At 65.6% G+C, this 56,186-nt stretch carries 55 protein-coding genes (1 of these 55 cut by a window edge); 14 read left to right on the plus strand and 41 right to left on the minus strand.

Annotated features, from left to right (window positions below; genetic code table 11):
* Positions 1-113: 113 nt before the first annotated feature.
* From urtE to B5D62_RS11100, 12 genes are all read right to left on the minus strand, one after another.
* Complete coding sequence (gene urtE / locus B5D62_RS11045; RefSeq protein ID WP_085934720.1) at positions 114-809, minus strand: urea ABC transporter ATP-binding subunit UrtE; 696 nt, start codon at positions 807-809, stop codon at positions 114-116.
* A 7-nt stretch (positions 810-816) separates the two neighbouring features.
* Complete coding sequence (gene urtD / locus B5D62_RS11050) at positions 817-1,575, minus strand: urea ABC transporter ATP-binding protein UrtD (protein WP_085933923.1); 759 nt, start codon at positions 1,573-1,575, stop codon at positions 817-819.
* Positions 1,572-2,690, minus strand: coding sequence for an urea ABC transporter permease subunit UrtC (gene urtC / locus B5D62_RS11055; RefSeq protein WP_085933924.1), 1,119 nt, complete (start codon positions 2,688-2,690; stop codon positions 1,572-1,574). Before urtC ends, urtD begins: the two co-directional genes overlap by 4 nt.
* Positions 2,687-4,303, minus strand: a complete 1,617-nt coding sequence (urtB, locus tag B5D62_RS11060; protein ID WP_085933925.1) for an urea ABC transporter permease subunit UrtB — start codon at positions 4,301-4,303, stop codon at positions 2,687-2,689. The genes urtC and urtB overlap by 4 nt, the downstream gene beginning before the upstream one ends.
* Before the next feature lie 79 nt (positions 4,304-4,382).
* Positions 4,383-5,678 carry an urea ABC transporter substrate-binding protein gene (gene urtA / locus B5D62_RS11065; protein ID WP_085933926.1) on the minus strand — a complete coding sequence of 432 codons (1,296 nt, stop codon included), beginning with the start codon at positions 5,676-5,678 and terminating at the stop codon, positions 4,383-4,385.
* Positions 5,679-6,118: 440 nt separating this feature from the next.
* Positions 6,119-6,736: an urease accessory protein UreG gene (gene ureG / locus B5D62_RS11070; RefSeq protein ID WP_085933927.1), complete on the minus strand. Its 618-nt coding sequence runs from the start codon at positions 6,734-6,736 to the stop codon at positions 6,119-6,121.
* On the minus strand, positions 6,733-7,161 hold the full coding sequence (locus B5D62_RS11075; RefSeq protein ID WP_085933928.1) for a DUF3995 domain-containing protein: 429 nt from the start codon (positions 7,159-7,161) through the stop codon (positions 6,733-6,735). Before B5D62_RS11075 ends, ureG begins: the two co-directional genes overlap by 4 nt.
* Positions 7,158-7,841 (minus strand): urease accessory protein UreF, encoded by a 684-nt coding sequence (locus B5D62_RS11080; RefSeq protein ID WP_085933929.1) that lies wholly within the window; start codon positions 7,839-7,841, stop codon positions 7,158-7,160. The genes B5D62_RS11075 and B5D62_RS11080 overlap by 4 nt, the downstream gene beginning before the upstream one ends.
* Positions 7,842-7,843: 2 nt before the next feature.
* Entirely contained in the window at positions 7,844-8,332 is a 489-nt protein-coding gene (locus B5D62_RS11085; protein ID WP_085933930.1) for an urease accessory protein UreE, read from the minus strand.
* Positions 8,333-8,459: 127 nt separating this feature from the next.
* Entirely contained in the window at positions 8,460-10,505 is a 2,046-nt protein-coding gene (gene ureC / locus B5D62_RS11090) for an urease subunit alpha (RefSeq protein ID WP_139373841.1), read from the minus strand.
* A gap of 10 nt (positions 10,506-10,515) precedes the next feature.
* On the minus strand, positions 10,516-10,818 hold the full coding sequence (locus B5D62_RS11095) for an urease subunit gamma (RefSeq protein ID WP_085933932.1): 303 nt from the start codon (positions 10,816-10,818) through the stop codon (positions 10,516-10,518).
* 70 nt (positions 10,819-10,888) lie between these two features.
* A complete protein-coding gene (locus tag B5D62_RS11100; RefSeq protein WP_085933933.1) occupies positions 10,889-11,707 on the minus strand; it encodes an urease accessory protein UreD in 819 nt (272 codons plus the stop codon).
* 30 nt (positions 11,708-11,737) lie between these two features.
* Between B5D62_RS11100 and greB the strand changes: the two genes are divergently transcribed.
* Complete coding sequence (gene greB, locus B5D62_RS11105; RefSeq protein ID WP_085933934.1) at positions 11,738-12,289, plus strand: transcription elongation factor GreB; 552 nt, start codon at positions 11,738-11,740, stop codon at positions 12,287-12,289.
* A gap of 3 nt (positions 12,290-12,292) precedes the next feature.
* On the opposite strand, the gene B5D62_RS11110 is transcribed toward greB, so the two are convergent.
* The 4 genes from B5D62_RS11110 to pehA all read right to left on the minus strand — a co-directional run bounded on the left by B5D62_RS11110 (position 12,293) and on the right by pehA (position 16,906).
* A complete protein-coding gene (locus B5D62_RS11110) occupies positions 12,293-13,894 on the minus strand; it encodes an ABC transporter substrate-binding protein (protein WP_085933935.1) in 1,602 nt (533 codons plus the stop codon).
* A gap of 194 nt (positions 13,895-14,088) precedes the next feature.
* Positions 14,089-14,652 (minus strand): protocatechuate 3,4-dioxygenase subunit alpha, encoded by a 564-nt coding sequence (pcaG, locus tag B5D62_RS11115; protein WP_085933936.1) that lies wholly within the window; start codon positions 14,650-14,652, stop codon positions 14,089-14,091.
* 4 nt (positions 14,653-14,656) lie between these two features.
* Positions 14,657-15,352, minus strand: coding sequence for a protocatechuate 3,4-dioxygenase subunit beta (gene pcaH / locus B5D62_RS11120; protein WP_085933937.1), 696 nt, complete (start codon positions 15,350-15,352; stop codon positions 14,657-14,659).
* A gap of 21 nt (positions 15,353-15,373) precedes the next feature.
* Complete coding sequence (pehA, locus tag B5D62_RS11125; RefSeq protein WP_085933938.1) at positions 15,374-16,906, minus strand: phosphoric/sulfuric ester hydrolase PehA; 1,533 nt, start codon at positions 16,904-16,906, stop codon at positions 15,374-15,376.
* 71 nt (positions 16,907-16,977) lie between these two features.
* Between pehA and B5D62_RS11130 the strand changes: the two genes are divergently transcribed.
* Both B5D62_RS11130 and B5D62_RS11135 read left to right on the plus strand, forming a co-directional pair.
* Positions 16,978-18,009, plus strand: coding sequence for a C-terminal binding protein (locus tag B5D62_RS11130; protein ID WP_085933939.1), 1,032 nt, complete (start codon positions 16,978-16,980; stop codon positions 18,007-18,009).
* Positions 18,010-18,019: 10 nt separating this feature from the next.
* Positions 18,020-18,325 carry a DUF1330 domain-containing protein gene (locus B5D62_RS11135; protein ID WP_085933940.1) on the plus strand — a complete coding sequence of 102 codons (306 nt, stop codon included), beginning with the start codon at positions 18,020-18,022 and terminating at the stop codon, positions 18,323-18,325.
* Here B5D62_RS11135 and hpxZ read toward each other — a convergent pair.
* Genes hpxZ through B5D62_RS11150 form a run of 3 tightly spaced genes read right to left on the minus strand, consistent with a single transcriptional unit; the run spans position 18,322 to position 20,311 of the window.
* Positions 18,322-18,723, minus strand: coding sequence for an oxalurate catabolism protein HpxZ (gene hpxZ, locus B5D62_RS11140; RefSeq protein WP_085933941.1), 402 nt, complete (start codon positions 18,721-18,723; stop codon positions 18,322-18,324). The two genes, B5D62_RS11135 and hpxZ, sit on opposite strands and share 4 nt — an antisense overlap.
* Before the next feature lie 23 nt (positions 18,724-18,746).
* A complete protein-coding gene (locus B5D62_RS11145) occupies positions 18,747-20,129 on the minus strand; it encodes an AtzE family amidohydrolase (protein ID WP_085933942.1) in 1,383 nt (460 codons plus the stop codon).
* Complete coding sequence (locus B5D62_RS11150) at positions 20,126-20,311, minus strand: DUF4089 domain-containing protein (protein WP_085933943.1); 186 nt, start codon at positions 20,309-20,311, stop codon at positions 20,126-20,128. Before B5D62_RS11150 ends, B5D62_RS11145 begins: the two co-directional genes overlap by 4 nt.
* Positions 20,312-20,437: 126 nt before the next feature.
* Between B5D62_RS11150 and atzF the strand changes: the two genes are divergently transcribed.
* Positions 20,438-22,207, plus strand: a complete 1,770-nt coding sequence (gene atzF, locus B5D62_RS11155; protein ID WP_085933944.1) for an allophanate hydrolase — start codon at positions 20,438-20,440, stop codon at positions 22,205-22,207.
* A 24-nt stretch (positions 22,208-22,231) separates the two neighbouring features.
* On the opposite strand, the gene B5D62_RS11160 is transcribed toward atzF, so the two are convergent.
* Complete coding sequence (locus B5D62_RS11160; RefSeq protein ID WP_085933945.1) at positions 22,232-23,746, minus strand: alkaline phosphatase D family protein; 1,515 nt, start codon at positions 23,744-23,746, stop codon at positions 22,232-22,234.
* Positions 23,747-23,832: 86 nt separating this feature from the next.
* Here B5D62_RS11160 and B5D62_RS11165 point away from each other — a divergent pair, with 86 nt between their 5' ends.
* Positions 23,833-24,585, plus strand: coding sequence for an SDR family oxidoreductase (locus B5D62_RS11165; protein WP_085933946.1), 753 nt, complete (start codon positions 23,833-23,835; stop codon positions 24,583-24,585).
* A 17-nt stretch (positions 24,586-24,602) separates the two neighbouring features.
* Here B5D62_RS11165 and B5D62_RS11170 read toward each other — a convergent pair whose 3' ends face one another.
* Together B5D62_RS11170 and B5D62_RS11175 are read right to left on the minus strand one after the other, a co-directional pair.
* Positions 24,603-25,412, minus strand: coding sequence for a hypothetical protein (locus tag B5D62_RS11170; RefSeq protein ID WP_139373843.1), 810 nt, complete (start codon positions 25,410-25,412; stop codon positions 24,603-24,605).
* 184 nt (positions 25,413-25,596) lie between these two features.
* Positions 25,597-26,691 (minus strand): alpha-hydroxy acid oxidase, encoded by a 1,095-nt coding sequence (locus B5D62_RS11175; RefSeq protein ID WP_085933948.1) that lies wholly within the window; start codon positions 26,689-26,691, stop codon positions 25,597-25,599.
* Between the two features lie 175 nt (positions 26,692-26,866).
* Between B5D62_RS11175 and B5D62_RS11180 the strand changes: the two genes are divergently transcribed.
* A complete protein-coding gene (locus B5D62_RS11180; RefSeq protein ID WP_085933949.1) occupies positions 26,867-28,771 on the plus strand; it encodes an ABC transporter substrate-binding protein in 1,905 nt (634 codons plus the stop codon).
* Between the two features lie 9 nt (positions 28,772-28,780).
* Here the strand turns inward: B5D62_RS11180 and B5D62_RS11185 are convergent, their stop codons facing one another.
* Positions 28,781-29,752 (minus strand): SDR family NAD(P)-dependent oxidoreductase, encoded by a 972-nt coding sequence (locus B5D62_RS11185; RefSeq protein ID WP_085933950.1) that lies wholly within the window; start codon positions 29,750-29,752, stop codon positions 28,781-28,783.
* A 7-nt stretch (positions 29,753-29,759) separates the two neighbouring features.
* Positions 29,760-33,110, minus strand: a complete 3,351-nt coding sequence (locus B5D62_RS11190) for a carboxyl transferase domain-containing protein (protein WP_139373844.1) — start codon at positions 33,108-33,110, stop codon at positions 29,760-29,762.
* A 20-nt stretch (positions 33,111-33,130) separates the two neighbouring features.
* On the opposite strand from B5D62_RS11190, the gene B5D62_RS11195 reads away from it, so the two are divergent.
* The gene (locus tag B5D62_RS11195; RefSeq protein ID WP_085933952.1) at positions 33,131-33,589 is read left to right on the plus strand and encodes a flavodoxin family protein; all 459 of its coding nucleotides are present in this window, start codon (positions 33,131-33,133) and stop codon (positions 33,587-33,589) included.
* A gap of 64 nt (positions 33,590-33,653) precedes the next feature.
* On the opposite strand, the gene B5D62_RS11200 is transcribed toward B5D62_RS11195, so the two are convergent.
* The 6 genes from B5D62_RS11200 to B5D62_RS11225 form a co-directional block, all read right to left on the minus strand.
* Complete coding sequence (locus B5D62_RS11200; protein WP_085933953.1) at positions 33,654-34,457, minus strand: SDR family NAD(P)-dependent oxidoreductase; 804 nt, start codon at positions 34,455-34,457, stop codon at positions 33,654-33,656.
* Between the two features lie 213 nt (positions 34,458-34,670).
* A complete protein-coding gene (locus B5D62_RS11205) occupies positions 34,671-35,294 on the minus strand; it encodes an ATP-dependent Clp protease proteolytic subunit (RefSeq protein ID WP_085933954.1) in 624 nt (207 codons plus the stop codon).
* A 44-nt stretch (positions 35,295-35,338) separates the two neighbouring features.
* The gene (locus B5D62_RS11210) at positions 35,339-35,698 is read right to left on the minus strand and encodes an SRPBCC family protein (protein WP_085933955.1); all 360 of its coding nucleotides are present in this window, start codon (positions 35,696-35,698) and stop codon (positions 35,339-35,341) included.
* Complete coding sequence (locus tag B5D62_RS11215; RefSeq protein ID WP_085933956.1) at positions 35,695-36,009, minus strand: ArsR/SmtB family transcription factor; 315 nt, start codon at positions 36,007-36,009, stop codon at positions 35,695-35,697. The genes B5D62_RS11210 and B5D62_RS11215 overlap by 4 nt, the downstream gene beginning before the upstream one ends.
* Positions 36,010-36,110: 101 nt before the next feature.
* The gene (locus tag B5D62_RS11220) at positions 36,111-37,331 is read right to left on the minus strand and encodes an acyl-CoA dehydrogenase family protein (RefSeq protein ID WP_085933957.1); all 1,221 of its coding nucleotides are present in this window, start codon (positions 37,329-37,331) and stop codon (positions 36,111-36,113) included.
* A 174-nt stretch (positions 37,332-37,505) separates the two neighbouring features.
* A complete protein-coding gene (locus B5D62_RS11225; protein WP_085933958.1) occupies positions 37,506-38,630 on the minus strand; it encodes an acyl-CoA dehydrogenase family protein in 1,125 nt (374 codons plus the stop codon).
* Between the two features lie 99 nt (positions 38,631-38,729).
* Here B5D62_RS11225 and B5D62_RS11230 point away from each other — a divergent pair, with 99 nt between their 5' ends.
* From B5D62_RS11230 to B5D62_RS11240, 3 genes are all read left to right on the plus strand, one after another.
* Entirely contained in the window at positions 38,730-39,065 is a 336-nt protein-coding gene (locus B5D62_RS11230) for a DOPA 4,5-dioxygenase family protein (protein ID WP_085933959.1), read from the plus strand.
* Between the two features lie 11 nt (positions 39,066-39,076).
* Positions 39,077-39,559 carry a CinA family protein gene (locus B5D62_RS11235; protein WP_085933960.1) on the plus strand — a complete coding sequence of 161 codons (483 nt, stop codon included), beginning with the start codon at positions 39,077-39,079 and terminating at the stop codon, positions 39,557-39,559.
* 134 nt (positions 39,560-39,693) lie between these two features.
* Positions 39,694-40,704, plus strand: coding sequence for a Tim44 domain-containing protein (locus B5D62_RS11240; protein ID WP_085933961.1), 1,011 nt, complete (start codon positions 39,694-39,696; stop codon positions 40,702-40,704).
* Here the strand turns inward: B5D62_RS11240 and B5D62_RS11245 are convergent.
* Both B5D62_RS11245 and B5D62_RS11250 read right to left on the minus strand, forming a co-directional pair.
* The gene (locus B5D62_RS11245; protein ID WP_085933962.1) at positions 40,701-41,507 is read right to left on the minus strand and encodes an SDR family NAD(P)-dependent oxidoreductase; all 807 of its coding nucleotides are present in this window, start codon (positions 41,505-41,507) and stop codon (positions 40,701-40,703) included. The two genes, B5D62_RS11240 and B5D62_RS11245, sit on opposite strands and share 4 nt — an antisense overlap.
* A gap of 87 nt (positions 41,508-41,594) precedes the next feature.
* Complete coding sequence (locus tag B5D62_RS11250) at positions 41,595-42,368, minus strand: enoyl-CoA hydratase/isomerase family protein (protein ID WP_085933963.1); 774 nt, start codon at positions 42,366-42,368, stop codon at positions 41,595-41,597.
* Positions 42,369-42,451: 83 nt separating this feature from the next.
* Here B5D62_RS11250 and B5D62_RS11255 point away from each other — a divergent pair, with 83 nt between their 5' ends.
* On the plus strand, positions 42,452-43,393 hold the full coding sequence (locus tag B5D62_RS11255) for a 3-hydroxyacyl-CoA dehydrogenase family protein (RefSeq protein WP_085933964.1): 942 nt from the start codon (positions 42,452-42,454) through the stop codon (positions 43,391-43,393).
* Positions 43,394-43,396: 3 nt separating this feature from the next.
* Here the strand turns inward: B5D62_RS11255 and B5D62_RS11260 are convergent, their stop codons facing one another.
* Both B5D62_RS11260 and B5D62_RS11265 read right to left on the minus strand, forming a co-directional pair.
* Positions 43,397-43,906 (minus strand): hypothetical protein, encoded by a 510-nt coding sequence (locus B5D62_RS11260; RefSeq protein WP_085933965.1) that lies wholly within the window; start codon positions 43,904-43,906, stop codon positions 43,397-43,399.
* 212 nt (positions 43,907-44,118) lie between these two features.
* Positions 44,119-44,631, minus strand: coding sequence for a hypothetical protein (locus B5D62_RS11265; RefSeq protein WP_085933966.1), 513 nt, complete (start codon positions 44,629-44,631; stop codon positions 44,119-44,121).
* Between the two features lie 190 nt (positions 44,632-44,821).
* Here B5D62_RS11265 and B5D62_RS11270 point away from each other — a divergent pair, with 190 nt between their 5' ends.
* The gene (locus tag B5D62_RS11270; protein ID WP_085933967.1) at positions 44,822-45,604 is read left to right on the plus strand and encodes a bestrophin-like domain; all 783 of its coding nucleotides are present in this window, start codon (positions 44,822-44,824) and stop codon (positions 45,602-45,604) included.
* A gap of 91 nt (positions 45,605-45,695) precedes the next feature.
* Here the strand turns inward: B5D62_RS11270 and B5D62_RS11275 are convergent, their stop codons facing one another.
* Both B5D62_RS11275 and B5D62_RS11280 read right to left on the minus strand, forming a co-directional pair.
* A complete protein-coding gene (locus B5D62_RS11275; protein ID WP_085933968.1) occupies positions 45,696-47,447 on the minus strand; it encodes a DEAD/DEAH box helicase in 1,752 nt (583 codons plus the stop codon).
* 261 nt (positions 47,448-47,708) lie between these two features.
* A complete protein-coding gene (locus B5D62_RS11280; RefSeq protein WP_085933969.1) occupies positions 47,709-49,487 on the minus strand; it encodes an N-acyl-D-amino-acid deacylase family protein in 1,779 nt (592 codons plus the stop codon).
* Positions 49,488-49,595: 108 nt separating this feature from the next.
* On the opposite strand from B5D62_RS11280, the gene B5D62_RS11285 reads away from it, so the two are divergent.
* Positions 49,596-50,495, plus strand: coding sequence for a DMT family transporter (locus tag B5D62_RS11285; protein ID WP_085933970.1), 900 nt, complete (start codon positions 49,596-49,598; stop codon positions 50,493-50,495).
* Here the strand turns inward: B5D62_RS11285 and B5D62_RS11290 are convergent.
* Positions 50,476-51,264: an SDR family NAD(P)-dependent oxidoreductase gene (locus B5D62_RS11290; RefSeq protein WP_170920892.1), complete on the minus strand. Its 789-nt coding sequence runs from the start codon at positions 51,262-51,264 to the stop codon at positions 50,476-50,478. The two genes, B5D62_RS11285 and B5D62_RS11290, sit on opposite strands and share 20 nt — an antisense overlap.
* 61 nt (positions 51,265-51,325) lie before the next feature.
* On the opposite strand from B5D62_RS11290, the gene B5D62_RS11295 reads away from it, so the two are divergent.
* Complete coding sequence (locus tag B5D62_RS11295) at positions 51,326-51,814, plus strand: GFA family protein (protein WP_085933972.1); 489 nt, start codon at positions 51,326-51,328, stop codon at positions 51,812-51,814.
* Here the strand turns inward: B5D62_RS11295 and B5D62_RS11300 are convergent.
* From B5D62_RS11300 to B5D62_RS11315, 4 genes are all read right to left on the minus strand, one after another.
* Positions 51,811-52,284, minus strand: a complete 474-nt coding sequence (locus B5D62_RS11300) for a hypothetical protein (protein WP_085933973.1) — start codon at positions 52,282-52,284, stop codon at positions 51,811-51,813. The genes B5D62_RS11295 and B5D62_RS11300 overlap by 4 nt on opposite strands.
* Positions 52,285-52,305: 21 nt before the next feature.
* Complete coding sequence (locus tag B5D62_RS11305; RefSeq protein WP_085933974.1) at positions 52,306-52,809, minus strand: hypothetical protein; 504 nt, start codon at positions 52,807-52,809, stop codon at positions 52,306-52,308.
* Positions 52,810-52,848: 39 nt separating this feature from the next.
* A complete protein-coding gene (locus B5D62_RS11310) occupies positions 52,849-55,452 on the minus strand; it encodes a TRAP transporter permease (RefSeq protein ID WP_085934721.1) in 2,604 nt (867 codons plus the stop codon).
* Between the two features lie 81 nt (positions 55,453-55,533).
* Positions 55,534-56,186, minus strand: the 3' portion of a protein-coding gene (locus B5D62_RS11315) for a TAXI family TRAP transporter solute-binding subunit (RefSeq protein WP_139373845.1). 328 nt of this gene lie beyond the right edge of the window; 653 of the gene's 981 nt are visible here — the last part of the coding sequence; its start codon lies beyond the right edge, outside the window; it ends in the stop codon at positions 55,534-55,536.

Here is a 56,186-nt window from a genome sequence, read left to right on the forward strand (position 1 = left end):
GACGGGGGCGCAGGACATTACGATCTCACGGCGCGACCGACATCCTTGGGCATCAGGCTCGGGGGAGCGCGCAACTCCAGTTGCGCTCTTCGCTCGCGAGGGCGCTCCCGAGATCAGACCGTCATGTGCTTGCGGACGGCGTCGGCGTCGAAGGTTTCGCGGGTGCCGGACATGACGATCTCGCCGCGATCCATGACCGCGAAATCGTCGGCCAGCTCGTGGGCGAAATCGAGATACTGCTCGACCAGCACGATCGCCATGTCGCCGCGCTGGCGCAGGAAGGTGATGGCGCGACCGATATCCTTGATCACCGACGGCTGGATGCCTTCAGTCGGTTCGTCGAGCACCAGGAGCTTGGGCCGCATGGTCAGCGCACGGCCGATGGCGAGCTGCTGTTGCTGGCCACCGGACAGATCGCCGCCACGCCGGCGCAGCATGGTCTGCAGCACCGGGAACAGCTCGAACACCTCGTCCGGCACCTTGCGCAGGTCGCGCTTGAGCGGCGCGTAGCCGGTCTCGAGATTCTCCTTCACCGTCAGCAGCGGGAAGATCTCGCGACCCTGCGGCACCATGGCGACGCCACGGCGAGCGCGATCGTAGGGCGCCAGCCTCGAGATCTCCTGCCCTTCCAGCGCGATCGAGCCCGAGGCGATCGGCTGCAGGCCGACGATGGCGCGCAGCAGACTGGTCTTGCCGACGCCATTGCGGCCCAGCAGACAGGTGACGCGGCCAACGGCAGCTGTGAGCGAGACGGAACGCAGTGCCTGGGCCGCGCCGTAGAAGAGATTGACGTTCTGGACCGTGAGCATCATCGCGTTAGCGTCCCAGATACACTTCGACCACCCGCGGATCGGCGCTGACCTGATCGAGCGAGCCCTCGGCCAGCATCGAGCCTTCGTGCAGCACCGTCACCTTGACGCCGAGCGCGCGCACGAAGCTCATGTCGTGCTCGACCACCACGACCGAATGGGACTTGTTGATCTCGCGCAGCACGGCGGCCGTGGTCTCCGTCTCGACATCGGTCATGCCGGCCACAGGCTCGTCGACCAGCAGCAGTTTCGGATCCTGCGCCAGCAGCATGCCGATCTCGAGCCACTGCTTCTGGCCGTGGCTGAGCCGCGCCGCCAGCATGTGCTGCTGCGGGCCCATGCGGATCACGGTGAGAATTTCGTCCAGCCTGTCGTTCTCGGCCTTGGTCGGCGCCGCCAGCAGCAGGCGATACCAGCTCCGCTGGCCGGCCAGCGCGAGCAGCAGGTTGTCGCGCACCGTATGGTTCTCGAACACGGTCGGCTTCTGGAACTTGCGGCCGATGCCGAGCGTGGCGATGTCTGCCTCGTCGAGTTTGGTGAGGTCGGCCTGGCCGTCGAACACGACCTCGCCCTCGTCCGGTCGCGTCTTGCCGGTGATCACGTCCATCATCGTGGTCTTGCCGGCGCCGTTGGGGCCGATGATGGCGCGCATCTCGCCCGGCTCGACCAGCAGCGACAGATTGTTCAAGGCCTTGAAGCCGTCGAACGAGACGGTGACGCCGCTGAGATAAAGCAGGGCCGAGGTCGACTTGACGGGAGAGGTCATGCTGTCGCCGTCCTCTTCGTACGCTCCTGGCGGGCCTTGTACTGCCCCCACAGCCCGACGATGCCGCGCGGCAGGAAGAGCGTCACCGCCACGAACAGGCCACCCAGCGCGAACAGCCAGACCTCCGGCAGGGCGCCGGTAAGATAGGTCTTGGTCCAGTTGACGATGAAGGCGCCGATGACCGGCCCGATCAGCGTGCCGCGGCCGCCGACCGCCACCCACAGCACCGCCTCGATCGAGTTTCCGGGCGAGAATTCGCTGGGATTGATGATGCCGACCTGCGGCACATAGAGCGCGCCGGCAATGCCGGCCATCGCCGCCGACAGCACGAACACGAACAGCTTGTAGCCTTCGACCCTGTAGCCGAGGAAGCGCATGCGGCTCTCGGCGTCACGCACCGCCGTCAGCGCCTTGCCAAAACGCGAGCCGACGACCGCGCCGGCAATCATCAGGAACAGCGCCAGCGCCAGGGCCGAAGCGAAATAGAGCGTGGCGCGCGTGCCGTCCGCCTGGACCGGGAAGCCGAGGATGTCCTTGAAGTCGGTCATGCCATTGTTGCCGCCCAGCCCCATGTCGTTGCGGAAGAAGGCCAGCAGCAGAGCGAAGGTCATCGCCTGGGTGATGATGGACAGGTAGACGCCGGTGACGCGGCTGCGGAAGGCGAACCAGCCCAGCGCCAGCGCCAGCACGCTCGGCACGATCACGATCATGGGCGCGGCGAACCAGAAATGGTCGAAGCCGTGCCAGAACCAGGGCAGCTCCTTGTAGTTCAGGAACACCATGAAGTCGGGCAGCACCGGATTGCCGTAGACGCCGCGGCTGCCGATCTGGCGCATCAGGTACATGCCCATGCAATAGCCGCCCAACGCAAAGAAGGCGGCATGGCCGAGCGAGAGGATGCCGCAATAGCCCCACACGAGGTCGACCGCCAGCGCCAGCGAGGCGTAGCAGAGATACTTGCCCACGAGCTGGAGCATCCAGGCCGGCACGTAGAACGGACTGCCGGGCGGCATGAGGAGGTTCAGCAGCGGCGGAACGATGCCGACCAGCAGCACCAGCCCGATGAACAGGCGCAGCTTGGTGTCGAGGCCCCGCCAGAGGAAACGCTGGATCATTCGACGGATCGGCCTTTCAGCGCGAACAGCCCGCGCGGGCGGCGCTGGATGAACAGGATGATGAACACCAGCACCAGGATCTTGCCCAGAACGGCACCGGCATAGGGTTCGAGGAACTTGTTGACGATGCCGAGCGTGGTGGCGCCGACCAGCGTGCCGAACAGATTGCCGACGCCGCCGAACACCACCACCATGAAGGAATCGATGATGTAGCCCTGGCCGAGATTCGGGCTGACATTGTCGATCTGGCTGAGCGCCACGCCGGCGAGCCCGGCGATGCCCGAACCGAGTCCGAAGGTCAGCGCATCGACGCGCGGGGTGCGGATACCCATGGCCGAAGCCATCGGCCGGTTCTGCGTCACCGCGCGCATATAGAGGCCGAGCGGCGTCTTGCGCAGCAACAGGATCAGCGTGGCGAACACCAGCAGCGCGAACACGACGATCCAGAGCCGCCCGTAGGTCACGTCGATCTGGCCGACCAGGAACGAGCCGGACATCCAGGACGGCGCCGCCACCTCGCGGTTGGTGGGACCGAAGATGGTGCGCACCGCCTGTTGCAGGCCGAGCGACAGACCCCAGGTCGCCAGCAGCGTGTCGAGCGGCCGGCCGTAGAGGAAGCGGATGACGGTGCGTTCGATCAGCACGCCGATCGCGCCCGACACCAGGAAGGCGAGCGGCAGGGCGATCACGATCGAGACCTCGAACAGGTCGGGGGCGTAGGCGCGGATGGTCTGCTGCACGACGAAGGTCGTGTAGGCACCCAGCATGACCATCTCGCCATGGGCCATGTTGATCACGCCCATGGTGCCGAAGGTGATGGCGAGCCCGATGGCCGCCAGCAGCAGCACCGAGCCGAGAGAGATGCCGTACCAGACGTTCTGCGCCGCCTCCCACACCGAGAGCGTCTGGCGCAACGAGGCTGCGGCCGTCGTCGCGGCGGCCTTGATATCGGCGTCCTGGGAGGCGCTGGCCACCGTCTCCAGGATGCCGAGCGAATCGCGGTCGCCGCGATCGCGGACGACCTGGATGGCTTCGAGCTTCTGCGCCTTCGGGGCCTCGTCGGAGGCGAGCATCATCGAGGCCCGGGCCTCGGCGAAGACGCGCTTGATGCCGGCGTCCTTCTCGGCGGCCAGGGCATGCTCGACGGCCGCCAGGGCGGCCGGATTGCGTTGCTTGAACAGGGAGTCGCCCGCGCTGCGCCGCACCTTCGGATCGGGGCTCATGAGCGTGAGCGAGCCCACGGCATCGTCGATCAGGCCGCGCAAGCGGTTGTTGACCCGGACGCGTTCGAGTGCGTCTTCGGCCGCCGTGCCGGCCGGCTGCCCGGTGATGGCATCGGTGAGGGCGAGCTGATTGCCTGCGGTCTTGCCGATCACGACGAGCTTGTCGGCGGAGCGGACATAGAGCCGGCCGGCCGAGAGCGCTTCCAGGATCGGTGCCGCCCGAGCCTCGCCGGACGCGGCGAGCGCGGTGATCGCCGTCTCGCGATCACCGAAGCCGCCCGTTGTCAGATTGGCCACCAGACTACCGAGGTCGGCCGCGATCGCCGCCGTGCCGAGCACAAGCGACACGAGCACCGAGACCAAGGCTGCCAGCGGACGCGGATTAAGCATGGACCGAGACTTTAGCCGGAGAAAAGAACGGGGCGACCGGAAAGTCGCCCCGCCCCTGTGGGTTGCTGACGACCGGGGCCTACTTGCCCTTGCCGCCGCACTTGCCAGTGGCAACGTTGAAGTTGCCGCAGTTCATCGGCTGACGCCAATCGGAGATCAGGTCCTTGGAGTCGGGCAGATAGTCCGACCACTCGTCGCCGACCACCAGACCGGAGGTCTGCCACACGACGTCGAACTGGCCGTTGCCCTGGATCTCGCCGATCAGCACCGGCTTGGTGATGTGATGGTTCGGCATCATGGCCGCATAACCGCCCGTCAGGTTCGGCACCGAGATGCCGATCATCGCGTCGATCACCTTGTCGGGATCGGTCGTGCCGGCCTTCTTGACCGCCTCGACCCACATGTTGAAGCCGATGTAGTGCGCTTCCATCGGATCGTTGGTCACGCGCTTCGGATTCTTGGTGAAGGTCTGCCAGTCCTTGATGAACTTCTCGTTGGCCGGATTCTTGACCGACTCGAAGTAGTTCCAGGCGGCGAGATGGCCGACTAGCGGCTTGGTGTCGACACCGGCCAGCTCTTCCTCACCGACCGAGAAGGCGACGACCGGGATGTCCTTGGCCTTGATGCCCTGGTTGCCGAGCTCCTTGTAGAACGGCACGTTGGCGTCGCCGTTGATGGTCGAGACCACGGCCGTTTTCTTGCCTGCCGAACCGAACTTCTTGATATCCGCCACGATCGACTGCCAGTCGGAATGACCGAACGGCGTGTAGTTGATCATGATGTCTTCCTGCTTGACGCCCTTGGACTTGAGGTACGCCTCGAGGATCTTGTTGGTGGTGCGCGGATAGACGTAGTCGGTGCCGGCCAGAACCCAGCGCTGCACCTTCTCGTTGTTCATCAGGTAGTCGACCGCCGGGATCGCCTGCTGGTTCGGCGCCGCACCGGTATAGAACACGTTGCGCGAGCTCTCCTCGCCCTCGTACTGGACCGGGTAGAAGAGGATGCCGTTCAGCTCCTCGAACACCGGCAGCACCGACTTGCGGCTGACCGAGGTCCAGCAGCCGAACACCGCGGCGACCTTGTCCTTCTGCAGGAGTTCACGCGCCTTCTCGGCGAACAGCGGCCAGTTCGACGCCGGATCGACGACGACGGCTTCCAGCTTGCGGCCCAGCAGACCGCCCTTCTTGTTCTGCTCGTCGATCAGCATCAGCATGACGTCCTTCAGGGTCGTCTCGCTGATTGCCATCGTGCCGGACAGCGAATGCAGGATGCCGACCTTGATCGGCTCCTTGTCCTGCGCGAACGCGCCGGTCGCGGCACTGGCCAACAGGCCTGCGGCGACGAGCCCCGTCCGTACAATTGAACCCAATTTCATCCCGCTCTCCTTCGTTTCTCTTCCTTGCCCGACGGAAATCCCCCGCCGCGCCCAGGAATGCGAAAGGCGTGCCAACAGCGTTCTGCTAAATACGTGCGGACGAGGGGAAATAGGGGCGGACCGCACGAAAGGCTTAAGAATCCGCGTGTTAACCCCTAGAATTTCTTGGCTCACATCAGGAGATGACGGCTTCGGCGTTTCTCCCCGAAGCATGCACGGACCATGGCCGACCCGATGAAATGCCCATGCCTCAAGGCTTCGTGGGCCCTGTGGCTGCGCTCCCACGAGCCGCTTCTCGGGCCTATTTCACAGTTTCCCGCGCAATTCGGCAGCGCGGCTGCAGTCATCCAGCCATGAAGAGGACGAATGGGTAGCTGAGCGGCCACGCCTCCTTAAAGGCAGATTCTTGCCCGGCATCGGACCAGCTGCCCGCCGGAAAGTCAGCGCACCGGGAGGCCGCCCTGACGCACGATGAAGGCGGCGATCTCGTCGACGCCCTTGTTGTCCTTGAGATTCGAAAACAGGAACGGCCGCGCGCCACGCATCTTGCGGGCGTCGCGATCCATGACCTCGAGGTTGGCGCCGACCAGCGGTGCGAGGTCGATCTTGTTGATCACCAGCAGGTCCGATCGGGTGATGCCCGGGCCGCCCTTGCGCGGGATCTTCTCCCCGGCCGCCACGTCGATGACGTAGATCGTGAGATCGGCAAGCTCGGGGGAAAAGGTCGCCGCCAGATTGTCGCCGCCCGACTCCACGAACACCAGCTCGAGCTTCGGCCACTTGCGCACGATGTCCGAGACCGCGGCGAGGTTGATCGATGCATCCTCGCGGATGGCGGTATGCGGACATCCTCCCGTCTCCACTCCGACGATGCGCTCAGGTTCCAGTGCGCCGGCGCGCGTCAGGAACTCGGCATCTTCCTTGGTGTAGATGTCGTTGGTCACCACGGCGATGTCGTACTGCTCGCGCATCCGCTTGCACAGACGCTCGACCAGCGCCGTCTTTCCCGACCCGACCGGGCCACCGACACCCACCCGCAGGGGACCGCGCAGGTTCATTTGCTCAATTCTCCCGATACCAGTGCGATATAGGCCACGCCGAGCAACAGGCACAGGGGCGAATAATAGCGCCTGTTGCGCGTGGCGAAGGGCTCGTCCGTGAAGTGCTCGCGCCACGGCCGGCTGTAGCCCGCGAGGCCGCGCGCGATGAAGACGCCGGCGATGGCGAACGAGCCCTGCGACGCCACGGTCACAGAGGCAAGGCCGAGCGCATAGACCGGCCACAGCGCAACGACGGCCAGAACGAAGGCAACGGCGAAGCAGAGCCAGGGCGGCGGCATGCGCCGTCGGCCGTCACCCACCACGCTGCGGGCCAGCGCTTCCTCGCTGGCCTCCGGCCAGTGGCTGCCCAGGCCCCACAGCAGATGAAGGGCGGCAATCGCCCCGACTCCCAGAAGCAGCAGGAACGCCAGCAGGGCGGTCATGAGCGGAACAGGCGCGTGTATTGGGTTTCGTGGCGCAGCGAACACCAGTCGAGCAACGGTGTCGCCGTCCCGACGTCATCGAGGTCGGTGACTCCGAGTGCCGCCTCCACCGTCCGTGCGACCGCGCCCTCGAGCGCCGCGAGGGCCAGTTGCCCGTCGCTTTGTCCCAGCGGCACGGACCGCACCGCCGCCGAGATCACGTTCGCGCTAAAGGCATGGAGGTAGCCTTCCAGGGAGGATTCCAGCGCGATGCCATGCGCCGCCGACGCCAACGCCACGGCGACCGGCAGCGCGATCTCCCCGGCCAGCCGCTCATGGGCCGCCTCGAGGTAGGGATGAGGCCAGGCCGTGCGCGTGATGGAGAGGAACGAGCCCCCCTGCTGGCGCGATTCGAGTGCCATCTCCGCAGTGCCGCGCCAGGCCGCCGCCCGTTCGGCAATGGCATCGAAGCCGATCCAGTCCTGGCAATCGGCAGCGCGCCAGGCAGCGGCGAACAGGGCGCCGTCGACGCAGCCCGTTCCCTGCAGCAACACGGTCTGCAGCCAGGCGACCAGCGAGGATCGGTTCGTGACCAGCCCCTCCTCCACGGCCGTCTCGACGCCGTGGCTGTAGCTGAAAGCCCCGATCGGATAGGCCGGCGACAGCCAGGCCAGCAGCCGGTAGAGCGCATGCCCGGACATGATCAGACGTGCCGTTCGGCGTGCAGGGTCCCGTGGCGATGGCCGGTATCGTGGTTGTGCTGGCCATAGGCGCCGCCTTCGGGATCGAACGGCGCCCGCACCTTGCGCACCTCAGCGCCCAAGCCCTTCAGCATATCGACGATGACATGGTCGTCGCGGATCAGGATGCGATCGGCATCGATCTCGGCCGGCAGATGCCGGTTGCCGAGATGCCAGGCCAGCCGCGCGAAGGAGGCCGCATCGCGGCCACGCACTTCGACGAGATCCTCTTCCGCCGCCTTCACCTCGACATAGCCGCCTTCTTCCAGCTTCAGCCCGTCGCCAGTGTGCAGGACGATCGGCTCGACCAGATCCAGGAGGAAATCGACGCCGCCGTTGCCCAGCATGCGAAGGCGCCGACGATAGCGGTCGTCGAACAGCAGGGTGACGGTGTCGATCCGCTCGGTCTCGGGCCAGTGGCCGGAACGTACGACGTCGGTTGCTCTCTTCATCTCATCCAACTCGTGTCATCCCGAGTCGCGCGGGATCCCGCGCGCTTCAGCGAAGGATCTTTGAGGTAACAAGAAGGGTCCCTCGCCGCGCTCGGGATGACAACCTTGTTGAGGTTCACACCTTGCCTCAGAACAGGAAGTACCGCTGTGCCATCGGCAGCACCTTCGCGGGTTCACAGGTCAGGAGTTCGCCGTCGGCGCGGACCTCGTACGTCTCGGGATCGACCTCGATCTTGGGGCAGAGCGCGTTGTGCACCATGTCCTTCTTGCCGATCTTGCGCGTTCCCTTGACGGGCAGCAGGCCGCGCGACAGCCCCCATTTCTTGGCCACGCCCTTGTCGATGGCAGCCTTCGACACGAACAGCACCGGGCTCGCCACCAGGGAGCGGCCATAGGCCCCGAACATGGGACGATAATGGACGGGCTGCGGTGTCGGGATCGAGGCGTTGGGATCGCCCATCGGCGCCGCCACGATCGTTCCCCCGATCAGCACCGCGTCGGGCTTGGCGCCGAAGAAGGCTGGCGACCAGATCACGAGATCGGCGCGCTTGCCGACCTCGATCGATCCGACATGCCTGGAGAGACCGTGGGCGATGGCGGGATTGATCGTGTACTTGGCGACGTAGCGCTTGACGCGGACATTGTCGTTGTCGCCGCTCTCTTCCTTCAGGCGGCCGCGCTGCTTCTTCATCTTGTCGGCGGTCTGCCAGGTGCGGATCACGACCTCGCCGACGCGGCCCATGGCCTGGCTGTCGGACGACATCATGGAGAACGCACCCATGTCGTGCAGGATATCCTCGGCGGCGATCGTCTCCTTGCGGATGCGACTCTCGGCAAAGGCGACGTCCTCGGGGATCGCCTGGTCGAGGTGATGGCACACCATCAGCATGTCGAGATGCTCGTCCACGGTGTTGACCGTGTAGGGCATGGTCGGATTGGTCGAGGACGGCAGCACGTTCTTCTCGCCGCACAGCCGGATGATGTCCGGCGCATGGCCGCCACCCGCGCCCTCGGTATGGAAGGTCGCGATGGTCCGACCCTTGAAGGCGGCGCGCGTGGTCTCGACGAAACCCGATTCGTTCAGCGTATCGGTGTGGATCGCCACCTGCACGTCCATGCGGTCGGCGACGGCCAGGCAATTGTCGATGGCTGCCGGGGTGGTACCCCAGTCCTCGTGCAGCTTGAGCCCGCAAGCGCCGGCCTCGATTTGCTCCTTGATACCGGCCGGCTTGCTGGTGTTGCCCTTGCCGAAGAAGCCGAGATTCATCGGCAGCCCCTCGGCCGCCTGCAGCATGCGGCCGAGATGCCAGGGACCGGGCGTGATGGTGGTGGCGAAGGTGCCGTGCGCCGGTCCCGTGCCGCCGCCCAGCATGGTCGTGACGCCGCTGTAGAGCGCCTCGTCGATCTGTTGCGGGCAGATGAAATGGATGTGGCAGTCGATGCCGCCGGCCGTGACGATCTTGCCTTCGCCCGCGATCACCTCGGTGCCGGGACCGATCACGATGTCGACCTTGGGCTGGATGTCGGGATTGCCGGCCTTGCCGATGCCCACGATCATCCCGCCGCGCAGGCCGATATCGGCCTTCACGATGCCCGAATGGTCGATGATCAGGGCATTGGTGATGACGGTGTCGACGGCACCCTGGGCGCGCGTGCGCTGGCTCTGGCCCATGCCGTCGCGGATGACCTTGCCGCCGCCGAACTTGACCTCCTCGCCATAGGTCGTGTGGTCCTTCTCGACCTCGACGAACAGGTCGGTATCGGCGAGGCGGACACGGTCGCCGACGGTCGGGCCGAACATATGGACGTAGGCGGCACGCGAGACACGAGTCGGTGCCTCGTTCGATCGCCCGACCTTGGCGACCGGGCCGAGCTTGCCGGAGACCTTGGCCTGGAAGCCGTAGCTTTCGCGGCCGCCGAGATAGGCCGTCAGGCGCACGGTGCGCGACTGGCCGGGCTCGAAGCGCACCGCCGTGCCGGCGGCGATGTCGAGCCGCATGCCACGCGCGCGCTTGCGATCGAACTTCAGCGCCTCGTTGGTCTCGAAGAAATGATAGTGACTGCCGACCTGGATCGGCCGGTCGCCGGTATTGGCGACCTCGAGCACGACGGGGTTGCGTCCGGCATTGAGCTCGAGCTCGCCTTCGGGAGTGACGATTTCGCCCGGTATCATGATCATATCCTCAGCGAATGGGAGCGTGGACGGTGACGAGCTTGGTGCCGTCGGGGAAGGTCGCCTCGACCTGGATCTCCTCGATCATGTCGGCGATACCGTCCATCACCTGATCGCGCCGCAGGACATGCGCCCCGGCCTGCATCAGATCCGCCACCGAGCGGCCGTCGCGGGCGCCTTCGACGACGAAGTCGGTAATCAGGGCGATCGCCTCGGGATGGTTGAGCTTGACGCCGCGCTCCAGGCGGCGACGGGCGACGACGGCCGCCATGGCCACCAGCAGCTTGTCCTTTTCGCGTGGCGTCAAAATCATGGAGCCCCCTCCCTTCGCTCGGTCGTCATCCTAGTGGCTTCATCATCGCACAATCATCGCACAGGCAGCATCAAACATGCCAAACCTTGGGCAGCCGTCGGCCGCGCAAGCCCGCGAGCAGCGCCACCGCGGCCGCGCGCACCCGCGTCGCCTCGCCCAGCAGGCGGGCGACGACGATACCATTGACCAGCGTCACTCCGGCCCGCACGTCGGCCACCTGTTCCAGCAGCGCGCGCGCGCGCGCCAAGGGCTCTTGCGGCGCATCGTTCGCCAGGATCACCGTGGCCAGGGCATTGCCCGCGCCGAAGCCGGCGCCATGCGGCGTCTCGCCCTCGACGCGCAACGCATCGGTCCAGACCAGCCTGCCCTCGCGTCGCACCGACCAGGCATCGAGAAGCAGGCCGGAGGTGAAACGCTCGCCGGAGGCCGCACGCCCCAGCACCACCATCTCGCAGGCCAGCAATGCGCCTCCAGGTCCGATATCGGCCACGGTGCGCCGACGCAGCCGCGCGCCTTCGAAGACGATGGTTTCCTGCGGCAGCCAGTCGAGGGCCGCGCCGTCACCGACCTCGAGCGCCACGTCGACGATGCAGTCGCCGCTGTCGGCCGCGGCGCGGTAGATCTTCTCCGCTGCCTGGCTGGTCGCCTCGGCCCGTGCCTCCGGCCCGACCTCGACAGCCATGCGCAGCCGGTCGCCCCCGGTGACACCGCCCGACGTCGTCACCAGGACGGCCTGCGGCGGATCGCCCGGTTCGGGCACGGGGAACAGGATGCGGCAGGGATCGCGTTGATAGAGATCGGCCAGCCGGGTCCGCCCCTCCCGGTGCGCAAAGACGACGCGGCTCTGCCCTGAGGCGCGTTGGAGACCGGGACGGGTGCTGGCATTCATCGGCCCCGTCTTGATAAATTAAGGATTGAAATGAGCAAGGCCTTCACGAAGGAAAGCGACGCCGACCTGGACGACGACCTGCCCGAGGATACGGGCGGGCTGCCGGCCGGCGCGAAGAATTACATGACCCCGGAAGGGTTCGCCCGCATGCGCGAGGAGTTGATGACCCTCATGCGCAAGGAACGGCCCGAGGTGGTGCAGGTTGTGTCGTGGGCAGCCGCCAATGGCGATCGCTCCGAGAATGGCGACTATCTCTACGGCAAGAAGCGCCTGCGCGAGATCGATCGGCGCATCCGATTCCTGAGCAAGCGCCTGGAACGATCCGAGGTGGTCGATCCCGCCAAGCGCCCCAAGACCGACCAGGTCTTCTTCGGTGCCACCGTGACCTGGGCCAACTCCAAGGGCGAGGAGCGCATCGTGAAGATCGTCGGCATCGACGAGGTCGATCCGGCGAAGGGCCATGTCAGCTGGATCTCGCCCATCGCCAAGGCGCTGATGCGCGCCCACGAAGGCGACATGGTCAAGATGCGCACCCCGGGCGGCGTCGAGGAGATCGAGATCGTGAAAGTGGCCTACGTGTGAGGATCAGACGCCTATCAGGCCGATGTCCTGGTACCAGCTCTGCGCCTGGACATATGACTTGATGCGTGGCGACAGCGCATGCGCCATGGCGTCGTGATAGACCCAGATCATCGCCGCGTCGTCCACGGCCAGGGCATGGATCCTGCCCGCCAGCTCGTCCTGCTTCGCAGGATCGAACGTGTTCCTCAACTCGGTCGCGAGCTTGTCGACCTCGGCGTTCTTGTAGGAACTCCAGTTGACGCCGACAGGGGCCACCTGGTCAGAAGCGAAGAACCGGATGACCGCGTAGAACGGATCCGACGTCACATGGGTGACGTTGGTGGCGGAGATGCCCGCATTCATGTCGGCCCTGGCGCCGCTGCGCCAGCCAGTCATCAGCGCTTCGAGATCGAGGACGCGGAACTCGATGTCGATGAAGGCCTCCTTCAGCATCTCCTGGATGGCTTCATTGACCATCTGATTGGTGCCGCCGGCCTGGATCGAGATCTTCGCCTTCATGCGATTCGCCTTGCCGAAGCCCGCCTCGGTCATGAGCTGCCGTGCCGCATCAGGCGCGTACTTGATCTCGAAGGTCGGCTTGCCGAACCACGGGCTGGTCCTGTCGACCTCGCCATAGGCCGGCTTCACGAGCCCGTTGAGGAGCTTCACGATCGCATCTCGGTCGATGGCGAGGTTGGCGGCCTTACGCACGCGGATGTCGGCCCACGGCGAGCCCGGCAGCAGCGAGGGATGATATTGGAAGACGTGCGGAGTGATGTTGCTCACGATCCGGGCGCCGCTCTGCTTTAGTCGATCCAGCACGTCGGGAGCGGGCGCTTCGATCAGATCGACGGTACCCGAGATCAGGGCGGCGCTCCGGCTCGAATCCTCCGGCGTGCAAAGGAGGATCATGCGATCGGCCTTGGCCACGCGCTTAGGATCCCAGTAGCCATCGTTCCTCACCAGCTCCACCCGCTCGCGCGGCACCAGGCGGGCGAGCTTGAAGGGGCCGGTGCCAGACGGCTCCGAGGCGAACTTGTTCCAGTCGCGGCCGACCTTCTCCCACTGTGCCGGACTGGAGACCAGGAACCACAGGAGCTGATAAGGAAAGAGCGAGTCGACCGTCTTGGTCTTGATCTCGATCTCCATGTCGCCGGCCTTGCGATAGCTCGCCAGGCCCGGCAGGCGCGGGCGCACCTGTGCGGCTTGGCGGGTGTCGAACTGCGGGGCATCCTTGTTGAAGATCTTCTCGAGATTCCAGATCACCGCATCGGCATCGAACGCCGACCCGTCGTGGAACTTCACGCCGGAGCGCAGCCTGATGGTCCAGATGGTCCTGTCGGCATCGCCCACCTTCCAGTCCGTCGCCAGGCCCGGGATCATCTTGCCCGGCCGATCGGAGACATCGAGTTCCCAGGCGATCAGCGGGTCGTAGATCGTCAGGCCAGTAAACTGGTAGGCGCCGGCGCCCCGATCCGGCTGGCCGGTCGTGAGGGGGACATCGGCCATCGCGATGCCGTAGCGCACGAGCTTCTCGCCGTCGGCAAGGGCAGGCCGCAGCACCGTCGGCACAGGCAAGGTGAGCGCAGCCGTGCCGGCCAGCAGTGATCGGCGTGAAAGCGTCATGCTATCTCCCCGGAATATGGACTGGGATCGAACGAAGCGATTCCCATGCCAGCGCCGGTGCGGCGCACAGTATCGTGTTGCGCACCGCTTCCCGGCAGCTTCCGAAGCAATGACGGGCGCGACCTTCGTCTGGATCAGTCGCGGCCGAGGCAAAAGCCGGAGCCAAATGCAGGGCCCGACATCCGGCCCTGCAATCAGCAGTCGAAGAACACCGTCTCCTGGGGGCCGCCGAGATGGATCGGCAACCGCCACGTTCCGTTGGCGTCGCGCTGGGCGAGCAGGGTCGAGCGACGGGCCGGCTCGATCATCTTGAGCACCGGGTCCTCGGCATTGGCCGGATCGCCCTCGAAATAGAGCCGGGTCGCGACGCGGTTCAGAAGGCCGCGAGCGAAGATCGACACGTTGATGTGCGGCGCCTGCAGGCCGCCCTGGGGCCAGGGCACCCGGCCCGGCTTGATGGTGCTGAACTGGCTGCTGCCGTCGAGCCAGGTCGAGGCGCGGCCGAAGCCCTCGAAACCCGGGTCGAGCGGCAGGTTGCGGCGATCGTCCGGGTGGTTGTAGCGGCCATGGCTGTTGGCCTGCCAGATCTCGAACACGCCATCCGGCACCACCATGCCATCGGCATCGTGCAAGCTCAGCACGATCTCGACGTGCTCGCCGGCGACATTGGGCGGCGCCAGATCCTGGCGGTAGGCTTTAACGAGCGTGCCGACATAGAACGGCCCGATGGTCTGCGACGGCGTCAGTCCCTTTGACATGATCTCATTCCATTGGCGTAGCGTTGCGGCCGCGCAGCACGATGTCGAAACGATAGGCGAGCGCCCATTCGGGCCGCGTCGAGTCGAGGTCGAAAGCCGCCTGCAGGCGATGCCGCGCCCCGTCCGGCACCGAATTGTAGATCGGGTCGAACGGCAGCAGCGGATCGTTGGGAAAATACATCTGCGTGATCAGTCGCGTCGCGAAGCTCGGACCGAACAGCGAGAAGTGGATATGGGCCGGTCGCCAGGCGTTGTAGTGATTCTTCCAGGGATAGGCGCCAGGCTTGATGGTGATGAAGTGGTAGCGCCCCTCCTCGTCGGCGCGCGCACGCCCACCGCCATAGAAGTTCGGGTCGAGCGGCGCATCGTGCTGGTCGCCCGGATGGTGGTAGCGGCCGGCCGCGTTGCACTGCCAGATCTCGACCAGAGCCTTCGGCACCGGCTTGCCGTCCTCATCGAGAACGCGTCCATGCACGAGGATGCGTTCGCCCAACGGCGGCCCCATGCGCTGGCGGGTCAGATCGTTCTCCAGCGCATCGAGCCGCTCCTCGGCGAGCAGCGGCCCGGTGATTTCCGACAGCGTGTGCGGCAGGGCGACCGCCGGCCGGCGGGGCGCGCGGCCCGGCGTCGACTTGTAGGCTTCGGACAGGTTGGCCGGATGTGTACCGGCAGCCGGTCGGCGGTAGATTTCCTTTTCCATGCCGCGAAGTTTAGCGCCGGCTCAGGCGGCGCGCACCTGCAGCCCGTCCGGCGAGGCCCGATACCCGGTCAGCGTGCGCTCCGCGAAACCGAGGCGCCAATCCAGCATTTTGGCCGCATATTCGTGCATGCGTGCGGCATAGGCCGGGTCGCCCGCCCGGTTCACGAACTGGCCGGGATCCTTCTTCAGATCGAAGAACAGCGGCGGCAGCGCGGCGAAATGCACGTACTTGAAGGACTCGTCCTGCACCACGGCGAGCGCGCACTTGTCCATCGGCAGGCCTAGAGCCGATTCAGGCTGGCTGTAGAAGAGATCGCGGAAGTCGAACTCGTAATGCACCTCGGTGCGCCAGTCCGCCGGCGGCTCGCCGTTGCAGAAGGGCAGCATCGAGCGGCCGTCGCACTGGCGCGGCACGGGCAGGTCCAGCCAGTCGAGGATGGTCGGCATGGTGTCGATCGTCTCGGTGAAGCGATCGACGATGGTGCCGCGCGTGGCATCGGCGCTAGCGCGCGGATCGCGGATGACGAGCGGAATCCGATAGGACTCGTCGAAATAGCCGATCTTGCCCAGCAGGTAGTGGTCGCCGCCCTGCTCGGCGTGGTCGCAGGTGAAGATGATCAGCGTGTCATCCCACTGCCCGGTCTGCTTCAGATAGTCGAACACGCGGCCGAGATGATCGTCGATCTCGCTCATCAGGCCGCAGTAGGTGGCACGCATCTGCGCCACTTCCGCCTCGGTCATCTCCGACCCGAGACCCTGCCCGTCCTGGAAGAAGCTCGCCTGCTTGATGTTGTTGACGTAGTAGGCGAGCAGCGGATTTTGCTTGGCTTCCTCTTGCGGCGTCGCGGCGCGCACGGGCTTGGGCATGTCCTCGGGCCGGTACATGGCGTGATACGGCGCCGGCGCGATGAAGGGCGGATGCGGCCGGTAGTAGCCGAGATGCAGGAACCAGGGCTTGCCGCCATGGCCCTGCAGATAGGCGAGGCCCCGCTCGGTGAACCAGGCAGTGTCCGAAAGGTCCTTCGGGATTACGGCGGCGCGCTCGGTCGCACCCGTGCCGGCGCCGCCCTGTGGCAGCCAGATATCTTCGCGGATCTTGGGCAGGTCGAAGCCCTGGCTCGCGACCCAGCCGAAATAGGCGTCGCGATTCTCGAAGGCGCCGACGGGATTGAAGCCATCCATGATATCGCCCAGCACAAAGAAGCGCGGATCGCTAGGCGCCGTCTTGCGCGGATCGGGCGTCGTGGTCGTGTAGCCGACCAGCGCCGGATCATAGCCGCCACTGCGCAGCTCCTTGGCCAGATTGGTGAAGCGCGAATCGAGCGGAATGGTGTTCTGCACCGCACGGTGGTTCATCATGTACATGCCGGTCAGCAGGCTGGCGCGCGCCGGCCCGCAGGGAACAGCCTGCGTGAAATGGTTGCGGAAGGTCACGCCCTCGGCACACAGCCGGTCGAGGTTGGGAAGCTTGAGGTAGCCAGCGCCGAGCTTGGGCAGCATCGCCCCGCGCCACTGGTCGACGACGATCAACAGGACATTTTTGCGAGCGGACATGCATTCTCACCATGGTTGGCCGTCGGCCAGTTTGCGTTAGAGTGACACCAAAGAAGAGGAGGAAAGAACACGTGGCACGCTTCAAAATCGTGACAACGGGCCCCGGCGGCAGCGATCATTCTCTGGAAATGGAAGCTTTGACCGGCCTCGGCGCGGAGATCGTCGAGATTTCCGGCGGCGATGACGAGTTGGCCAAAGCGGTGGCGGACGCCGACGGCATCTATGCCAAGGGGCGGCCTCGGATCACGGCCAAGGTCATCGAGGCCGGCAAGAAGCTGAAGGTCGTGTCGCTCGGCAGCGTCGGGGTCGATTCGGTCGATGTCGATGCCGCGACCAAGCTCGGCATTCCCGTCACCAACGTGCCGGATACGTTCATCGAGGAAGTGGCCGATCATGCCATGACCCTGATCCTGGCGACCTGGCGGCGTCTTGTCGTGCAGGATCGCATGGTGCGCACCGGCGAATGGACCAAGGCGCGCCCCATGCTCTACCAGTTTCCGCGCCTGATGGGCCAGACGCTCGGCTTCATCTCCTTCGGCCATGTCGCTCGGGCGACCGCCAAGCGGGCGGCGCCCTTCGGTTTCCAGATGCTCGCCTACGATCCCTTCATCGAAGAACTGGTCATGTCGGAGCATGGCGTGCAGCCCGTCGGTCTCGATGAGCTGCTGGAGCGGTCCGACATCATTTCCATGCATGCGCCGGGGACGAAGGAGGCGCATCATCTCCTCAAGGAAGCGCACTTCCGCAAGATGAGGAAGACGGCGCTGTTCGTGAACACGGGCCGCGGCGCGACAGTCGACGAACCGGCCCTGATCAAGGCACTGCAGGAAGGATGGATCGCCGGCGCCGGCCTCGATGTGCTGGAGACCGAGCCGGTCGGGCACAACAACCCGCTGCTCGGCATGGACAATGTGATCCTGACGGCCCATGTGGCCTCGGCCTCCGATCGCTTCGATAAGGCGCGCAAGCGGCGCGTCGGCGCCGAGCTGGCGCTGGTGCTTTCCGGCCGCTGGCCCCGCGCCTGTGTCAATCCGGCCGTACTGGAGAAGTCCGCCCTGCAGCGCTGGCAGCCCTATTCGATGGAGCGAGGCCCCGGAAACTGACGGAGGGCGGATGGCGGCCTATTTCATTTCCGACGTGTCGCCGAAGGACTCCGACGCCTTCGACACCTATCGCAATCGAGCGGCGGCCTCGATTGCGCGGTATGGCGGTCACTACCTGGTGCGAGCGGGTGCCATCGAACCTATAGAAGGCGACTGGAAGCCGCGCGCGATCGTGATCGTCGCCTTTCCAAGCCTGGAGCAGGCGCGCGCGTGGTACCGGTCGCCCGAATACGCGCAGGCGCTCGAGGTGCGTGACCGTGCGCTCAGCCGCAAGCTGATCCTGGTCGAAGGCGTGGCCGAGCCCGAAGGCGCTTAGGCCGTCTTCATGGCCGTCGGCTCGCCCAGCAGCGAGACATGGGCGGCAACGATGCGCCAGCCTTCGGGCGTGCGCATCCAAGTGTGACTCTGGCGGCCGATGCGGGTTTGCCCATGGCGACGGAATTCGCAGTTGGCGGTGCCGAAGTCGTGGCCGTAGGTGACGATCCACAGCTTCAGGAGATCGCGGCCGACCACGAACGTCGGATCGCGCCCCGAGCGGAAGGCGGCGATCTGATCGTAACCGTAGAGCTGCTCGCCCACGCCATAGCGCAGCGTATGCGGACTGTTCCAGAACAGCTCGTCGAGCATGGCCACGTCGTTGGTATTGAGCGCCGTCTCGTAACGGTGGAAGGCGGCCGTCACCTCAGCCACCACCGACGGAATGTTGATCTCCATGTCTCCCCCTTACGCCCCTCTCCTCACGCTGGCGTCGACGCGCACACGCCCTGCTTTTCCAGATAGGCCGACACGCGCAGCGCGGCCTGTTCATTGTAAGGCTTGGCGATCACCTGGACACCGATCGGCATCCGACCTGGCGCGCGCGTGGGCACGGCGACGACAGGTAGCCCGATGAACGAGATCGGCTGGGTATAGAGGCCGAGATTGGCGCGCACCGGCAGGTCGACGCCGTCCAATGTCATCATCTTCTGGCCGATCTTGGGTGCCGAGCGCGGCGTCGCCGGCGCCAGGATGATGTCCACTTCCTCGAACAGCTTGAGCACGGCGGCACGATACTGGCGCCGGAAACGCTGCGCTTTGACATACCAGGCACCGGGCAGGAGGGCGCCGGCCATGAAGCGCTCACGTGTGTCAGGATCGAAATCCTGCGGTCGCGTCTTCAGTCGCGACAGGTGCAGTTGCGCCCCTTCGATCGCGGTGATGACATAGGCGGCCGCCCGCGCAGCGGCCGCCTGCGGCAGTACCACGCGTCGGGTTGCGTTCAGCGCCTTGGCCACCGTTTCCACCGCTTCGAAGGCCTCGGGCTCACCGCCGCGCGCGAAGTAATCGCCGGCAACCGCGATGCGCAGGCCGGCGATTCCCTCATCCAACCCGAGGACCGTGAGATCGGCCAGACGATCCGTGCACACCGGGTCTTCCGGATCCCAGCCCTGCATGGCATCGAAGGCCAAGGCAAGATCCATCGTCGAGCGCGCGATCGGACCGAGATGGTCGAAGGCATCGACGAAGGGAAAGGATCCGGCGCGACTCAATCGGCCGTAGGTCGGCTTCAATCCGAACAGGCCGCAAAGCGAGGACGGCACGCGAATCGAGCCGTTGGTATCGGAGCCCAGGGACAGCGGCACTTCGCCTGAAGCGACGGCTGCCCCGGAACCGCCGGACGATCCGCCGGTCATGCAGGTGGGATCGTGCGGATTGCGCGACGGGCCGTAATGCGCATTCTCGCCGGTGAAGTCATAGGCGTATTCGCCCATGTTGAGGCCGCCGACGAGGATCGCCCCCGCCACTTCCAATTTGCGGACCAACGCGCCATCGCGCCGCGCCTTCGGCCCATCGACGTTGATCTTGGATCCGGCCCGCGTCGGCAGGCCTTCGATATCGAACAGATTCTTGACCGCGAACGGCACGCCGGCGAGCGGACCGAGATGACGACCGGCATCGAGCTCGCCCGCGCGCTTGCGTGCCCGCTCGGCGACGATATCCGTGAAGGCGTTCACGGTCGGCTCGGTCGCGGCGATGCGCTGCAAGGCCGCTTCGACCACGGCGCTCGCCTTGACCTTGCCGCTGGCGACCGCCCGGGCGATGTCGGCTGCCGTTGCGGCCTTCGACAGGGGATCGATCATGGCCGGTACACCGGCAGCGGAGTGAGTTCGTCTTCGAGCTCGACGGCCAGCAACGGCGCCGCGATCGCAAGAGCGCGTTCGAGATTGAGGATCACGTTGGCCCGATATTCGGGCGCTATGGGGAGGCCGATGGCCTTGGCCTCCTCGTCGACCCAGCGCGCCACGTCAGGCTTCTGATCCATCGCATTCTCCCCCTTGGCAAAGCCATCCAGCTTGGCGCCCCGAACCGCGCGAAGGCAAGGACCATGCCAACGGACGCCGCAGATGCCGGCTGCAATCGCGCCGGCTCTTGTCTAGAACAGACGCCAATGAATCCTGCTCTCGATCTCGGTCTTCACGCCCTGCGCAGCGCCTATCGGGCACGCACCCTCACCGTTCGACAGGTCATCGAGGAGATCCTGTCCCGCATCGCCGAGCGCGGCGACGACAAGGTGTGGATCTCGCGGCCGGCCGACGCCGCCTTGCGGGCGCAGGCGGAGGCGCTGGACGCGCGCCATGCCGACATGGAGACACTGCCCCTGTTCGGCATCCCGTTCGCGGTGAAGGACAATATCGACGTCGCTGGCGAACCCACGACGGCAGCATGTCCAGGCTTCTCCTATACGCCAAGCCGGTCGGCCGACGTCGTGCAGCGCCTCGTCGAGGCCGGCGCCATCGCGATCGGCAAGACCAACCTCGACCAGTTCGCGACCGGCCTGGTGGGCGTCCGTTCCCCCTACGGCACGCCCCGCAACCCCTTCAACGCCGACTACGTGCCGGGCGGCTCGAGTTCCGGGTCGGCCGTTGCGGTCGCGGCCGGACTCGCCACCTTCGCACTGGGCACCGACACCGCGGGCTCGGGCCGCGTGCCGGCGGGGTTCAACAACATTGTCGGCCTCAAGCCCACGCCGGGGCTCCTCAGCACCAAAGGCGTGGTGCCGGCCTGCGCCTCGCTGGATTGCGTCTCCGTATTCGCCCTGAGCTGTGCCGACGCAGCGGCCGTCCTCGATATCGCCCAGGGCAACGTGCTCGGCTGCGCACCGATCGCCAACTTTCGCTTCGGCGTCCCGAAGCCTCTCGAATTCTTCGGCGATAAAGCCTATGCGGCGCTCTACGCCGAGGCCGTCAAGAAACTCGAGGCGATGGGCGGCACCGCCGTCGAATTCGATTACACGCCGTTCCGCGATGCCGCCCAGCTTCTCTACAGCGGTCCATGGGTTGCCGAGCGCACGGCGGCCGTGGGCGACTTCATCGAGAAGGCCGACGACAGGGCTGGCATCTGGCCGGTGACCCGCGACATCGTCCTGGGTGGACGCAAGTACAGCGCCGTCGATGCTTTTCGCGGTCAATACCGGCTCAAGGAACTTCAGGAGCGGGCATTGGGGGCAATGGAGGGACTGCAGTTCCTCGTGCTGCCGACCGCAGGCACCATCTACACCAAGGCCGATCTCGACCGAGAGCCCGTGCTCTACAATTCGAATCTCGGCCACTACACCAACTTCGTGAATTTCTTCCGGCTTTCGGCTCTTGCCCTTCCGGCCGGCTTCCGCGCCGACGGTCTGCCATTCGGCATCACGCTCGTCGGTCGTGCCGCTCATGACAGGACTCTGCTCGCCTTCGGAGCGCGCTGGCAGCGCGAACGCGCGCTGCCGCTCGGCAAGACCCAGAGCACCCTGCCGCCGCGCGAGGCCGATCCGTTCCCGGACGAGGATCGCATCGCCCTTGCGGTCGTGGGCGCGCATATGAGCGGCCTGCCGTTCAATAACCAGATCGTCGACCTCAAAGGCCGCCTGGAAGCGGTCGCGAAGACCGCACCTCTATACAAGCTTTATGCGTTGCCTGGCGATCCGCCGCTGCGGCCCGGCATGGTCCGCGTCTCCGACGGCGGTGCGGAGATCGAGTTGGAAATATGGAGCCTGCCGGCCGCGAACTTCGGCGCCTTCGCACGGACCATCAGTGCACCGCTGGGTATCGGCAGCATCACCCTGGCCGACGGCAGGACAGTGCAAGGCTTCCTCTGCGAGGCCTATGCCGCGGCCCAGGCGCGCGACATCACCTCGTTCGGTGGCTGGCGCGCTTATCTCAAGACGCTGGGCTAGCCGCTTCTCCGGCCGAACCCCGCCCTAGAGTCGCTTTGCCCCCGGGTCGCCCGCTTCCACCACGAAGCGCGCCGGCGTCGAGATACCGGACTTGGGGTCGCGCACATTGTCGACCATGCGGAACGACACGGTCGCCCTCTTCGGCTCGACGGCGATGTGACCGTAACCATAGCTGCCGCCGTGGGCGTACCGGATATACGGGTTCTCCTTCAGGGTCGGTTGCAACTGCTCGTCCGTGAAGCCCTGCGACGTTATCGAACCGCCGACGAATTCCGTCGCGACCGTGCGCGACGACGGCGAGGCGAAATCCTGCTTGAGGTCAGTGGCCCAGAAGGAATGGACGTCGCCGCCCATCACCACCGTATCCTTGACACGCGACGCCGCCACCGCATCGAGCAGCTTCTGTCGTGCCGCCGGATAGCCGTCCCAGCCGTCGGCCCAGAAGCTGCGCTTGCCATCCTTGGTCCGGCCCGTCTCCGCCATCAGCGTCTGCTGGGCAATCAGGTTCCAGCGCCCGGAGGCGGTCTTCATCCCATCCGCGAACCAGGCCTCCTGCTCTGCACCGAGCATCGTGCGCGACGGATCCAGTCTTTCGGCACAGTCGGTCAGCATGCGGCTGCGGATCAGCTCGGCATGGCAGGCATTGTGGGCGCGATACTGGCGATCGTCGAGAACGAAGAGCTCGGCCAGATCGCCGAAACGATAGCGATCGTAGATCCTGAGTGCCGATCCCTGCGGCTGCATCGCATTGGGCAACGGCATGTGCTCCCAATAGGCCTGGTAGGCGGCGGCGCGAAGCAGGAGGAACTGCTGCGGGTCGAGATCGGTGGGCGAGATGTCGTTGGCATAGTCGTTGGCGACCTCGTGGTCGTCCCAGGTCACGATCCACGGATGTGCCGCGTGCGCGGCCCGCAAGTCGGGATCCGACTTGTAGAGCGCATAACGGTTGCGGAATTCGGACAGGGTGGTCGGCCGACCGCTGCCGTGGTGGCGGACCAAGTCGCGTCCCCAGGAGACCTCGTAGATGTAATCGCCCACGAACAGGACCGCGTTCAGCTCTTCGGCTGCCATATGCCGATGAGCTGAATAGTATCCCTGCTCGTATTGCTGGCACGACGCGAAGGCAAATCGCAGCATCGGCACCGCGGCATTCGCTGCCGGCGCCGTCAGCGTCCGGCCAATCGGGCTCGCCTTGCCGTTGACCGTGAAGCGATACCAGTAGGGCCTGCCCGACTCGAGACCGTCGACATCGACATGGACCGAATGAGCCCACCTCGGCTCCGCTATCGCCTGGCCCGAGCGCACGACACGCTGCAGACGCTCGTCCTCGGCGACCGACCAGTCAACGGTAACCGGTCCGCTCAACGGCTCGGTCGGATCGGCCGCCAGGAGGCGGGTCCAGAGCACGACCGATTGCGGAGTCGGATGGCCCGAAGCGACCCCAAGGCCGAAGGGGTTATCCGCGAGGGGCGTCTGAGCCCGGGCCAGCGACGGCAGCCAGAGAGTGCCCAGCGCGCCAATGAACGAACGGCGATACATGTCGCCAGTGTTACGCGGGCAACGCGACACTTCAATGTCAGCAACCGCCTCTGCTAGGGTCCAGTCCCCAAGGAGGAACGAATCCCATGAGCGGAAAGATCGCAGTCGTCACCGGCGCAGGCAGCGGCATCGGCCGCGCGTCGGCACTCGCGTTGTTGAAGGTCGGCTACAAGGTGGCGCTCGCGGGTCGGCGCAAGGAGGCGCTGGACGAGACGGCGAAGATGGCCGGCAGCAACGCTGGCAATGCGATGGCCGTGCCGACCGACGTGAGCAAGCGCGACGACATCCTTGCCTTGTTCGCCAAGGTCAAGGCTACGTGGGGTCGTCTCGATCTGCTGTTCAACAACGCCGGCGGCGGCGCTCCGCCGGTGCCGCTGGAGGAGCTGCCCTACGAGACATGGCTGAGCGTCGTCGCCGCCAATCTGACGGGCCCCTTCCTGTGCACCCAGGAAGCCATGAAGATCATGAAGGACCAGACGCCGCGGGGTGGCCGCATCATCAACAACGGCTCGATCTCGGCGCACGCGCCCCGGCCCTTCTCGGTCGCCTATACCTCGACCAAGCACGCCATCACCGGCCTCACCAAGTCGACCTCGCTCGACGGCCGTGCCTACGATATCGCCTGCGGCCAGATCGACATCGGCAATGCCGCAACACCCATGACCGACCGCATGACCAAGGGCGTGCTGCAGCCGGATGGCTCGACCCGCGTCGAGCCGCGCATGGATGTCGAGGCCGTGGCCCAGGCCATCGTCTACATGGACAGCCTGCCGCTCGATGCCAATGTCCAGTTCATGACGGTGATGGCCACCAAGATGCCGTTCGTCGGACGGGGCTGACGAGCTGGCGGCCCGGTCTAGACCTTGATGCCGGCGCGGCGAAGCTCGGTGAGAAACTCAAGGACGATACCGTGGGATCTGACGGCAAGATCGACCCGTGTCTGATGAAACGCCGCCGGAACCAGGATACCTCGGCCGCCGACGCGCACACAGATCCCTTGATCGACAAGCGCGGCGGCGTGGCGGCGCGTCGTTTCGTAGGGCAGACGCAGTGAGTTCGCGACGGCCATCACACTGACGGGCCGCCGCAGATGATCTGGCAGGACTGTGCGGAACGCCGTGGGGGTGACGGAGGTGATGTGCTTGACGTTTGCGGTCCAGATCGCGCTGTAGACCAACGCCTTCAAGAGGTCGCCGTCAGCGAAGTCCATCGCTATCCGCACGCCCGCAAGCAGGCTTCGCATTCCCGCATGGGCAATGTCGGTCTGCTCCTTTGACAACTGGCCGACGATCCTGAGCTTGCGCGGACCACTGATGATTCTGGCGATGCCGATGCGGCCGAGATCGCCCAGCATACGGGTCGCTTCCAGATAGAGCTTGCGCAGAAGGGCAACATTGCGTGCCCGGCTCAGGACGTGAGGGGGTACCATCAGGCCATTCTTGAACTTCACGCACTGGCCGCGCCGCATCAGGTCCAGCGTATGGCGCCGGACCGTTTCGTAAGGCAGGCCAATCGTGCGGGCCAGCGCGCGAACACCCATTGTCTTGCCTTGGCTCTCCCCAAGCTGGGCATGCCAGAGCGTCATGAAGATCAAACCGTGGATGTGACTGCCGCTCTGCGCCTGCGCCAGCAAATCTACGCCCCGCATGAAGAATTCCGCGCCCACGCGGAGGGCAGGATAGGCGTCCGGGAGTGGTGGACCCGGATCGATCTGGGGTGGCAATCGCCTCGGCTGGGGCATTCCACGCTGGCCTACCACGGCTGGCCAGGGGCTAGAAATCGCACCGCTCGACTTGCCCGCCCGGTTCAGACCGAAATCACCAGGTCCCGGCGCGTCGTTCTCGGTCCATTCAGTAGCCCTGATCCTCCAGATTCAGCAGGGGAAAGGCACTGTGCACGTGCGGCAGGTTGGTGGGCAGGCTGGGGCTGATATAGCTGCGGTCGAGCTGCTTCAGGGACGCCACCCCGAGGAGGCCCATCACCTCCTTCATCTCCTCTTCGAGCAGTTCGATGACGCGCTCGATGCCGGCAGCGCCAGCGGCGGCGAGGCCGTAGCAGTAAAGCCGGCCCAATCCGACCCAATCCGCGCCCAGGCAGATGGCCTTCACGATGTCGCTGCCGCGGCTGAAGCTGCCGTCGACGATCACCTTAGCGCGGCCACGGACGGCCGCCACGATCTCGGGCAATACCTCGGCGGAGCCGCGGCCGTGGTCGAGCTGCCGGCCGCCGTGGTTGGAACAGTAAACACCCCAGACGCCCTCACGCAGGGCGAGTTCGGCATCTTCCCCGGTCCCGATTCCCTTCAGGATGAACTTCACGTCGGGGAACTTGTCCTTCACGCGCTTGAAGTTGTCCCAGGCGAAGGCGGCCTGGAAGTCCTGGCCGGTCGCCGCGGTCCGCCACGACTTGACGAAGCGCTTGGCGATGTCGCGCTCGCGGCGGGAATAGACGTTGGTATCGACGGTGATGCAGAAGGCGTCATATCCGGCATCCATCGCCTGTTTGACCCGGTCGGCGACCCAGCTGTCGTCGCCCCGCACATAGAGCTGGTAGATCTTGGGACCGGCGCCGCCCTTGACGATGTCCTCGAGCTTGAGCGTCGTCACCGAGCTGATCAGCATCCCGACGCCGCCCGCTCCTGCCCCCTGGGCAACGGTGATGCCGCCGCCCGCCTCGAACGATTCGAGCGACCCGACTGGCGCCAGCAGCACGGGAATCCGCAGCTTTTTTCCGAAGATTTCCGAGGACGGGTCGATCTGGGAGACGTCGCGCAGCACCCTCGGCTTGAAGGCGATGGAATCGAGCGCCATCCTGTTGCGGCGCAGCGTGGTTTCGGTCTCGGTTCCGCCGATCAGGTAGTCCCAGATGTTCGGATTGAGGCGGATCTTGGCCGATTTGACGATCTCATGCAGCGTCACGAACTCCGCGTCCAACCCGCTCGCCATGTTTCCCCCATCGATCCTTAGGGGCTCTGTTCTCGCGCAGCCGACGGGCCCGCGTCAACGCGACCGCACCGTTCTGCGAAGCTGGCATTGACGGTGCACGTTTTCAGCGATTTCATCGACATTGAATAAAAGGGCGCAAAAAGAGGAACAGCGTCCATAACAGGCGAGGTCCGTGATGAAGAGGCGTGTGTTTACAGCAGCATTGGCACTCGGCGCGATCTGGCGACCGGCCCTCTTGCGCGCCGCTCCAGCCCTCCAGGAAACACCGTCGCTGGCCGACCGGGTGAAGTCGGGAGCATTGCCGCCGGTCGACAAGCGCATCCCGTCGCAACCGTCCATCGTCTCCCACTTCGCCGGCGCCGACGGGCCGGGCAAGCCAGGCGGCGAGGTCAACATGCTGATCGCCAATCCGCGCGATACGCGCCTGATGACGATCTACAGCAATGCGCGCCTGATCGTGTATGACGGCGACTTCAAGCTGCACAGCGACATCCTCGACAGCTACGAGGTCAAGGACGGGCGCGTCTTCACCTTGAAGCTGAGGGCCGGCCACAAATGGTCCGACGGTCAGCCTTTCACCACCGAGGACTTCCGGTTCTTCTGGGAGGATATGGCCAACAACAAGGAGCTGTCTCCGTCCGGCCCCTCGGTCGAGCTCCTGGTCGATGGCCAGCCACCGAAGGTCGAAATCCTCGACGAGGTCACGATCCGCTACAGCTGGGACAAGCCGAATCCCTACTTCATCGAAAGCCAGGCGCGCGCGGCGCCGCTGTGGCTGTTCCGGCCGGCGCATTACCTCAAGAAGTTCCACATCAAGTACACACCGGCGGAAGAGATCGCGAAGCTGGCTCGCGGCGGCCAGCAGCAAAGCAAGTGGACGCAGATCTTCCAGAGCGTCGACACGATGTACTACAACAGCAACCCGGAGCTGCCGACGCTCAATCCGTGGGTGCTGACGACCCAGCCGCCGGCGCAGCGTTTCGTCTACGAGCGCAATCCCTTCTATTATCGCATCGACGAAAAGGGCAACCAGCTCCCCTACTTCGATCGCGTCGTGTTCACCGTGGTGGCGACCAATCTCGTCCCGGCCAAGGCCGGCCTCGGCGAGTCGGACCTGCAGTGTCGCTACCTCAACCTGCGCGACTACACCTTCCTGCGAAAGAGCAGCCAGACCTCGCATGTGAACGTGCTGTTGTGGGAGCAGGGTTCCGGTTCGCAGCTTGCGCTCTATCCCAACCTCAATGCCAAGGACGAAACCTGGAGCAAGCTCAATCGCGATGTGCGCTTCCGGCGTGCCCTGTCGATGGCCGTCGATCGCGACGAGCTGAACGAGGTGATCTATACCGGCCTCGCCAAACCGTCCGCCAATACGATCATGCCGCGATCGTCGCTGTTCAAGCCGGAGTACGCGACCAAGTGGGCGACGCATGATCTCAAGGCGGCCAACAAGCTGCTCGACGAGGTCGGCCTCGACAAGCGCAACGACGAAGGCATCCGGCTGCTGCCGGACGGCCGGCCGGCCATCATCGTCGTCGAGCATGCCAGCGAGGTCAGCGAGGACTCAGACGCGCTGTCGCTGATCGCCGACCAGTGGAAGAAGATCGGCATCAAGCTCCTGAGCAAGCCGCAGTCGCTCAACAACTTCCGCATGCGCGCCTTCTCCGGCGATGCGATCATGACCGCCTATGCCGGCGTGGTGACCGCGGTGCCGTCACTCGAGACCTCGCCCAAGGAGTTCTGCCCGACCATGCAGGGCGGCCTGCAGTGGCCGCGCTGGGGCATGTTCATCGAATCCAAGGGCAAGCAGGGCGAGAAGTGCGACATGCCGGAGGCGGCGGTGCTGCTCGACTACCTGCACTCGTGGGAGACGGCGACCGACGACGCCACCCGCCACAAGGCCTGGGACCAGATCCTGCAGAACAACATGGAGCAGGTCTACTCGATCGGCACGCTCAACGGTGTGCTGCAGCCGATCGTGGTTGCGCCCAAGATCAAGAACGTGCCGAAGGAAGGCTATTACGCCTGGGATCCGGGCGGATATATCGGGCTCTACAAGCCCGACACCTTCTGGGTGGCGTAGCGGCCGCGTTCAGCGGCCCACCTTCCAACCGACAGTGGTCGCGAGGCGATTGAAGAAATCGACCTCGTAGGCCTGTTCGGGCGACTGGCGAACGAGTTCGTCGAGCCGATGGGCATCCTCGCCGACCAGGATGCGCCAGCGGTCCGCCTTGACGCCGTCCAGGATCACCGTGGCCGCCTGGGCGGCGCTCATGGGCGCTTCCTCCATGAAGCGCCGGATCCGATCGCGGGCGATCTGTTCCACCTGGGCATCCGTCATTCGCGAGGTATCGAGCCCGGCGGCCGTGATGCGATCGCGCGCGACCTTTATCATGGCCGGCGTCATCGACTCGGAATCGCTGCCGCTCAAAACCTTGCCGGTGTTGCCGGCGATGCCGGTGCCGATATGGCCCGGCATCACGACCGAGCATTTGATGTGCGGCGCGTTCATCCGGAGATCCGTCTGCAACGCTTCGGAGAAGCCTTTGACGGCGAACTTGGCGGCGCTGTAGGCGGTCTGCGGCGTATGCGGCCCGAGCGAGGCCCAGAACCCGTTCACGCTGCTGGTGTTGACGATATGGCCCTTGTCGGCCTTCATCAGCATCGGCAGGAAAGTGCGTGTGCAGAGATAGACTCCGCCCCAGCAGATATTGAAGGTCCGCTCCCACTCGGCACGCTCATTCACGATCATGCTGCCGCCGCCGCCGATACCCGCGTTGTTGAACAGAAGGTGGATGCGGTCGGTCTCGTGCTGTGCCGAGATCTCGTCCCTGAAGCGCTGGATCTGGGATTCATCGGCGACATCGACGATATGGGTCGTGATGCGCAGACCCTGCGGCAGCCGTTCCTGCTCGCACAACCGCCTGGTCTCGGCGAGGCCGGCCGCGGAGACGTCGCAGGCGGCAATGCTGCAGCCCTCGGCCACGAGCTGACGCACCAGCTCGCGGCCCATGCCTGATCCACCTCCGGTGACGACGGCGATCCGCCCTGCCAGGTCTTTCATCTCTTCCTCACCATGTGTCGATGTTGGGACGCTTCTTGTGACCGTCGCGCCGCCTCGGTTCGGCGCCGAGCAGTGCCGTCGCGATCCAGTGCCGCGATTGGGCTGGATCGATAACCTCGTCGACCTCGAAGTAGGTCGCGGTGCTGAGCGCCTTTCCGCGCGCGTAGGCCGCCGCGACCATCTTGTCGAACAGGGCGCGCCGCTCGGCCGGATCGCTGACCGCCTCGAGCTCCTTGCGGAAGCCGAGCTTCACCGCACCTTCAAGTCCCATGCCGCCGAACTCACCGGTCGGCCAGGAGATTGCGAAGGCGCCGGCGTGGAACGAGCCGCCGGCCATCGCCTGGGCGCCGAGGCCGTAGGCCTTGCGCAGCACGATGGTCCCGAACGGCACGCCGAGATTGGCGCCGACCACGAACAGTCGCGAGCAATGGCGCACCAGCGCGGTCTTCTCGATCTCCGGCCCCACCATCATGCCCGGCGTGTCGCACAGGAACAGAACCGGCAGGTCGAAGGCATCGCAGAGCTGCAGGAAGCGCGCCGCCTTGTCGGCGCCGTCCGAGTCGATCGCACCCGCAAGATGCGTCGGGTTGTTGGCGACGATGCCGAGTGGCTTGCCTTCGATGCGCGCGAGCACCGTCACCATGCCCGGCCCGAAGGCGCGACGCAGTTCCAGCACCGAACCCTCGTCGCACAGCGTGTCGATCACGGTACGCACGTCATAGACGCGCAGCCGGTTCTCCGGAATCGCGCGCCGCAGAAGGCGCTGGTCCGCCGTCTTCCATTCGGCGACCGGCCCCTGGAAGTAGGAGAGATACTTCCTGGCGACGGCGACGGCCTCGGCCTCGTCCTCGACGGCGATGTCGACCGTGCCATTGGGCACCTGCACACTCATCGGCCCGACTTCCTCGGGCGCATAGACGCCGAGATTGCCGCCCTCGATCATCGCCGGCCCGCCCATGCCGATGGTCGAGTTCTTCGTGGCGATGACGACATCGCAACAGCCCAGCAGCGCGGCGTTGCCGGCGAAGCAGCGGCCGGAGTTGATGCCCACCAATGGCACCAGCCCGCTCAACCGACCGAAGATATGGAAGGCCATGGTGTTGAGGCCGGCCACCGACTGGACGTCGATATCGCCCGGGCGGCCGCCGCCGCCTTCGGTGAAGACGACCAGCGGCAGGCGCTGCGCCTCCACCAGCTCGAACAGCCGGTCCTTCTTCTCGTGGTTGGTCTTGCCCTGGGTGCCGGCCAGCACGGTGTAGTCGTACAGCGCGACGGCGACGCGGCTGCGCGTCTCGTCGAACAGCGCGCCGTTCACACGGCCGATCCCGGTGATGAGACCGTCGGCCGGAGTCTTGGCCATCAGATCCTCGACCGACCGGCGTGTGCGCTGGCTGGCGATGGCGAAGGCGCCGTACTCGACAAAGGAACCGGGATCGACGAGATCGTTCAGGTTCTCGCGGGCGGTGCGCTGGTTGGTCTTGCGCCGCCGAGCTACTGCATCCGGCCGTTTTTCGTCCAGCGTCATCGCCCGACGCTCGAAGTATTCGGCGAGATCGGGCCGGACATGATCGAGATCGATCTTTTCCTCGGCCGCCGCGCTCTTCACCTCGACATCGGCTTCTTCGACATAGAGCAGCGGATGGCCTTCATAGATGGTCTCGCCAGCCTCCACCGCGATCCGTCGCACATAGCCGCGCGCCGGGCTTCGGATCTCGTGCTGCATCTTCATGGCGTCCATGATGAGCAGCGGCTGGCCGGCAGCCACGGCATCGCCTTCCGTCACGGCAAGACTCACGATCGTACCCTGCATCGGCGCCGGCACGGGCACCGTGCCTTCCGGCGCATCGCCGGCCATCTCGCCGGACTGGACCGTTGCCTGCTTGCCAAAGGTGAGCACCGCCAGCGGATCGACGGCATCGACCCGGGCGCCGGCCTGACGATTGCCGGAGCCGTTGGCTGCCGCGGCCTGAAAGTAAAGTCCGGGCTGCAGCCGGGCCGCAGCCTCGATCAGATCGGCGGCATGCTCGTCGACGAAACGCGTATGGACCTTGTCGGTCCGTACCGCGCGATCGGCCAGAAGCGCGCGCAGGAAGGCGATGTTGGAAGGGGCGCCTTCCAGTCGGAAGGCCGCCAGCGTGCGTTCGGCCCGCGCCAGCGCCTCCTCGAACGTCGCCCCATGCACGATCACCTTGGCCAGCAGCGAATCGAAATTGGGATTGGTGCGATAACCGGCATAGCCATAGGTGTCGACGCGCACGCCGGGACCGGTCGGCGGCTCGAACACCGACAGCGTGCCGCCACCCGGCCTGGCCGAGCCATCGGCCGTCATCGTCTCCATATTGACGCGCAGCTGGATGGCGTTGCCGCGCGGCGATGCCTGCTCGACATCTGTCTCCTTGAGCGCCGCGCCGCCCGCCAGCAAGAGCTGCGCCTTCACCAGATCGACGCCCCATACCTCTTCCGTGATGGTGTGCTCGACCTGCAGGCGCGGATTGGCCTCGATGAAGAAGAACTCTCGGCCGTCGACCAGGAACTCGAAGGTGCCGAGGCTGCGATACTGCACGGCTTCGGCCATGACGACCGCTGCCGCGACGGTCTTCTCGCGCAGGGCAGGCTTCAACGCCGGGCTGGGAGCCAGCTCGACGATCTTCTGGCTGCGGCGCTGCAGCGTGCATTCGCGCTCGCCCAGCGCCACCACCTTGCCCTTACCGTCGCCAACGACCTGGATCTCGATATGACGCGCCTCGCTGACCAGCCGTTCGGCATAGAGATCGCCGTTGCCGAACGCCGCCTTGGCTTCCGCCGCGGCGCGTGCGAAGGCGTCGGCGATCTCGTCCTCGTTGCGGATCAGCCGCATGCCGCGGCCCCCGCCGCCCGCGATCGCCTTGACGACGATTCCGGCCTTGGCGTGCGCCTTGAAGAACGCCGTGGCGCCGGCGACGTCGGTCCGTCCGTCCGTGCCGGGCAACACCGGTACTCCGCATGTCGCGGCATGATCGCGCGCGCGAGCCTTGTCGCCGAACAGGTCGAGCTGCTCGGGTGTCGGGCCGACGAAGACGAGGCCGGCCTCGGCACAATCGCGCGCCAGCGCCGCGTTCTCCGACAGGAAACCGTAGCCCGGATGGATGGCGTCACAGCCGGTCGCCTTGGCCGCGGCGATGACGGCGGCGATGTCGAGATAGGGCGCGGCTCCACGCCCATTCAGCGGCACGGCTTCGTCGACACGCTTGATATGCAGCGAATTGGCATCGTCGTCCGAGAAGACGCCAACCGTGGCGATGCCCAGTTCGGCGGCGGCTTGGGCGATACGGATGGCGATCTCGCCGCGATTGGCGATCAGGAGTTTCTTGAGCATCAGGTCAACGGTAAAAGTGGTTCATGTCGAAGCGGTTGCTGATCGTGGCACATGCGCCGTCGCAGAACACGCTCGCTCTGCGCGAGGCCGTGGAGCGGGGTGCGCGCAGCGAAACGGGCATCGACGTCGTCGTCGCCGCGCCACTGCAGGCCGGCCCCGAGGACGTGCTGGCGGCACAGGCCGTCATCCTCGGCACGACCGAGAACCTGGGCTACATGAGCGGCGCCCTGAAGGACTTCTTCGACCGCTCCTACTATCCCGTCCTCGAGCGCACGCAGGGCCTGCCCTGCGCCCTCTACATCCGTGCCGGCAGCGACGGCACCGGTACGCGCCGCGGCGTCGAGACCATCCTGACCGGGCTGCGCTGGCGCCTGGTGCAGGAGCCCATGATCTGCCGCGGGCCCTGGCAGGACAGCTTCGTCGCGCAGTGCGAGGAACTCGGCGCGGCGATGGCGGCTGGACTCGCGGCCGGGATCTTCTGATGCTCGGGGCGCGCCACTCCCGTGGCGCGTCATGCCACGCTTCAATGATCACACGACCTCAGCGCTATTGCGCCGTGTAGCCGCCATCGACCACGAGCGCCGAGCCGGTCATGAAACCGGCGTCGTCGGAGGCCAGGAACAGGATGCCCTTGGCGATATCCTCGGCGACGCCCAGCCGGCCGATCGGATGCATGCGTGTGGATACGTCGCGCGTCGCCTGGGTGTCGTTGCTGCCGAGCGCCCGAGCCCGCATGGCGAAGGTCTGCTGGCCCATGTCGGTATCGATGACGCCGGGATGGATCGAGTTGACCCGGATGCGATAGCCCTTGCGGCCGAATTCGAGCGCCGTCGACTTGGTGAACAGCGTCACCCCGCCCTTGGTCAAGGAATAGAGCGGATCGAGCTGCGACCCGACCAGCCCCGCGACCGAGGCGAGATTGACGATCGCCGAGCCGTGCGGGCTGCCGGCCGCGCTTTGCTTGAGATGCGGCAGCGCCGCGCGCGTGCCCAGCACCACGCCGGTGAGGTTGACCGCGACCAGCCGATTCCATTCGTCGAGCGTAGCCTCCTCGACGCCCTTGCCGTTGAAGATGCCGGCATTGTTCACCAGCACGTCGAGCTTGCCGAACTTCTTCAGCGTGGCGTCCATCGCCGCGGCCCAGCTCACTTCCTGCGTGACGTCGAGGGAGACGTAGAGCGCCTGCCCGCCGGCGGCCTCGATCTCCTTCGCCGTCTGCCGGCCACGCTCGTCGAGCACATCGCCGATGGCGACTTTCGCGCCCGCGTTCGCCATCAACCTGGCCGTCGCCCCACCGATGCCACGCGCCGCTCCCGAGAGGAACGCGACCTTGCCGTCCAATCTGTTCATTTCGTTTCCTCCTCTTGTTTGTCGGCGCCATCACAAATAGCGGAGACACCCTGCTCCATCGTGACCGCAGCACATGCATGCGCACAAGGCCGCAGGGACGATTCCAGCCCCGATGCGCCTCTTGCCGGACTGCGGGCTTCCAGCCCGCTCTTCCTCTCTACAACCGGCGCCGCTCGAGCGGGTCAGAGGCCCGCGGTCCCGGGAAAGGTCCGCCTATGCCGATGGCGTTTCACTTCCCTCCTCCTCGCGAACACACAGGATACGGTCAATCAGCCCCCACTCCAGGGCCTCCTCCGCGGTCATGAAGCGATCGCGATCGAGGGTGCGTTCGACTTCTTCATAGGTACGCCCGCAATGTTCCGCATAGAGGCGCGTCACGCGCTGCTTGGTTCTCTGGATCTCCTCGGCATGGATGAGAATATCCGAAGCCTGCCCTTTGAAGCCGCCGAGAGGCTGATGAACGTGCAGGCTCGCGTTCGGCAGCGCCGCGCGTTCGCCAGGTTCTCCCGCCATCAGCAGGAATGATCCCATCGAGCGAGCCGTTCCCATGCACAATGTATGGACCGGCGCGCGGATGTAACGCATCGTGTCGTACATCGCGAAGCCACTGGTGACGACGCCCCCAGGCGAATTGATGTAGAGGTAGATCGGCTTCCGGGGGTTCTCCGCCTCCAGAAACAACAATTGCGCGCAGACCAGCGCCGACACACTGTCGTTCACTTCGCCATTGAGAAAGATGATCCTTTCACGGAGAAGGCGAGAGTAAATGTCGAACGATCGCTCTCCCTTGCTCGATTGTTCGATGACCATCGGGACAAGTTGCATCGCTTCGCGCATTGGCGAACTCCTGTTTTCCGTGACTTATCGAAGTTCTTGCCGAGTCAGGCGGCGCGCATGACCGGCACGCTGTTGTTGTTTGCGGCTGTCATCACCATCCGCTTGAGCCTTGCATCCGTAACCTCGTGGATGATCCGCAGGCTGGTCCCACCTGCGGCGTTGGGAGCAAGGCGGAACGTCACGGTACTTTCAAGGAATGGTGATTCCCTATCGCGCATCCTGAAGCTGACCTCACGCTCCGGCGTGACGCAGGTCGCTTCAGCTTCGGCCAGCGCCTCTTTCGGGAGCCACCTTTCACGAAACTCCGGAATGGTTATCGCGCGCCAGACCTTGCGCGGCGGCTCATCGAACTCGTATTCGAGTTCGACGCCGTTGAAGGGCTTTTCGGTCTTTCCGTGGCTCATTGGTCCATGTCCTTCAGCAAGACTTTGAGCGCGTCGATGCGCGCGGGCCAGTACGCGCGATACCTGGCCAGCCACTGCGCAATGAAGGCCAATCCTTCCGGATCGACCTCATAATTGACAAACCGCCCTTGCCGCTCTTCCCGCACCAATCGCGCACCACGCAAAACCGCGAGATGTTGGGACATGGCCGGCTGGCTGATTTTCATGCCGTCGCGCAAGGCACTGGCATTCATGCTACCCGCCGCGAGCTTCTCGAAGATGGCGCGGCGGGTTGGATCGGCGAGAGCCCTGAAGATGTCGTTCTCGATCACGACAATACATAAGCACACACTTATGTGTACACACAAGTCCCTTCTCTGACGAGAAGGCCCGCCCGGGTTACGGGACCTCGGCGATCAGCTGAACAGGCTGGTCATTTGCCGAGCTTGTTGAACGGGATGTCCTTGTCGACGCGCACATCGGCTGGCAGGCCGAGCACACGTTCGGCGACGATGTTGCGCAGGATCTCGTCGGTGCCGCCGGCGATGCGGAAACCCGCGCCGCCGATCCATTGCGCTTGGAAGCCGCCCGCCTGCGGGATCTCCTCTTTCATGACGCCGGCCGGTCCCATCAGCTCCATCGCGAAGGCGCCCATGTCCTGCATCTTGGGCGCCGCCACGATCTTGATGATCGAAGATTCCGGTCCCGGCGTCTGGCCCTTGGAAAGCGCGGTGAGCGTGCGATAGCGGGTCAGCTTCAGCCCCTGCTGCTGCACATACCAGTCGGCGATCCTCGAGCGCACCTGCTGGTTCTTGAGCGCCGGCCCGTCATCGAAATCGGTATCGCGCGCCAGTTCCATCAGCTCGTCGACATCGAGGCCGCCCGACGGCATGCCGACCGCGAGGCGCTCGTTCATGAGCGTCGTGAGCGCGGCCTTCCAGCCCTCGCCCACCTTGCCCAGGCGCTGGCTGTCGGGAATGCGCACATTGGTGAAGAACACCTCGTTGAAGTTGGCACCGCCCGACATCTGCTTGATCGGCCGCACCTCGACGCCCGGCGTCTTCATCGACAGGAAGAACATCGTCAGGCCCTGATGCTTGGGCACCGTCGGGTCGGTCCGCGTGATGATGATGCCGAAGTCGGAATAGTGCGCGCCCGAGGTCCAAACCTTCTGGCCGTTGATCACCCACTCGTCACCGTCGCGCTCGGCGCGGGTGCGGATGCCGGCCACGTCCGAGCCCGCCGCCGGCTCGGAGAAGAGCTGGCACCAGATCTCCTCGCCATGCAGCGCCGGCTCCACATGGCGCTTGAGCTGCTCAGGACTGGCATAGGCCATCATGGTGGGGATGCACATGCCGAGCCCGATATCGAAGAAGCCCAGCGGCACCAGGTAATTCGCCTCCTCCTGCTGGTAGATCACCTGCAGGATGGGCGAGGCGCCGCGGCCGCCGAATTCCTTCGGCCAGGTCATGCGCGCATATCCGGCCGCCGCCTTCTTGGCCTGCCATTCCCTGGCCTTCCTCAGAAGCTCGGGATCGTCGTTGCGGGCGCGGAAGCTCTGCTTGTCGTCGCTCTTGCGGGTGGCGTTGGCGTCGAGCCAGGCGCGCACTTCCTTGCGGAACGCAGCCTCTTCGGGGGTATCGTTGAAGTCCATGGGCGTCTCCTGAATTTTTCTCGTCTCCTCCCCGGCGCGGAACCCGCGCCGGGGAGGTGTCGCCGTCCTACGGCGACGGAGGGGTCATGGGCGTCAGGGTCACGTCGCTTCCGACCCCTCCGCCCGCTGCGCGGGCACCTCCCCTTCGCGGCTCCCGCGAAGGGGAGGGAAAACTCACGCCGCGTTCTTCTGTTCGAGCCGCGTCACCAGCTTGTCCTTCCAGGCCATCGGTCCACCCAGGGCCAGCGCCAGCACGCGGGCGCGGCGATAGTGGAATTGCGTATCGGCCTCCCAGGTGAAGCCGATGCCGCCATGGGTCTGGATGTTCTCCTTCGCGGCGAAGTCGTAGGCTTCGGTGGCCGCGATGCGCGCCGCCGCCGCCGCGACTGGCAGGTCGGCGCCGCCGTCGGTCAGCATCATCGCGCCGTAATAGGCGTTGGAGCGCGCCAGCTCGAGCTTCACGTAGCAGTCGGCCAGCTTGTGCTTGATGGCCTGGTAGGATCCGATCGCACGGCCGAAGGCCTGGCGCTGCAGCGCGTAGTCGCGCGCCATCCACATCGCTGCCTCCGCACCGCCCACCTGAGCGAAGGCGAAGTAGACCGCGGCCGCATCGTACAGCCGTTCGAGCAGCGACCAGCCCTGACCTTCCGCGCCCAGCAATTCGGCCGACGCCCCGTCGAAGGTGAGTTCGGCCTGCTTGCGCGCCGGATCGATGGTCTCGACGCGCTTCCTCTTCACGGCGGATTGCGACAGGTCGACGAGGACCAGCGACACGGCGCGATCACCTTGCCCGCCGGTGTTCGCCAGCACGACGGCGAAGGTCGCGGCATCGCCATCGATCACCGGCACCTTCTTGCCGCTGAGCCTGCCGCCGCCGAAGGTCGTTCGGATGTTGCGTGGACGCGGCGGCTGTGCGCCCTCGGCGACGGCGAGCGTGCCGATTGCCTTGCCGGCCGCCAGTTCAGCTAGCCACTTCTTTTTCTGCGCTTCGGAGCCTGCGAGCTTCAGCACCTCGGTCGCCAGCACGACCGAGCTGTCGAACGGCACCGGCGCAGCGGCGCGGCCGATCTCCTCGGCAATCACGCACAGTTCGAGCGGCGACAGGCCAAGCCCGCCATATTCCTCCGGAATGGCAGTGGCGGGCACACCCAGCTCGACGAGGCCTCTCCAGACCTCTTCGGCATACGCCTCATTGCCATCAAGAACGCGGCGCACGACCTTGGTCGGGCACTTGTCGGCGAGGAACTTGCGAACCTGCTCCTTGAGCAGCTTCTGGTCGTCGGAGAAATCGAAGTTCATGATGGACCGAGGCTAGCAGGCGGCCTCGCATCGGGGAACGGCTCAGGGTTTCGGCACGCGGACCATATCGCACAGTGAGCGACAGAGTAGGATGACGCCATGGACACGACCGATATCAAGGATTGGCACGCGCACATCTACTTCGATCCCGCCTCGCGGGAGGAAGCCTGGGCGTTGCGCGAGCGCATCGAAAAGTCATTCGACATCGACATGGGCCGGTTTCACGAGAAGCCGGTCGGGCCGCATCCACGCTTCAGCTATCAGGTGCGGTTCCGCAACGACCTGTTCGCAACACTGATTCCCTGGCTGGCGCTGCATCGCGGCGACCTCACCGTGTTCGTGCATCCGAATACCGGCCAGGATCTGGAGGATCACCGCGACCGCGCCCTATGGCTCGGCCAGCAGGTCGCGCTCAATCTCGACGCCCTCACCTAAAGGAACAAGGCATGGAAACGCTGCTCCCCCTCGCCCATCGCATCGGCGAGAAGCTCAAGGCACGCAAGGAAACGATCGCCATTTCCGAGTCCTCGTCGGGCGGACTCGTTTCCGCGGCGCTGCTCGCGGTGCCGGGCGCGTCGGCCTATTACATGGGTGGCGCCGTCGTCTATACGCGGCCGGCGCAGGATGCCTTCCTCGCCGTGCCGAAGGAGAAGCGTGCGGGCGTGCGCTCCTCGTCGGAACCGTGGGCGCTGTTGGCGGCGGAGCATGTGCGCGAGCGCCTGAAGACGAGCTGGGGCTTGGCCGAGACCGGCGCCGCCGGCCCGACCGGCAACTCCTACGGCGACCCGGCCGGCCACACCTGCGTCGCCGTGGTCGGCCCCAACGGCAAGATCGCCCGGACCTTGCGCACCGGCTCGGCCGACCGCGCCGCCAACATGCTCGCCTTCGCGACCGAGGCGCTCAAGCTGATCGACGAGCAGCTAAAATGACTTTCGCAGGCCGCGCGCCGACGCTGGGGGATGACCGGGCGCCGATGACGAATAGGCGAGTATCACCTTGAATGATGAGGTTATCCGCCACACATTCCGCACGTCGGTGTAATCCGACGACAGGGTGGCTAATCATGAAGACTTTCCGTTGGCTCGCGGTTCTCGCGGCCCTCCTCCTCGTTATCCCGACCTTGGCGCCGTCGTCCGCAGACGCACGCGCCGGTGGCGGTACGAATTCCGGCAGCCGCGGCACGCGCACGACTCAGCCTCCGGCTCCGACGCAAACCGCACCCAGTGCAGCGCCGATCCAGCGCACCGTGACACCCACCCAGCCGGCGACCACTCCCGCCGCCACGACGGCGCAAGCCGCTCCCCAAGCTGGCGGGTTCATGTCGCGCCATCCGTTCCTCTCCGGCCTGATGGGCGGCCTGTTCGGCGCCGGCCTATTCGGCATGTTGTTCGGTGGCGGCTTCGGCGGCGGCGCCGGCATCTTCGGCCTTTTCTTCCAGATGCTGCTGATCGGCGGTCTGGGCTATCTCGCCGTTCGCCTGTTCCGGGGCGGGACTGCCACGGCCGGCCGCCCGGCCTATGCCTACGCGACTGCTTCGCCTTCCGTGACGGATGTGCCGATCGCGCGATCGAGCGTGCCGCAGACTGGCGGATCCCCGCTTCTCGCGGGCGGAGCCGCACTGGGCGCCGGCACCGGACAACTCGCCATCGCGGCCGAAGACTACAACGACTTCGAGCGCCTCCTCGGTGCCGTCCAGACGGCCTACAGCGCTGGAGACCTCGCGCGGCTTCGCGGCCTCGCGACACCGGAGATGGTCGGCTATTTCTCCGAGCAGCTCTCCGCCAATGCAAGCCGCGGCGTCGAGAACAAGATCGACGGGGTGAAGCTCGAGCAGGGCGACCTCGCCGAAGCGTGGCGCGAGGGCGGGATCGACTATGCCACCGTCGGCATGCGCTTCAGCCTGATCGACGTGACACGGCGCATCGCCGATGGCGCGATCGTCGAAGGGAACGCCCAGGCACGGACCGAGGCGACGGAAGTCTGGACCTTCCTGCGCAGCCGCGGCGGCAAGTGGATCGTGTCGGCGATCCAGCAAGCACAACGGCAGCCAGCGATGGTCGGCGCGGCTTCCTAGTCGCGGCGCGACGCCTTTCCACCGGCGGTAAGGCCGCCGTCGATCACCAGCTCCTGGCCGGTGATGTAGCTCGCGGCATCGGTGCAGAGGAACAGGACGCCGTTGGCGATGTCCTGCGCCTCGCCGACGCGCACCAGCGGTACCGCGACGGCGGCGCGCTCACGCGGATCGATCGGCGCGTTGCGGCGGTTGCCTTCGGCGCCGGTCGGGATCTTCTCCCAGATCGGCGTGGCGATGATGCCGGGATGCACGGAGTTGCAGCGGATGTTGTCGGCCGCGTGCTCCAGCGCGACCGACTTGGCGAGCAGCCGCACGCCGCCCTTGGTCGCCGAATAGGCCGCCAGTCCCGGCGCGCCGCGCAGGCCGGCTACCGACGACATCAGCACGATCGAGCCACCGCCTACTTTCTTCAGCGCCGGAATGGCATGCTTGATCGACAGGAACACGCCGTCGAGATTGATCGCCTGTTGCCGCTGCCAGTCGGCTAGCGTCATGGTGGCGATCGGCGCCATGATGCCGATACCGGCATTGGCGACCATGATGTCGAGGCGGCCGAAGCGCTTCTCCGCCTCGGCGATCACGCCGGACCACGTCCCCTCATCACGCACATCATGATGGAGGTAGTGTGCCTTGCCGCCGGCCTTGGCGATGCGCTCGACGGTCTCCTTGCCGAGGCGGTCGTCGATATCGGTGATCAGGACAGCAGCGCCCGCGCCCGCCAAAGTCTCCGAGCAGGCGGCACCGATACCCGAAGCCCCACCGGTGACGATGGCGGTCTTTCCCGAAAGCGTTGAGGTCGTCATGTTCTGTCCTTCGCGTTTAGCTCAAGCAAAGGGGGCGCGCTCGCGGCGCGCCCCGAAGCAGATCGAAGACCGACAATGCGGCCGCGGTCAGCGGCCCTTCCAGTTGCCGGGCCGCTTTTCGGCGTAGGACTTGATGCCTTCCTTGAAGTCCTCGGTCTTGCGCGTCCAGTCCTGCTCGGTAAGCTCGCGCTCGGTCGCGATCTCGGCGGCATCGGCGAAGCCGCGGCGCATGGTCTCGCGCGTCGACATGACGGCAAGCGGCGCGCTCTCGGCGATCTCGGCGGCGAGCTTCATCGCCTCCTTGCGCACGTCGGCCAGCGGCACCAGCACATCGGCCATGCCCCAGGCGAAAGCTTCCTCACCGCCGATCCGACGGCCGGTATAGAACATCAGATTGGCGCGCTGCTGTCCGATCAGGCGCGGCAGAGTGAAGGTAAGCGAGAAGCCGGGATGGAAACCGAGCCGGGTGAAGTTGGCGGCAAAGCGCGCCTCGGGGCAGGCGACGCGAAAGTCGGGCATCAACGCCAGGCCCAATCCGCCACCGATCGCCGGCCCCTGTACCGCGGCGATGCTGGGCTTCTTGGAGCGGAACAGGCGCGTGGCCTCCTTGTAGAGGTGCTTGCCGCTCTCGGCCGATCCCGTCTGCGGGCGGTTGGCGAAGTCCGCGCCGGCGCAGAACGATTTGCCCTGCGAGCACAGCACGTAGGCGCGGATGTTGGTGTCGCGATCGAACGCCTCGAAGGCGTCGGCGATCTGGTTGATCAGGGCATTGTCGAAGAAGTTGTGCGGCGGACGCTGGATCTCGACGACGCCGACATGGCCCTCACTGCTGACGCCGATATCCTTGTAGGTGCCGCTCATCGTCTTCTCCTTGTTGCAACTGGCTGGCTTGGCGGCGGATATTGCCCCGCCCGCAGGGCACCGTCGATATGGGAGGTCTGGAAATGCCGCAACGCGAACACGCAACCCCGGGTCGGGCCTTGGTCCTGGGCGGCGGCACGATGGGGGTCGGTATCATCGCCATGTTCCTGGCCGGCGGCTGGAAGGTCGATGTCGTGTCGCGCTCCGCGCCGACACGCGACGGGTTGCCATCCGCGACGGCTCGCGCGCTCGAGGCGATGGGCAAATCGCCCGACACGTCAGGCCTGGCAACTTATGCCACGCTGGCCGAGGCACCGTGGTCCGAGATCGACATCGCGGTCGAGACCGTGACAGAGGATCTGGCGCTGAAGCAGAAGCTGTTCGCCGAGATGGAGACGCTGGCGCGGCCCGACTGCGCCCTCACCTCCAATTCCTCGAGTTTCCCGATCAGCGCCATCGGCATGGGATTGAAGACGCAGCAGCGCATGATGGGTCTGCACTTCTTCATGCCCGCCCATCTCATCCCGCTGGTCGAGGTGGTGCGCTCGGTGCATACCGACGTCGCGCTAGCGGAGAAGGTCGGCGCGATCATGACCGCGCTGGGCAAGCGGCCCGTGCAGGTGAAGAAGGACGTGATCGGCTTCCTCGGCAATCGCATCCAGGCCGCTCTGATGCGCGAGGCGCTGTGGCTGATCGAGCAGGGTGTCGCCTCGCCGGAGGATATCGACGCGACGGTGCGTCTGTCCTTCGGCTTCCGCTATGCCGCCGCCGGCCCGATCCTGCAGAAGGAGCATTCGGGCTGGGACACGACCTGCGCCGTGGCCAAGGTGATCTATCCCGATCTCAGCAATGCCGATGGACCGCCGCCGGTCCTGCAGCGCAACGTCGATGAAGGCCGTATCGGCTTCAAGACCAAGCGCGGATTCTTCGAGTGGAACGACGAATCGATCGCCAAGGAGCGGGCACGCTACGAACGCGCGCTGCGCAAGTGCCTGGAGATCTTCCGCGACGAGGGGATCGTCTGAGCGTCAGTGCGACGCCGGATGGTGCGGAGCGGCACCACGGCCAAGCAGCAACAGCCTGACCATCGAGATGATATGGCGCGCCATCACGTAGATGGCGATCACCAGGAAGCCGAGGCTGCCCACGAGCACCAGAGCGTCGATCTTGTCGGTGTTGATGATGTGGTTGGGCAACCGCACGGCTTCGACGCACATCTCGGCGAACAGGCCGAAGATCAACAGACCCAGCCCTGACCCGTGGCATACATGGTCGACGAGGACCTGCCACGGCTCGTCGGCGCCGCCCTTCAGTCCGAATATGTCGCGCAGCGACCCCCGTTCCTCGAGGGCGACTCCCCAGCCGATCAGGATCACGCCCATGCCTTCGATGATGTCCATTGGCTCGTGAAATTCCTGTCCCTCCAAAAGCCCGATCGCCACTTCGAGGATGGCGATGACCAGCGGAACGAGAATGATCACATCGAGGATGGCAATGGCGAGGGGAGCCAGAAACAGGCGAACGAGAAAACGTACCATTACGCAGGGTCTTTCAATCACTACAGCGATGGCTGTGGTGCAGCGCTACTGAAATAGCCCATGCTCTTTGATTAAGAAAGACCTCCGCCGAAAGTTGCGGACAAGCGCAAGACTCCCGGTGTGGTCGTGGTCACAAAACCTCAACGCGGCTCTGTACTGCAAATATCCGGCACGATCCCGAGAGCGGGATCGCATCCGACAATGCAAGCGTTTCAGTGCGAGGGCGATTGGCTGGAAACGACGTGCTTGCCTGCGAACAGCGCCCGGATCAGCGAAAAGATGTGATGGACCATCACGTAGATGCTGAGCACGAGGAAAGCGAGGCTTCCCAGCAGGACCAGGTGATCGATGCCGGCCGTATTGATGATTGCATTGGGAAGGCGGATCGCCTCGATGCACATTTCCGCGAACAGTCCGAAGATCAACAGACCGAGACCGGCGCTGTGACACATATGGTCGACGATCGCCTGCCACCCTTCGTCGCTATTCCCCGTCAGCCGGAAGATGTGGCGCAGGGATTCCCGCTCTTCGAGAGCGACGCCCCAGCCGATCAGAATGACGCCCATGCCCTCGATGATATCTAGCGCTTCGTGCAGCCCCTGCTCGTGCTTCCAGCCGCTATGCGCGACTTCCCAGATGGCCAGCAGAAGCGGAAACAGGATCATCAGGTCGAAGATCGCGATCGCCAGGGGGGAAAGGAAAATACGAACGATAAAACGTATCATAACGCTTGGTCTTTCTGTCCCGCAGCCACGGAACTCTCGTCCCATGGCTTATGGCACATTTGTCGATCAATGACTCCTGCATTCGGTTGCAGAACGTAACGATAATGCGAGCAACGCACGGTAGCTCCCGTCTGCACACCCGGTGTAATGTCGTCGCGCTTCTGCAACAATCGACGCCCCGGATTGAGTCGTGATCGACTGGCTTTACACCTTTCCCGAATTGCTGCTGCTGATCCTGCCTGTGACGACCCTGGTCCTCCTGATGGTCGTCCTTCCGCGCTTGATCCATCGCATTCCCTGGCTGACGCCGTCCGATGGCAACACCGACTTCGTCCTGCGCATGCAGGCCACCTTGTTCACGATGACGAGCCTTGTCCTCACCTTCACGCTGGTCCAGGCCGACATCAATTTCAGGCAAGCGGACAATCTCGTTTCATCCGAAGCTGCAAAGATCGACCAGCTCGACCGGCTGCTCACCCGCTATGGCGATGAGTCGGCGCGCGACGTACGGCCTTTGCTGCATGCCTACGCCAGATCCATCGTCGAAAAAGAATGGCCGGCCATGCTCAAGGACAAGGGCGATCCGGAGACCGGCAAGGCCTTCGCGCCCATCTCGCGTCGGATCCTGACCATCAACCCGACCAACAGCCGCGAGACATTGATCCTGGGCGAAATGCTGAAGGCGCTCGATACCATCGCCGATGCGCGGGCGTCGCGACTCAACATGATCACGATTGCCTTGCCGCCGATCTACTGGATCGTGGTCTGCTTCGCCATCTGCATGCTGCTTTTCGTCAGCAGCACCATCCAGCAGACGCCGTTCCGCACCACCGTTCTGGCGGCGCAGGCGGCCGTCGTCGGGGCCTTCCTAGGCTTTGTCTTCACCATGGACCAACCCTTCAAGGGCGAGACAGCCATTGGTCCCGACGCAATCGTTCAGGTCCTGGCGCGCATGGAGGCGCGCACCGAGTAGCGGCGTGGACAATCAGCGGTCCGACGCCTGAACGCAAAACGGGCGGCTGATCGGATGATCAGCCGCCCGCTGCACTTTTCAGAAACCGCTATCAGGCGGCGCGGCCGCGGCCACCTCCGCCCCCGAAACGACGGCCCTTCCAGGCCGAACGGGGACCCTGCGGACGATCGCCGTGGGGCCGATCGCCGTGGGGCCTGTCGCCTTGTGGCCGCTCGCTGCGGGGGTGATCGCCGCGCGGACGATCGGCCTGTACGCGATCGCCGTGGGGCCGGTCACCCTGCGCGTAATCGGCGCGATGGGCGTGAGGGCCACCATGGCCGCGATGGCCAGCATGATGCCCACCGTGATGACGGGGCCGGTCGTCGCCCTGCCGCGGACGGTCGCCGCGATAGGGACGATCGCCTTGAGGGCGGTCGCCGTGCGGCCGATCTCCGTGCGGGCGCTCGCCCTGTGAAGACTCGTTGCGTGGCTGGTCGCGATAGTCGCCGCGCGCCCACTGATGCTCGGACGGCGCACGATCACCGCGGGGATGATCGCCGCGCGGATGATCGCCGCGGGGGCGATCACCAAAGGCGCGATCGCCGAAGCTGCGATGGCGCGGCGGACCGCGATGGCCGCGATTTTCGCGCGGGCGCTGGTTCCGCTGCTCGCCGTCACGCTCCTCCCGCTCGGCCCGCGGGCGCGGCGGCGGTGCGGCCGGCATCTCTTCCGGCGACGGCATCGGCAGGACAGCGATCCGTTGGTTGATCAACCGCTCGATGCCCTTGAGCTGACCCCGTTCGCTGCCATCGCAGAAAGACAGGGCAATGCCCGAGGTGCCGGCACGCGCGGTACGGCCGATACGGTGGACGTAGCTCTCGGCATCGGCCGGCAGCTCGAAGTTGATGACATGCGTCACGCCGCTGACGTCGATGCCGCGTGAGGCAAGGTCGGTCGCGACCAGCACGCGGGCCTTGCCGCGGCTGAAGTTGTCGAGCGCCTTCTGGCGGGCATTCTGCGACTTGTTGCCGTGAATGGCCTCGGAGCGAATGCCCTGGTCTTCCAGCGCTTCGGCGACGCGGTTGGCGCCGCGCTTGGTGCGCGTGAAGACGATGACGCGCTCGAGCGCTGCATCGGACAGCAGATGGCTGAGCAGCGTGCGCTTGCTACCAGCGTTCACGAAATAAACGCTTTGATCGATGCGATCGACGGTACGGCCCTGCGGCGCGATCTCGACACGCTCTGGATTCTTGAGGATCTCGGCCGCGAGCTTGGCGACATCGGGCGGCATGGTGGCCGAGAACAGCAGCGTCTGGCGCTGCTTGGACACCGAGGCCGTGATGCGGCGCACGTCGCGGATGAAGCCCATGTCGAACATGCGATCAGCTTCGTCGAGCACCAGGAACGTCACGTTCCCGAGCTTGACGTTGCCGCGCTCCATCAGATCGATCAGCCGGCCCGGCGTGGCGACCAGGATGTCGACGCCGCGCTGCAGCGTCTCGATCTGGCGGCCGAAGCCCAGTCCACCGATCACCATGCCGAGCCGCAGGCCGAGGCCCCGCCCGTAAGTATCGAAGCTCTTGGCGATCTGCACCGCAAGCTCGCGCGTCGGCGCCAGCACCAGCGCCCGCGGGCTCTTCGGCTGCGCGCGCTCTTTGACGGCGGACAGCTGCTGCAACACCGGCAGCGCGAAGGCCGCCGTCTTGCCGGTGCCCGTCTGGGCGATGCCCAGGACGTCGCGGCCCTGCAGCAGGTGCGGAATGGTTCGTGCCTGGATCGGGGTCGGCGCGGTGTAGTTGGCTGCTTCGAGGGCACGCAGCAACGGCTCGGCGAGACCGAGATCCGCAAACGAAGGGGTACTCACTGGGAAAATAGTCCTTTTGGCCGCCGACCGTGCCTCCAGGGCACGCGTATTTAGCGGCTTTTGGCCCGTTCCCGCGCGCGGCTGGGACGGCTCTTGCTTCTAGGAGATTGTCTCGGGATGAAGCGCCTGAAACGAGGTGGCGCGTCGCGCGATCGCGAGAAACCTTGGATGCCCGCAAACCAGCGGACTGGCGCGTATATGATGCTGCACCGCCGCAAAGTCAAGGCGCGATTCACGCTGCGAAAGGCACGCTCGCCTTCCTCAGACGCGCTTCTTCCTCAACAGCCTGCCGGGCAGCGCGCCGGTCGGCTCGTTGTCGCGCAACAGGACCTGGCCGTTGACGATCGTTGCCTTCATGCCGTCGGCCTTCTGGCGCAGGCGCTTGGCGCCGGCCGGCAGATCGCAGACCACCTCGGGCATGCGCGGGCCCACCGTGTCAGGGTCGAACACCACGATGTCGGCGGCCAGGCCCTCGCGCAGCAGCCCGCGATCGTGGAAGCCGAACTGTGTGGCCGTATCGCAGGTGATCAGCTTGATCGCCTCCTCGAGCGTGAAGGCCTGCTTGTCGCGCACCCAATGGCTGAGAAGGTGCGTCTGCAGCGAGCTGTCCATGATCTGTGACACGTGCGCGCCCGAATCGGAGAAGGTCACGACGGAACGCGGATGCTTCATCAGCTCCAGCGCCTCGGCCTGGTTCTCGTTGGCCACCGGCTGCAGCATGAAGAACTTCATGTCGCGGTCGAGCGCCATGTCGATCATCAGCTCCACGGGATGCGTATTGCGCTGGCGCGCCAGCTCGGCCATCGATCTATGCGGGCCGCGCATCGTGTCGAGGGCAAAGATCCAGTCCCATTCCGGCGGTCGCGCCTCCGTGCCCCGCACCGTCGGCCCTTCGTACGGGCGTGAGGCGATCTCGACCAGTCGCCGACGCGTGTCCGGATCGAGCAACATCTTCTTCTGCTCGGCCAGCGGCCTGACGCGCATCTCGCGCCACATCTCCCATTTGTCGAAGGGCAACTGCGTCTCGAACGAAAGCAGCACGTTCAGCGCCCGGCTGTGCACCTGCGCGAACATGCGGCCCCCTTGCTGGACCGTGCGCTCGATGATGTCGAAGGTGCTGCGCCAGCCGCCCGGCGCGGTGCGGCGATTGAAGAGCCCGAAGGTGATGGGCCGGCCGCTTTCGATGGCGAGCGTTGACAGCGCCTCGTAGTAGCGCCTGGCTTTCTCGCTCTGCGCGCCGGTCGGCTCGCCCGCCACCTCGACGAGACCCGCACCCATTGCCTTGACCAGCGTCTCGAACTCCTGCCAGGTCGCCAGCCGGCTCGCGACCGGCTTGTCGTCCGAGGTCTGGTGATTGACGCTGCGCGTGGTGGAGAAGCCGATGGCGCCGGCGGCGATCGCCTGCTTCACCTCATGCACCATCCTGGCGAGGTCGTCCTCGGTCGCCTCGTCGGTAAAGGCGCGCTGGCCCATCACATAGGTGCGCAAGGCGCAGTGCCCCATGTAGCCGGCGTAATTGATCCCCTTGGGCAGGGAGTCGAGAACGTCGAGGAATTCCGGGAAGGTCTCCCATCGCCACTTGATGCCCGCGAGCATGGCGTCGCGGCTGATATCCTCGGCACGCTCGAGATTGCGGAACACGAGATCGGCCTCGCTCTCGCGGCAGGGCGCCAGGGTGAAGCCGCAATTGCCCATGACGACGCTGGTCACACCTTGGAAGCACGAGCTGGTGCCGATGGGATCCCAGAAGATCTGCGCGTCCATGTGCGTATGGCCATCGACGAAGCCCGGCGCCACGACATGCCCCTCGGCATCGAGCGTCTCGCGGGCGGCTCCGCTGATGCGGCCGATCTCGGCGATGCGGCCGTCCTTGACGCCGACGTCACCGCGATAGCGCGGCAATCCGGAACCGTCGACGATCATGCCGTTCTTGACGACGAGGTCGAATGTCATGGCGGCCTCCCGGCGCAGCTTTTTGATTGACGAGAAGCGTACGCCGACCTTGCCAGCCGTCAATCGCCGCCGGCTGCATGGCTGCATCGCGTAAGCGCTCGCGATCGACGCAATAAGTGGAAAGACGCTCGATCCGCCTATACCCTCGATCCGAGCCCCACCCCCGCGGGCGCGATCCAGCAATGAATTGAGCGAATGCGTCCTCGTCTGCAGAACAGAACCGCACTCGGGGCGCTCTTCACTGTGCTGGCGATGCTGGGCTTCGCCAGCATGGATGCGATCAGCAAGTGGCTGGTGGCCGGCTATCCGATCGGCCAGATGATGTGGATCCGCTACGCCGTGTTCTGCGTCTTCGCCTGGATCGTCGTGCGTCCCCACGGCGGCTTCGTTGCGGCGTTGCGGTCGGCGCGCCCGCTCCTGCAGATCGCGCGGGCGCTGCTGGCGGTGGTGGAAAGCGCGACCTTCGTGCTCGCCTTCCGTTACCTGCCGCTCGCCGACACGCATGCCATCGCCGCGACCTCGCCGCTGATCGTCGTCGCACTCGGCGCGGCTTTCCTGGGAGAACGCGTCGACCGGGCGCGCTGGCTGGCGGTGTTCGCCGGCTTCGTCGGGGTGCTGCTCATCGTGCGACCGGGCTTTCGCGTCCTCGACTGGCCGCTGCTGATCCCGATCGCGGGGGCGATCCTGTGGGGCAGCTACCAGATCCTGGTCCGCCTCTGCGCTCGCACCGACCCGCCGCAGACGACGCTGGTGTGGTCGGCCTTCGCGGCCTTCATCGCCACAAGCTTCGTCGGACCGTGGGACTGGCACTGGCCGGACGCGGCCAGTTGGGCATTGCTCGCCGCCATGGCCGTGTTGGGTTCGCTATCGCACTACGCCCTGATCCGGGCCCTCGATTATGCCGAGGCTAGCGCCGTGCAGCCCTACAGCTACACGCTGCTGGTCTGGGTCACGGTGCTAGGCGCGCTCGTGTTCGGCGATTTCCCCGACGGCTGGACCCTGCTCGGCGCCGCCGTGATCGTGGCCAGCGGCCTCTACACCTGGCACCACGATCGCCGCCAGGTGCGGCAGGCGGCTAGCGCGGCCAAGCCCTGAGCGAGACGAGGCCGCCGTCGATCGGCAGCAGCGCGCCGGTCACCCAGCGCGATTCGTCGGAGGCGAGATAGACTGCGCCGTAGGCGATGTCCCAGGCCGTCCCCTCGGTCTGCATCGGCACCATCTTGCGTCGCCGCTCGCGCGCCTCGGTACCGAGATGCGCCACCATCGGCGTATGCACCGATCCGACGATGATGCAGTTGGCGCGGATGTTCTGGGTCGCATAATCGGCCGCGACCGACAGCGTGAAGCCATGCAGGCCGGCCTTCGACGTGGCATAGGCGACGGCGCCGGGACTGCCCATCAGCCCCAATGCGCCGGCGATCGACGACACCATGATGATCGAGCCGCCGCCGCTCTCTTTCATCTTCGGCAGGCAGTACTTGGTGCAGAGCATGGTGGTGGTGAGATTGGTCTCCAGTGCGCGGTTCCAGTCGGAAAGCGTCACCGTCTCCGGCGTACCAGGCGCACCGATGCCGACATTGTTGTGCAGGATGTCGAGCCGCCCGTAGGTCTTCACGGCGAACGCCGCCATCGCTTCTGCTGTCTCGGGCTGGACGACATCGCCGGCGAACACGGAGGCGTCACCGCCTTCTTCACGGATCTGGACCGCAAGCTTCTCGGCGCGCTCCGCACTGCGGTTGACGAGCACGACCTTGGCGCCTTCGCGGGCAAACAGGATCGCCGTCGCCATGCCATTGCCGACGCCTTCGCCGCGCGGCGCCGCGCCCGTCACGATCGCCACCTTGTCCTTCAGTCGTCCCGCCATTCCTCTCCCCCGGCTTCGATGCCATGTTATGCGTGACGACCTTAACCGGGAGGCTCGCCGCATGACCAGCGTGACCGAGACGTTTGAGGGTGGCTGCACCTGCCGCCATGTGCGCTATCGCATGACCTCGCGGCCGATGTTCGTGCATTGCTGCCATTGCCGCTGGTGCCAGCGCGAAACCGGCACCGCCTTCGCCATCAATGCCATGATCGAGGCCGACCGCGTCGAGTTGCTGAGCGGCGAAGTCGAGGTCGTCGATACGCCGTCGGCCAGCGGCAAGGGCCAGCGCATCTGGCGCTGCCCCCTCTGCCGCATCGCGGTGTGGGGCAACTATGCTGGCGCTGGCGACGCCGTGCGCTTCATGCGCGTGGGCACACTCGACCAGCCCGACCGGATGCCGCCCGACATCCACATCATCACCCTGTCCAAACAGCCCTGGGTGATCCTGCCGGAAGCCGTGCCGGCGGTGCGCGAATACTACAAGCCCAAGGAGATGTGGCCGCCGGAAAGCCAGGCGCGCTTCGCCGCCCTTAAAGCCGCCAAAAGCTAGTTGGCCTCCACGTCGGCAAGCGCACCTGCGACGAGACGAGTCTCGATGCCGAGCAGCAGCACGTCGTTGCCGACGCGAACATATTGATAACCGTTGGCCGAATAGAGCTGTCCCAGCAGCACAGCCGGCAGCGGATAGACCATCACCTTGCTCGAAAGCCGCTCGCCGATCTTCCAATTGCCCTGGCCGCCGTCGTCGGGCAGGCAGCCGTTGGCCTTCTTGAGAAGCCCTGGCGGACAACCGGAAGGCGCGAGCTTGGTACCGTAGTAGCCATAGATCGCCTCGCGATCGCGGCCCGAGATGGTGAGCGTCGGCAATACCGGCGCGGGTTTCGGCGGTGGCTCCGGCACCGCCGACACCGAGACGGGCTTCACCGGCGCGGGTATCGACTTGTCGACCTTGTCGGCCCGCACGTATGCGGCCAATGCAAGCCCGACGACGGCGGCGAAAGCGATGAAGCGGGGACGCATGCGAGCCCCTGAACGCCCGATCTACATACTGCCAAGGTCGGCCAGCGCGCCCGCGATCATGCGCGTGCCGACCGCCATCAGCAGGATGTCGTTGGCGACCTGGACGTATTGGTAGCCCGCCGGCGCGGGCGTGAGCTGGCCCAGCAGCGCCACCGGCAAGGGATAATAGGCGACACCCGCCGGCAAGGGCTGGCCGATCGCCCACATCTTCTTCGCCTGGCCCGGCGGCAGACAGCCGTTGTTCTTCTTCGCCAGACCGGGTGGACAATTACCGGCCGCGTATTCCCGGCGGTAGTAGTTGTAAACGGCGTCGCGGTCGTGCGGCGCGATTACGATGCCGCCTTGCGCCGCTCCCGCGCCCTGCCCCGACGCGGCCGGCGCCTCCGATGGTGCATTGCCGGCCTTGCCCGGCGGACCGCCGCCATGACCATGGCCGGGATTGTTGTCGTTGCCCTTCTGCGCGTAGGCCGAACCGGCCAGCGCCAAACCTGTTGCGACCGCGACGGCGATCGAAAGGATGCGCATCCTGATCTCCTCCCCTGGCGCTCGCATCTGGCGCGCAGATTATGGCCGCGCCATGGCCACCGCCGGTCGAGGCTCCGACGGCCGGCGCCGGCGCAGCTGCAGCAGGATGATCACGCCCAGCAACAGCAAGGCCGGAACCGCCATCCAGTAGCGATTGGGCCGATCCGCCGGCACCAGTACCGCCAGGATCTCGTCGCCCGGAGCGAGGCCGTACTTGGCCGCCTCGCTGCCGAAGCGCACGCTTTGCACCGTTGGCTTGTCGCCAGGCGTCAGGACCAGTCCGGCGCCGCGCAAGCGATCGGCGCCATCCTTGCCGGCCTTCATGGTCAGGCGCACGGTCTTCTCGACATCTTCGCCGGATCGGCTCTGGCTCATGGCGCGGAAGCGCAGGGTCTGGTCCTCCGGTAGTGCGCCGGCGACCGCAGCGATCTCCGCCGGCGGACGCGCGTTGAAGGGCGCCTTGAACTGGTCGAGCCAGAAGGCAGGGCGGAACAGCGTGAAGCAGATCAATAGCAGCAACGCCGTCTCGTACCAGCGATTGCGGGTCAGCAACCAGTTCTGCGTCGCTGCCACGAAGCAGCCCATGGCGACGATCGAGCAGGCAATCACCATCACCAGGTTGAACGGCCCGCCGATATCGATCAGCAGCAGCTCGGAGTTGAAGATGAAGATGAACGGTAGCAAACCAGTGCGGATCTCGTACCAGAAGCCCTGCAGGCCGGTCTTGATCGGATCGGCGCCCGAGATCGCCGCCGCCGCGTAGGCCGCCAACCCGACCGGCGGATGCACGTCGGCCATCAACCCGAAATAGAAGACGAACATGTGCACGGCGACCAATGGCACGGCGAGATCGTTCTGCTGCGCCACCTCGACCAGCACCGGCGCCATCAGCGTCGCCACCACGACGTAATTGGCCGTGGTCGGCATGCCGATGCCGAGCAGCAGGCAGATGAAGGCGGTCAGGATCAGCATGATGATCAGGCTGCCGCCCGAGGCGCTTTCGACGATCTCGGTCATCACCAGTCCAATGCCGGTGAAGGATACCGTGCCGACGATGATGCCCGCCGCCGCCGTGGCGATGCCGACCGAAGTCATGTTGCGCGAGGCGCTTTCCAGGGCCGAGGCGAGATCCCGGAAACCTTCGCGCAGCTGACGACCCATCTGCCGCTCCCGGCGGAACAGCGCCAGCAGCGGCCGCTGGGTCAGCATGATGAAGATCAGGAACATGGTGCCCCAGAAGGCACTGAGGCCGGGCGAGAGCTGCTCGATCATCAGGCACCAGATCAGCACCACGACCGGCAGCAGGTAATGCAGGCCGGTCCGCGCCGTGTCGTAGAAGTCGGGGACCTTGACGATGGCCTTGGACGGATCGTCCATCGGCAGGTCGGCATGCCGGGCCTTATAGCGGACCAGGCCGAGATAGGCGGCGATCAGCACCACCCCGAGGATCCAGCTTGCCGCCGCGCCGAACACGTCCTTGGTCCAACCCACGCCCCAATAGACGATACCGCTCAGCACGATGATGCCGCAGATCGTCATCAGGCCGCGCAGGAAGGATTGATGCAGCGGCACGGTCGAGGTGCGGGGCAGGCCGCGCAGGCCTGCCTTCGCCGCTTCGATATCGACGATGTAGAACAGCGCGCCGTAGGTCAGGAACGCCGGCACGAAGGCGTGCTTTACCACCTCGGCATAGCTGATGCCGACATACTCGGCGATCAGGAAGGCGGCGGCACCCATCACCGGCGGCATGAGCTGGCCGTTGACGCCGGCGGCGCACTCGATCGCACCGGCCTTCACAGCCGAATAGCCGACCCGCTTCATGAGGGGGATGGTGAAGGTGCCGGTGGTCACCGTGTTGGCGACCGACGAGCCCGAGATCATGCCCGTCATGCCGGAGGCGACGACGCCGGCCTTGGCCGGCCCGCCGCGGAAGGTGCCCAGCAGGGCGAAGGCGAGCTGGATGAAGTAGTTCCCCGCCCCGGCCTTCTCGAGCAGGCTGCCGAACAGCACGAAGAAGAACACGACGTTGGTCGAGACGCCGAGCGCGACGCCGAAGATACCCTCCGAGGTCAGCCACATCTGCGAGGCCGCGCGCGGCAACGACGCGCCCTTGTGCGCCAGCATGCCCGGCATCCACGGACCGGCGAACATGTAGATCAGCATGAGGGCCGCGATTGCCGTCAGCGCCGGCCCGACCGCGCGTCGCGCCGCTTCCAGCAGCAGCAGCACGCCGATCACCGAAACGACCACGTCCGGCGTCGTGGGAAGGCCGGAGCGCTGCGACAGCTCGCGATAGAACAACAGCAGATAGCCGGCCGAGACGATGCCGAGGCCAGCCAGGATCCAGTCCGTCACCGGCACGCGATCGCGCGGCGAGCGCTTGAAGGCCGGGAAGCTGGTGAAGGCGAGCAGGAAGGCGAAACAGAGATGGATGACGCGCGCCTGCCCGTCGTTGAAGACGCCGACATTGAGCAGATAGGGCAGCGGCGAGGCGTACCAGAGCTGGAACAGCGCCCAGCACAGCGCGATGCCGAAGATCAGCCGCTTGACCACACCGGTGGGCTTACGGCCCCCGGTATCGGCCTCCGCCACCATATTCTCCAGTGCCTCGCGCGAGGCCGTCGGTGCCGTCACGTCGCTCATCGTCTTCCCCTGAAACCGTGGCGGCGCGCGATCGTCGCGGTCATCGACCGACCCGATCCCGCGCCGCAATTGCCCGCCGGACTACATCCAGCCCTTTTCCTTGTAGTACTTGACGGCGCCGGGATGCAGCGGTGCCGACAGGCCGTCCTTGATCATGTGCGCCGGCTCGAGATGGGCGAAAGCCGGATGCAGCTTCTTGAACTCGTCGAAGTTCTCGAACACCGCCTTCACCAGGTTGTAGACGACGTCATCCGGAACCTTGGCCGAGGTGATCAGCGTCGCGAGCACGCCGTAGGTGGTGATGGGATTCGGATTGTTCGCATACATGCCGCCCGGGATCGTGGCGTAGGCGTAATAGGGATGCTCCTTCACCAGCTCGTCGACCGCCTTGCCGGTCAACGGGATGAGCTTGGCGCTGCAGGCGGTCGTCGGATCCTGGATCGCCGCCGAGGGATGGCCGACGCCGTAGAAGAAGCCGTCGATCTTGTTGTCACAGAGCGCAGTGCCCTGCTCGTCCGCCTTGAGCTCGGCCGCCAGGGAGAAGTCGGCCTTGGTCCAGCCCATCTGCTTCAGCAGCTCCTCCATCGAGGCGAGCGTGCCGGAGCCCGGATTGCCGATGTTGAAGCGCTTGCCCTTGAAATCCTCGAACTTGGTGACGCCGATATCGGGACGCGCCAGCACGGTGAACGGTTCGGGATGGACCGAGAAGACCGCACGCAGGTCGGTGATCGGCT

The sequence above is a fragment of the Enhydrobacter aerosaccus genome (assembly GCF_900167455.1).
GTDB classification, from domain to species: domain Bacteria; phylum Pseudomonadota; class Alphaproteobacteria; order Reyranellales; family Reyranellaceae; genus Reyranella; species Reyranella aerosaccus.

Coding starts and splice junctions, on each gene's coding strand:
- urtE (WP_085934720.1), bottom strand. CDS start 809: ATGCTCACGGTCCAGAACGTCAATCTCTTCTACGGCGCGGCCCAGGCA.
- hpxZ (WP_085933941.1), bottom strand. CDS start 18,723: ATGGAGATCAACATTCCGTCGGTGGTGGCTGAGGTGACGGCCGCCTTC.
- B5D62_RS11205 (WP_085933954.1), bottom strand. CDS start 35,294: ATGCGCGAAGCGATGCAACTTGTCCCGATGGTCATCGAACAATCGAGC.
- B5D62_RS11200 (WP_085933953.1), bottom strand. CDS start 34,457: ATGAACAGATTGGACGGCAAGGTCGCGTTCCTCTCGGGAGCGGCGCGT.
- B5D62_RS11080 (WP_085933929.1), bottom strand. CDS start 7,841: ATGTCCGGGCATGCGCTCTACCGGCTGCTGGCCTGGCTGTCGCCGGCC.
- B5D62_RS11230 (WP_085933959.1), top strand. CDS start 38,730: ATGGACACGACCGATATCAAGGATTGGCACGCGCACATCTACTTCGAT.
- greB (WP_085933934.1), top strand. CDS start 11,738: ATGAGCAAGGCCTTCACGAAGGAAAGCGACGCCGACCTGGACGACGAC.
- ureC (WP_139373841.1), bottom strand. CDS start 10,505: ATGATACCGGGCGAAATCGTCACTCCCGAAGGCGAGCTCGAGCTCAAT.
- B5D62_RS11075 (WP_085933928.1), bottom strand. CDS start 7,161: ATGACCGCCCTGCTGGCGTTCCTGCTGCTTCTGGGAGTCGGGGCGATT.
- B5D62_RS11185 (WP_085933950.1), bottom strand. CDS start 29,752: ATGAAAGACCTGGCAGGGCGGATCGCCGTCGTCACCGGAGGTGGATCA.
- B5D62_RS11240 (WP_085933961.1), top strand. CDS start 39,694: ATGAAGACTTTCCGTTGGCTCGCGGTTCTCGCGGCCCTCCTCCTCGTT.
- urtC (WP_085933924.1), bottom strand. CDS start 2,690: ATGATCCAGCGTTTCCTCTGGCGGGGCCTCGACACCAAGCTGCGCCTG.
- B5D62_RS11305 (WP_085933974.1), bottom strand. CDS start 52,809: ATGCGCATCCTTTCGATCGCCGTCGCGGTCGCAACAGGTTTGGCGCTG.
- urtD (WP_085933923.1), bottom strand. CDS start 1,575: ATGACCTCTCCCGTCAAGTCGACCTCGGCCCTGCTTTATCTCAGCGGC.
- B5D62_RS11310 (WP_085934721.1), bottom strand. CDS start 55,452: ATGAGCGACGTGACGGCACCGACGGCCTCGCGCGAGGCACTGGAGAAT.
- B5D62_RS11110 (WP_085933935.1), bottom strand. CDS start 13,894: ATGACGCTTTCACGCCGATCACTGCTGGCCGGCACGGCTGCGCTCACC.
- atzF (WP_085933944.1), top strand. CDS start 20,438: ATGAATCCTGCTCTCGATCTCGGTCTTCACGCCCTGCGCAGCGCCTAT.
- B5D62_RS11280 (WP_085933969.1), bottom strand. CDS start 49,487: ATGCAGCCATGCAGCCGGCGGCGATTGACGGCTGGCAAGGTCGGCGTA.
- B5D62_RS11175 (WP_085933948.1), bottom strand. CDS start 26,691: ATGGCGAGCGGGTTGGACGCGGAGTTCGTGACGCTGCATGAGATCGTC.
- B5D62_RS11160 (WP_085933945.1), bottom strand. CDS start 23,746: ATGTATCGCCGTTCGTTCATTGGCGCGCTGGGCACTCTCTGGCTGCCG.
- B5D62_RS11085 (WP_085933930.1), bottom strand. CDS start 8,332: ATGAAGAGAGCAACCGACGTCGTACGTTCCGGCCACTGGCCCGAGACC.
- urtB (WP_085933925.1), bottom strand. CDS start 4,303: ATGCTTAATCCGCGTCCGCTGGCAGCCTTGGTCTCGGTGCTCGTGTCG.
- B5D62_RS11300 (WP_085933973.1), bottom strand. CDS start 52,284: ATGCGTCCCCGCTTCATCGCTTTCGCCGCCGTCGTCGGGCTTGCATTG.
- B5D62_RS11290 (WP_170920892.1), bottom strand. CDS start 51,264: ATGGCGGGACGACTGAAGGACAAGGTGGCGATCGTGACGGGCGCGGCG.
- B5D62_RS11245 (WP_085933962.1), bottom strand. CDS start 41,507: ATGACGACCTCAACGCTTTCGGGAAAGACCGCCATCGTCACCGGTGGG.
- B5D62_RS11095 (WP_085933932.1), bottom strand. CDS start 10,818: ATGATTTTGACGCCACGCGAAAAGGACAAGCTGCTGGTGGCCATGGCG.
- pcaG (WP_085933936.1), bottom strand. CDS start 14,652: ATGTCAAAGGGACTGACGCCGTCGCAGACCATCGGGCCGTTCTATGTC.
- B5D62_RS11285 (WP_085933970.1), top strand. CDS start 49,596: ATGCGTCCTCGTCTGCAGAACAGAACCGCACTCGGGGCGCTCTTCACT.
- B5D62_RS11165 (WP_085933946.1), top strand. CDS start 23,833: ATGAGCGGAAAGATCGCAGTCGTCACCGGCGCAGGCAGCGGCATCGGC.
- pehA (WP_085933938.1), bottom strand. CDS start 16,906: ATGTCCGCTCGCAAAAATGTCCTGTTGATCGTCGTCGACCAGTGGCGC.
- B5D62_RS11150 (WP_085933943.1), bottom strand. CDS start 20,311: ATGGATCAGAAGCCTGACGTGGCGCGCTGGGTCGACGAGGAGGCCAAG.
- B5D62_RS11145 (WP_085933942.1), bottom strand. CDS start 20,129: ATGATCGATCCCCTGTCGAAGGCCGCAACGGCAGCCGACATCGCCCGG.
- B5D62_RS11220 (WP_085933957.1), bottom strand. CDS start 37,331: ATGGACTTCAACGATACCCCCGAAGAGGCTGCGTTCCGCAAGGAAGTG.
- B5D62_RS11265 (WP_085933966.1), bottom strand. CDS start 44,631: ATGATACGTTTTATCGTTCGTATTTTCCTTTCCCCCCTGGCGATCGCG.
- B5D62_RS11255 (WP_085933964.1), top strand. CDS start 42,452: ATGCCGCAACGCGAACACGCAACCCCGGGTCGGGCCTTGGTCCTGGGC.
- ureG (WP_085933927.1), bottom strand. CDS start 6,736: ATGAACCTGCGCGGTCCCCTGCGGGTGGGTGTCGGTGGCCCGGTCGGG.
- B5D62_RS11180 (WP_085933949.1), top strand. CDS start 26,867: ATGAAGAGGCGTGTGTTTACAGCAGCATTGGCACTCGGCGCGATCTGG.
- B5D62_RS11135 (WP_085933940.1), top strand. CDS start 18,020: ATGGCGGCCTATTTCATTTCCGACGTGTCGCCGAAGGACTCCGACGCC.
- B5D62_RS11260 (WP_085933965.1), bottom strand. CDS start 43,906: ATGGTACGTTTTCTCGTTCGCCTGTTTCTGGCTCCCCTCGCCATTGCC.
- B5D62_RS11210 (WP_085933955.1), bottom strand. CDS start 35,698: ATGAGCCACGGAAAGACCGAAAAGCCCTTCAACGGCGTCGAACTCGAA.
- B5D62_RS11100 (WP_085933933.1), bottom strand. CDS start 11,707: ATGAATGCCAGCACCCGTCCCGGTCTCCAACGCGCCTCAGGGCAGAGC.
- B5D62_RS11295 (WP_085933972.1), top strand. CDS start 51,326: ATGACCAGCGTGACCGAGACGTTTGAGGGTGGCTGCACCTGCCGCCAT.
- B5D62_RS11195 (WP_085933952.1), top strand. CDS start 33,131: ATGTCGAAGCGGTTGCTGATCGTGGCACATGCGCCGTCGCAGAACACG.
- B5D62_RS11250 (WP_085933963.1), bottom strand. CDS start 42,368: ATGAGCGGCACCTACAAGGATATCGGCGTCAGCAGTGAGGGCCATGTC.
- B5D62_RS11225 (WP_085933958.1), bottom strand. CDS start 38,630: ATGAACTTCGATTTCTCCGACGACCAGAAGCTGCTCAAGGAGCAGGTT.
- urtA (WP_085933926.1), bottom strand. CDS start 5,678: ATGAAATTGGGTTCAATTGTACGGACGGGGCTCGTCGCCGCAGGCCTG.
- pcaH (WP_085933937.1), bottom strand. CDS start 15,352: ATGGAAAAGGAAATCTACCGCCGACCGGCTGCCGGTACACATCCGGCC.
- B5D62_RS11235 (WP_085933960.1), top strand. CDS start 39,077: ATGGAAACGCTGCTCCCCCTCGCCCATCGCATCGGCGAGAAGCTCAAG.